Source organism: Salegentibacter agarivorans (assembly GCF_900113135.1).
GTDB classification, from domain to species: domain Bacteria; phylum Bacteroidota; class Bacteroidia; order Flavobacteriales; family Flavobacteriaceae; genus Salegentibacter; species Salegentibacter agarivorans.
In genome coordinates, this window is record NZ_FOOH01000033.1 from 1 (window position 1) to 42,979 (window position 42,979).

The 42,979-nt window shown below is 36.8% G+C and carries 45 protein-coding genes; 16 read left to right on the forward strand and 29 right to left on the reverse strand.

Features of this window, described 5'->3' with window-relative positions; translation table 11 throughout:
* Window positions 1–61: 61 nt before the first annotated feature.
* A complete protein-coding gene (locus BM084_RS17260) occupies window positions 62–568 on the reverse strand; it encodes an AAA family ATPase (protein ID WP_093306300.1) in 507 nt (168 codons plus the stop codon).
* A gap of 360 nt (window positions 569–928) precedes the next feature.
* Between BM084_RS17260 and BM084_RS17265 the strand changes: the two genes are divergently transcribed.
* The 7 genes from BM084_RS17265 (at window position 929) to BM084_RS17295 (ending at window position 7,028) form a co-directional block, all read left to right on the forward strand.
* Window positions 929–1,492: a DUF4256 domain-containing protein gene (locus tag BM084_RS17265; RefSeq protein ID WP_075326083.1), complete on the forward strand. Its 564-nt coding sequence runs from the start codon at window positions 929–931 to the stop codon at window positions 1,490–1,492.
* Window positions 1,493–1,677: 185 nt separating this feature from the next.
* A complete protein-coding gene (locus BM084_RS17270; protein WP_093306303.1) occupies window positions 1,678–3,105 on the forward strand; it encodes an exonuclease domain-containing protein in 1,428 nt (475 codons plus the stop codon).
* Between the two features lie 245 nt (window positions 3,106–3,350).
* Window positions 3,351–4,073, forward strand: a complete 723-nt coding sequence (gene ric, locus BM084_RS17275) for an iron-sulfur cluster repair di-iron protein (protein ID WP_075326081.1) — start codon at window positions 3,351–3,353, stop codon at window positions 4,071–4,073.
* 284 nt (window positions 4,074–4,357) lie between these two features.
* Window positions 4,358–5,578, forward strand: a complete 1,221-nt coding sequence (locus BM084_RS17280; RefSeq protein ID WP_075326080.1) for a hypothetical protein — start codon at window positions 4,358–4,360, stop codon at window positions 5,576–5,578.
* 153 nt (window positions 5,579–5,731) lie between these two features.
* Entirely contained in the window at window positions 5,732–6,028 is a 297-nt protein-coding gene (locus tag BM084_RS17285; protein WP_317040681.1) for a type II toxin-antitoxin system RelE/ParE family toxin, read from the forward strand.
* A complete protein-coding gene (locus tag BM084_RS17290) occupies window positions 6,028–6,318 on the forward strand; it encodes a helix-turn-helix domain-containing protein (RefSeq protein ID WP_093306305.1) in 291 nt (96 codons plus the stop codon). Before BM084_RS17285 ends, BM084_RS17290 begins: the two co-directional genes overlap by 1 nt.
* A 113-nt stretch (window positions 6,319–6,431) precedes the next feature.
* The gene (locus tag BM084_RS17295; RefSeq protein ID WP_075326077.1) at window positions 6,432–7,028 is read left to right on the forward strand and encodes a Crp/Fnr family transcriptional regulator; all 597 of its coding nucleotides are present in this window, start codon (window positions 6,432–6,434) and stop codon (window positions 7,026–7,028) included.
* Window positions 7,029–7,033: 5 nt separating this feature from the next.
* On the opposite strand, the gene BM084_RS17300 is transcribed toward BM084_RS17295, so the two are convergent.
* From BM084_RS17300 to BM084_RS17360, 14 genes are all read right to left on the reverse strand, one after another.
* On the reverse strand, window positions 7,034–7,816 hold the full coding sequence (locus BM084_RS17300; protein WP_075326076.1) for an ABC transporter permease: 783 nt from the start codon (window positions 7,814–7,816) through the stop codon (window positions 7,034–7,036).
* 5 nt (window positions 7,817–7,821) lie between these two features.
* Window positions 7,822–8,517, reverse strand: coding sequence for an ABC transporter ATP-binding protein (locus BM084_RS17305; protein ID WP_075326075.1), 696 nt, complete (start codon window positions 8,515–8,517; stop codon window positions 7,822–7,824).
* Window positions 8,511–9,746, reverse strand: a complete 1,236-nt coding sequence (locus BM084_RS17310; RefSeq protein ID WP_075326074.1) for a nitrous oxide reductase family maturation protein NosD — start codon at window positions 9,744–9,746, stop codon at window positions 8,511–8,513. The genes BM084_RS17305 and BM084_RS17310 overlap by 7 nt, the downstream gene beginning before the upstream one ends.
* 6 nt (window positions 9,747–9,752) lie before the next feature.
* Complete coding sequence (locus BM084_RS17315) at window positions 9,753–10,157, reverse strand: nitrous oxide reductase accessory protein NosL (protein WP_075326073.1); 405 nt, start codon at window positions 10,155–10,157, stop codon at window positions 9,753–9,755.
* Window positions 10,157–10,771, reverse strand: a complete 615-nt coding sequence (locus BM084_RS17320) for a hypothetical protein (RefSeq protein ID WP_093306307.1) — start codon at window positions 10,769–10,771, stop codon at window positions 10,157–10,159. The genes BM084_RS17315 and BM084_RS17320 overlap by 1 nt, the downstream gene beginning before the upstream one ends.
* Window positions 10,772–10,901: 130 nt before the next feature.
* Complete coding sequence (gene nosZ, locus BM084_RS17325) at window positions 10,902–12,869, reverse strand: Sec-dependent nitrous-oxide reductase (protein ID WP_083634156.1); 1,968 nt, start codon at window positions 12,867–12,869, stop codon at window positions 10,902–10,904.
* 68 nt (window positions 12,870–12,937) lie between these two features.
* Window positions 12,938–13,453, reverse strand: coding sequence for a c-type cytochrome (locus BM084_RS17330; RefSeq protein ID WP_075326071.1), 516 nt, complete (start codon window positions 13,451–13,453; stop codon window positions 12,938–12,940).
* Window positions 13,454–13,746: 293 nt separating this feature from the next.
* Window positions 13,747–14,163 (reverse strand): hypothetical protein, encoded by a 417-nt coding sequence (locus BM084_RS17335; RefSeq protein WP_075326070.1) that lies wholly within the window; start codon window positions 14,161–14,163, stop codon window positions 13,747–13,749.
* 6 nt (window positions 14,164–14,169) lie between these two features.
* Complete coding sequence (locus BM084_RS17340) at window positions 14,170–14,583, reverse strand: GreA/GreB family elongation factor (RefSeq protein WP_075326069.1); 414 nt, start codon at window positions 14,581–14,583, stop codon at window positions 14,170–14,172.
* Between the two features lie 17 nt (window positions 14,584–14,600).
* Window positions 14,601–15,881, reverse strand: coding sequence for a Glu/Leu/Phe/Val family dehydrogenase (locus tag BM084_RS17345; RefSeq protein WP_075326068.1), 1,281 nt, complete (start codon window positions 15,879–15,881; stop codon window positions 14,601–14,603).
* A gap of 12 nt (window positions 15,882–15,893) precedes the next feature.
* Window positions 15,894–16,058, reverse strand: a complete 165-nt coding sequence (locus tag BM084_RS19235) for a hypothetical protein (protein ID WP_156858135.1) — start codon at window positions 16,056–16,058, stop codon at window positions 15,894–15,896.
* Between the two features lie 170 nt (window positions 16,059–16,228).
* Complete coding sequence (locus BM084_RS17350) at window positions 16,229–17,548, reverse strand: sigma-54-dependent transcriptional regulator (protein WP_075326067.1); 1,320 nt, start codon at window positions 17,546–17,548, stop codon at window positions 16,229–16,231.
* Between the two features lies 1 nt (window position 17,549).
* On the reverse strand, window positions 17,550–18,650 hold the full coding sequence (locus tag BM084_RS17355; protein WP_093306309.1) for a sensor histidine kinase: 1,101 nt from the start codon (window positions 18,648–18,650) through the stop codon (window positions 17,550–17,552).
* Window positions 18,651–18,806: 156 nt separating this feature from the next.
* The gene (locus BM084_RS17360; RefSeq protein WP_093306312.1) at window positions 18,807–19,349 is read right to left on the reverse strand and encodes a lipid-binding SYLF domain-containing protein; all 543 of its coding nucleotides are present in this window, start codon (window positions 19,347–19,349) and stop codon (window positions 18,807–18,809) included.
* A 316-nt stretch (window positions 19,350–19,665) separates the two neighbouring features.
* On the opposite strand from BM084_RS17360, the gene katG reads away from it, so the two are divergent.
* Complete coding sequence (gene katG / locus BM084_RS17365; RefSeq protein WP_093306315.1) at window positions 19,666–21,921, forward strand: catalase/peroxidase HPI; 2,256 nt, start codon at window positions 19,666–19,668, stop codon at window positions 21,919–21,921.
* Between the two features lie 76 nt (window positions 21,922–21,997).
* Here the strand turns inward: katG and BM084_RS17370 are convergent, their stop codons facing one another.
* The 3 genes from BM084_RS17370 to BM084_RS17380 form a co-directional block, all read right to left on the reverse strand.
* Complete coding sequence (locus BM084_RS17370) at window positions 21,998–22,684, reverse strand: MCP four helix bundle domain-containing protein (protein ID WP_177195728.1); 687 nt, start codon at window positions 22,682–22,684, stop codon at window positions 21,998–22,000.
* A 136-nt stretch (window positions 22,685–22,820) separates the two neighbouring features.
* Window positions 22,821–23,507, reverse strand: a complete 687-nt coding sequence (locus BM084_RS17375) for an outer membrane beta-barrel protein (protein WP_075326063.1) — start codon at window positions 23,505–23,507, stop codon at window positions 22,821–22,823.
* Between the two features lie 225 nt (window positions 23,508–23,732).
* On the reverse strand, window positions 23,733–24,176 hold the full coding sequence (locus tag BM084_RS17380) for an Hsp20/alpha crystallin family protein (RefSeq protein ID WP_093306320.1): 444 nt from the start codon (window positions 24,174–24,176) through the stop codon (window positions 23,733–23,735).
* Between the two features lie 181 nt (window positions 24,177–24,357).
* Between BM084_RS17380 and BM084_RS17385 the strand changes: the two genes are divergently transcribed.
* Entirely contained in the window at window positions 24,358–25,647 is a 1,290-nt protein-coding gene (locus tag BM084_RS17385) for a DUF2254 domain-containing protein (RefSeq protein WP_093306322.1), read from the forward strand.
* A gap of 33 nt (window positions 25,648–25,680) precedes the next feature.
* Window positions 25,681–25,938 (forward strand): DUF1456 family protein, encoded by a 258-nt coding sequence (locus BM084_RS17390; RefSeq protein ID WP_093306324.1) that lies wholly within the window; start codon window positions 25,681–25,683, stop codon window positions 25,936–25,938.
* Between the two features lie 179 nt (window positions 25,939–26,117).
* Here BM084_RS17390 and ettA read toward each other — a convergent pair whose 3' ends face one another.
* The 3 genes from ettA to BM084_RS17405 all read right to left on the reverse strand — a co-directional run bounded on the left by ettA (window position 26,118) and on the right by BM084_RS17405 (window position 28,537).
* Entirely contained in the window at window positions 26,118–27,809 is a 1,692-nt protein-coding gene (ettA, locus tag BM084_RS17395) for an energy-dependent translational throttle protein EttA (protein WP_075326060.1), read from the reverse strand.
* Between the two features lie 65 nt (window positions 27,810–27,874).
* Window positions 27,875–28,348 carry a DinB family protein gene (locus BM084_RS17400; protein ID WP_093306326.1) on the reverse strand — a complete coding sequence of 158 codons (474 nt, stop codon included), beginning with the start codon at window positions 28,346–28,348 and terminating at the stop codon, window positions 27,875–27,877.
* Window positions 28,349–28,357: 9 nt separating this feature from the next.
* Complete coding sequence (locus BM084_RS17405; protein ID WP_075326058.1) at window positions 28,358–28,537, reverse strand: CAL67264 family membrane protein; 180 nt, start codon at window positions 28,535–28,537, stop codon at window positions 28,358–28,360.
* 177 nt (window positions 28,538–28,714) lie between these two features.
* On the opposite strand from BM084_RS17405, the gene BM084_RS17410 reads away from it, so the two are divergent.
* The 3 genes from BM084_RS17410 to BM084_RS17420 are packed head-to-tail and all read left to right on the forward strand — an operon-like array spanning window position 28,715 to window position 32,893.
* Window positions 28,715–30,358 carry an acyl-CoA carboxylase subunit beta gene (locus tag BM084_RS17410; protein ID WP_093306328.1) on the forward strand — a complete coding sequence of 548 codons (1,644 nt, stop codon included), beginning with the start codon at window positions 28,715–28,717 and terminating at the stop codon, window positions 30,356–30,358.
* Window positions 30,355–31,242, forward strand: a complete 888-nt coding sequence (locus BM084_RS17415) for a hypothetical protein (protein ID WP_093306330.1) — start codon at window positions 30,355–30,357, stop codon at window positions 31,240–31,242. Before BM084_RS17410 ends, BM084_RS17415 begins: the two co-directional genes overlap by 4 nt.
* 13 nt (window positions 31,243–31,255) lie before the next feature.
* Window positions 31,256–32,893, forward strand: a complete 1,638-nt coding sequence (locus BM084_RS17420) for a M1 family metallopeptidase (RefSeq protein WP_093306332.1) — start codon at window positions 31,256–31,258, stop codon at window positions 32,891–32,893.
* A gap of 89 nt (window positions 32,894–32,982) precedes the next feature.
* Here the strand turns inward: BM084_RS17420 and BM084_RS17425 are convergent, their stop codons facing one another.
* The 7 genes from BM084_RS17425 to holA all read right to left on the reverse strand — a co-directional run bounded on the left by BM084_RS17425 (window position 32,983) and on the right by holA (window position 40,147).
* The gene (locus BM084_RS17425) at window positions 32,983–34,302 is read right to left on the reverse strand and encodes a M24 family metallopeptidase (protein WP_093306334.1); all 1,320 of its coding nucleotides are present in this window, start codon (window positions 34,300–34,302) and stop codon (window positions 32,983–32,985) included.
* Between the two features lie 6 nt (window positions 34,303–34,308).
* Window positions 34,309–35,406: an AMP-binding protein gene (locus BM084_RS17430; protein ID WP_075326055.1), complete on the reverse strand. Its 1,098-nt coding sequence runs from the start codon at window positions 35,404–35,406 to the stop codon at window positions 34,309–34,311.
* 61 nt (window positions 35,407–35,467) lie between these two features.
* Window positions 35,468–36,409, reverse strand: a complete 942-nt coding sequence (locus BM084_RS17435; protein WP_075326054.1) for a CPBP family intramembrane glutamic endopeptidase — start codon at window positions 36,407–36,409, stop codon at window positions 35,468–35,470.
* A gap of 3 nt (window positions 36,410–36,412) precedes the next feature.
* Window positions 36,413–37,447, reverse strand: a complete 1,035-nt coding sequence (locus BM084_RS17440) for an o-succinylbenzoate synthase (protein ID WP_093306336.1) — start codon at window positions 37,445–37,447, stop codon at window positions 36,413–36,415.
* Between the two features lie 27 nt (window positions 37,448–37,474).
* A complete protein-coding gene (locus BM084_RS17445; RefSeq protein ID WP_075326052.1) occupies window positions 37,475–38,155 on the reverse strand; it encodes a metal-dependent hydrolase in 681 nt (226 codons plus the stop codon).
* An 83-nt stretch (window positions 38,156–38,238) separates the two neighbouring features.
* Window positions 38,239–39,141 carry a 1,4-dihydroxy-2-naphthoate octaprenyltransferase gene (menA, locus tag BM084_RS17450; protein WP_075326051.1) on the reverse strand — a complete coding sequence of 301 codons (903 nt, stop codon included), beginning with the start codon at window positions 39,139–39,141 and terminating at the stop codon, window positions 38,239–38,241.
* Between the two features lies 1 nt (window position 39,142).
* Window positions 39,143–40,147, reverse strand: a complete 1,005-nt coding sequence (gene holA, locus BM084_RS17455; RefSeq protein ID WP_075326050.1) for a DNA polymerase III subunit delta — start codon at window positions 40,145–40,147, stop codon at window positions 39,143–39,145.
* A gap of 75 nt (window positions 40,148–40,222) precedes the next feature.
* Between holA and BM084_RS17460 the strand changes: the two genes are divergently transcribed.
* The 3 genes from BM084_RS17460 (at window position 40,223) to BM084_RS17470 (ending at window position 42,607) form a co-directional block, all read left to right on the forward strand.
* Window positions 40,223–40,690 (forward strand): type I restriction enzyme HsdR N-terminal domain-containing protein, encoded by a 468-nt coding sequence (locus BM084_RS17460; protein WP_075326049.1) that lies wholly within the window; start codon window positions 40,223–40,225, stop codon window positions 40,688–40,690.
* A complete protein-coding gene (locus tag BM084_RS17465) occupies window positions 40,687–41,682 on the forward strand; it encodes a glycosyltransferase family 2 protein (protein ID WP_093306338.1) in 996 nt (331 codons plus the stop codon). Before BM084_RS17460 ends, BM084_RS17465 begins: the two co-directional genes overlap by 4 nt.
* Window positions 41,683–41,773: 91 nt before the next feature.
* Window positions 41,774–42,607 (forward strand): OmpA/MotB family protein, encoded by an 834-nt coding sequence (locus tag BM084_RS17470; protein WP_075326047.1) that lies wholly within the window; start codon window positions 41,774–41,776, stop codon window positions 42,605–42,607.
* A gap of 145 nt (window positions 42,608–42,752) precedes the next feature.
* Here the strand turns inward: BM084_RS17470 and BM084_RS17475 are convergent.
* Window positions 42,753–42,979 (reverse strand): transposase (locus BM084_RS17475; protein WP_143083680.1); only part of this gene is annotated, 227 nt, incomplete at its 5' end.

Genomic DNA, 42,979 nt, shown 5'->3' on the forward strand with positions numbered 1-42,979 from the left:
AAAGGCGAATAATCAGGCTTCCCCCGTTAAGCAAACATTCCTGTTAGTGAAGCCATCCGTTTTAACATATATTGCTATTCGGATTTTGGGCATCGGCACTTTTTGCAACCTTACCCCCAATATATGCCAGAATCGGTTCGATTTCTCTATATTCCACTAACTTGCTAGGTCTTCCTTCACACCCCACCGTTGCCAGTGACGCACTTGACTTTACATTGCTCTTCCCTCCGATCAGGTGAGCGGGCTTTCTTTCAAGTCCCGGAATTGTTTGCATGCAGGGCAAACAAAAAACTTCAATTTTGATTGAAGGCGGTGCTAATGGTGTTTCAGTTTGAAGACTTTCAATATACTCTTTTACTATTACTTTGTTAAATATATATTCATTTAGTTCATTGTGAATATATCTACCCTTAAACCAACCAGAAAGTATAAGGTTTAAGGCTTCTATAATTGTTGATTTTCCTGCTTCATTTTCTCCAACAATGATATTAACATTTTTGTTTAATATCAACTCAAACTCGTTTCTGAAACATTTGAAGTTCTTTATTTTTATTTTCTCAATATGCATCTAGTTTGGTTTTTTGAATGAAGCACAACTCATTATAATTAATCCCCTATTTCTTTAACAGCAATTCTCCACGAATAGCAAGTATTAAGTCGCAAAAATTTGCATTTTAAAAACTTCCGGAATAAGCTTACTTATTCCAAAAAATTCAGAAATATGAGATTTTGATAAAACAAACAGCCTGTAGGGATGGCTGTTCTGATAGTTGCTGTTTTAAAAACAACTACCGCTGTTAAATTTTTAACAATATAAGAAGAAGATTAAATTTTTATAGAAAATCCTGAAGAAAATCTTTTAGCCATCAAAAGTCTATTCACCTAAAGCAAATAATTATTAAATTAATGCTGGAAAAAAATTTTGGAGATGAGTAAGAGAAAATCACTTTCTAAAGACGGGGAAGAAGAAATAATTCAAATGCTAAAAAGCCGTTTTGAGAAGCATAAAACCCGCTTTAAGCAATTAGAATGGCTTAAAATTGAGGAAAAACTAAAGGCAAATCCTGAGAAACTTTGGGTTTTAAGCGAGATGGAAGAAACCGGCGGGGAACCCAATTTACTTGGTTATGATGCTAAAACCAACGAGTTTACTTTTTGTGATTTCTCAAAAGAAAGTCCCACAGGCAGGAGAAGTTTATGCTACGATCGCGAAGCCCTGGAATCCAGGAAAAAATTTAAACCAAAAAACAACGCCCTGGACCTGACAGCCGAGATAGGTATTGAAATCTTAGATGAAGCGCAATACCGGGAATTACAGCAATTGGGAGAATTTGACACTAAAACTTCCAGTTGGCTCAAAACACCAAACGAAATAAGAGAACTTGGTGGAGCCATTTTTGGAGATTTTAGGTATGGAAAAGTCTTTATTTACCATAATGGCGCCGAATCTTATTACGCCGCCAGGGGTTTTCGCGGGTTTTTAAAGGTTTAGGTTTTTGAAAAATAGAGTTGACACCGTCACCCTGACGAACCAGGGAAAAATCAAACCTTGTCTGGTCGAGCACAGTCGAGATCTCTCTAGGCTTCAGTCTGACGAAACCCAACCAGATAAGGAATATTTCCATTATTTAGTATTTTTTCCTTTTAAACTTTCAGAAATAATCATAATTTGGCCGCATGAAAGATGTGAAATTTGCCATTACCGATATTGAAACCACCGGCGGCGGCATTAAAGGCAATAAGATCACCGAAATTTGCGTGCTGGTAGTGCAAAACGGAAAAGTTATAGACGAGTACAGCTCCCTGGTAAATCCCGGGACCGAGATTCCGCTATACATTGAAACGCTTACCAACATCAATGATAAAATGGTGGCCGATGCACCAAAATTCGCCGAAATAGCTTCTGAAATTGATAAAATCACCAAAGATTGTGTGTTTGTGGCCCACAATGTGAATTTTGATTATAATATTATTAAGGCAGAATTTAATAATCTGGAACTGCCATTTCAAAGAAAACGCCTGTGTACGGTACGGCTGGCCAAAAAACTAATTCCGGGGCTTTTTTCTTATAGCCTGGGAAATATTTGCACCTCTATAAATATTCCGCACGTAGATAGGCACAGGGCGCGCGGCGATTGTGAGGCTACAGTCACGCTTTTTCAGCGTTGCCTGGACCTGGATCCCAATTATGAGGTTTTTAAAGCATTTTTAAATCAAAGAACGGCGGCTTCTTATCTTCCGCCCAATTTTAAAAATTCAGATTTCGAAAAATTACCCGCTACAACCGGAGTCTATTTCTTTAAAGATAAAGATGGGATTCCACTTTATATAGGGAAAGCTAAAAATATTAAAAGCCGCATAAAATCTCATTTTCAGGAAAAATCTAACCGGAAATATAAGCTGATGCAGGCCACTTACAGCATAGACTACGAACTTACCGGCAGTGAATTGCTGGCACTTTTACGGGAATCTGCTTTAATTTTAAAATATTTCCCTGAATTCAATAAAGCCCAGAAAAAGGTGAGCAGGCCTTATACGCTTACCTCCTACCACAACCAAAAAGGGATTGAGCAATTTGTGATTCATAAAAACAAAGTCTCACCGGTAAGTTGGATGAAGTTCTATACTCGCGAAGAAGCTATAAAATTCCTGGAAAATATTTGCCAGGAATTTGATTTATGCCCGCGGTATTGCGGCTTGCAAACCGGTGTATCACATTGCAGCCATTACAAAATAACCAGTTGCAGCGGGATGTGTAAAGGTGAAATTGATAAAGAAGAATACAACCGGCGGGTTTCTAAGGCGGTAGAATATATTCAGCAATATGAAAATTCCTGTTTGCTGGTAGAAAAAGGAAGAACTAAAGCTGAAAAATCTTTTATCTATCTCAAGAAAGGTCGCTATGCCGGTTACGGATTTGTAGAAAATTCTGATGATTTTAATGGTCCTGAACAGTTTGAAGATTACCTGGTACCGCAAACAAATTCCAGTTATGCCGATAGGATTGTGAACCGGTATTTAAACACCAAAAAGAACATTACCCGTTTAGACCTGAATACCGGTGAAGAAGTGGAAGAACGCGAAGCCGAAGAATGGTTTGGGTAAATTAATTCATATTTTTTTAAGTTGAAATGCAATACGCATCTTCCGCACCAGGGTTAAGCGCACAAATTTTTAAGTTGAATTTTTAATCGGTTTTTTGGGGATTTTCAGCAACTCCTACCACGAATTCAGGAAGGTTTAAATTGCGTTTATCGGGCAATTTTTAGGCTTATGACCAGACTCATAAAATAGCAGGAAGTCAAGGCAGATATTTGTAGAGAAATATTGTTCAACTTAAAGTTATTATTATGAATACCGAAACTGTAAAAACCGTAGCCGATTATGTTACCGAAAATATTAAAAACGCGCACCTGTTTAAAAAACACGGGATCGATTTTTGTTGCGGTGGCGGAATTAGTTTAGCCCAGGCTGCGACAAAAGCTAATGTGAGCCTTGAGGTACTGAAGAAAGAATTAGAGGAAACAGCCACGGTTACCACTCCCGGTTACGATTACAAAAACTGGAAACTGGATTTCTTAACCGACCATATTATAAACGTACATCACCAGTATGTAGAAGAAAATATCCCATTACTTATTCAATATGCGGCGCGTGTTGCCAAAGTGCACGGCCACGAAAGACCAGAACTTATAAGAATTCAGCAATTATTTACCGAAGTTGCCCAGGAATTAAGCGCCCATTTAAAGAAAGAAGAACTTATTCTATTTCCATTTATCAAGAAACTGGTAAGAGCCGAGGAAGAAGGAACACCGGCACCAAAACCGCAATTTGGAAAAATTGATAATCCTATTAAAATGATGGAAACTGAGCACGATGATGCCGGTGCCATTTTTAAAGAAATTTCAGAATTAAGCGATAATTACAATTATCCTGAATGGGCTTGTAATACCTACAGGGCATTTTATGCAAAACTGGAAGAATTTGAAACCGACCTGCATCACCACGTGCATTTAGAAAACAATATACTTTTCCCTAAGGCCATTGAGCTTGAACGCAGTTTAAACAGTTAAAGGTTGTTATATCCTGGAATCCCCATGCCAGGGTAGATTTAGTTTTTTATTTTAGAATGTTTTAATTGTGTTGATGAAACCCCGTAGCAGCAATGTTACGGGGTTAATTTTTGCTAATAATTGCAACAATACAGCCATAACCCTCATTGTAATCCCGATTTTTACCGGGAGCAGCAATCTATAAATTTTACTCAAACCGGGAGTGATTGCTTAACCTTACTCGGTATGGTGTTCCTAGTTCAATTTTTAAGTTAACTTCTTTTCTTTTTAGTATCTTTCGGCCTATGTTGCGTTTGGATTTAAAAGCTCATCACAAAATAGCTATCGCCTATTTTTTCCTGGCCGCTTTGCTGGGAATTTTCCTGAGATTATTTTACGTAACCCCGGTTCCCGGGAATTATAAATACATTCTTCACACGCATTCCCATATTGCTTTATTGGGTTGGGTGTATCTCGCTTTAACCGGCATTATTTATAGATTGTTTTTTCATAAAACTGAACTTTCAAGAAAATACATCTATATTTTCCTGGCTACAAATATTAGTTTGTTAGGAATGTTGTTTAGTTTTCCCTTCCAGGGCTATGCGGTGATTTCCATAATTTTTTCAACACTTTTCCTAATCTGCTCCTATTTTTATGCAGGCTTTGTGCTCCGCAATATTCCAAAGAAGCATAGTACAACTAAAAGCTTTAAACTTATAAAAGCAGCCTTATGGTATATGGTAATTTCCAGCATAGGACCCTGGGCGCTTGGAGGGATTATGAGTACCCTGGGCAATACCTCAATTTGGTATAAACTCGCTGTATATTTCTATTTGCATTTTCAGTATAATGCCTGGTTTTTAGTGGCCTTACTGGGAATTTTATTTTATCTCTTTCAAAAATTAAATATAGATTTTGGCAGAAAGAAATTTAAACGGTTTTTCCTGTTGCTGAATTCCGGCGTTATTTTAAGCTTTTTTCTTTCCACTTACTGGACCAACCCACCGTTAATATTTTATCTAATGGGTGGGCTCGGAGTGATTTTACTCCTCATCGCTTTTTACCAGTTTTTCGCCTTTATACTGCGGAATAGAAATCTTCTAAAAACAGGATTAAGTTCATTTAGTTATCGACTTTTAATGATTTCAGGCATATTGTTAGTCGGTAAAATTTTAATGCAAAGCCTTAGCGCCATACCCTTCTTCGCCGATTTGGCTTTTAATAATCTTGACTTTGTAATTGGCTATTTGCACTGGGTTTTCCTGGGTTTTGTTTCCCTGGCTTTATTCGCTTTCCTAAACTGGTTCAAGCTAATTCGAATCCCGAAAAATGCTTTTTACCTTTACCTCAGCGGTTTTCTAATTTCAGAAGCACTAATTTTCTACAAGGGCCTGGTACTTTGGTTAGGACTGCCTTTTTTTGGTAATTACTTTTTTTTACTGGTTTTAGTAAGTGCCTTAATGCCTATTGCCGTGGGATGGATTTTAGGAGTGAATTTGTTGAAAAGGCCGCCTCAAGAATAATTAATTTTCTTTCCTCGATAATCGAGATTTAAATGCTCCGAGGTAGTTTACGATGATTTATATCTATTTTGAAAATAGTAACTTTTAAGTTACATTTGTATTGGTGGAAAAATTAGAAAAGTAATAGCATACAAGAATTATTTTCAAGATTTCCTGAGCAAACAACCTATAAAAGTTCAGGATAAAATCTATAAATTAATTGAAGCTATAGAAACATTTGACCGCATTCCATCACATTATTTAAAAGCTCTAAAAGAGACAAACGGGCTTTACGAAGCACGCATAAAATTAGGCTCTGATATTTGGCGGGTTTTCTGTTTTTTCGACAAAGGAAAATTAGTGATTTTACTAAATGGTTTCACTAAAAAAACACAGAAAACTCCGAAAAGAGAAATAGACAAAGCTTTAAAATTAATGAAATCGTATTACTTAGATAAAAAGAAAAAATGATGGATGCAAAAGACTGGAAAACAATAAAAAATGAAGTTTACGGAGAGAAAGGAACTCCAAGAAGAGATGAATTAGACAGGGATTTTGAATCTTTTAAAATAGGTCTTTTACTAAGAAAAGCGAGGGAAGAAAAAAACCTTACCCAAGACCAATTAGCAGAATTAATTGACAAGAAACGCACATATATTTCCCGGGTAGAAAACAACGGCAGTAATTTAACTTTAAAAACTCTCTACGATATCGTGGAAAAAGGGCTCGGAGGAAAAGTAAAGATTTCAATAGAAATGTAAGTGATCACACGTCTTAGGCTGTTACTACCTGTCACCAACTATCTCAAATTTTGACCACATTAACCTATGGTTTCCTTGTTTTTTATAAGTTTGCTTTGATTAAAATTTAAAATATGGTTGCGGAAAATATTTTACTGGAATTTGGAGCTTCAAGAGAAACTTACCATAAAGGTGACCAGCTTTTTAGGGAAGGAGAAATTGCACTTAATTTCTTTCAAATTATTTCCGGGGAGATCAAGATGAATAATTATAATGCCGACGGAAAGGAGTTTATACAGGGAATGTTTACTGACGGCCAAACTTTTGGCGAACCACCCTTGCTGGCCGATGTGAAATATCCCGCCAATGCTGAAGCTATAAAAACCTCTGAAGTTTTAAAACTCCCCAAACTAAATTTCCTGGAGCTACTTACAAAGCATCCCGAAACCCACCTAAAACTCACCCGCACCCTGGCTGAAAGGCTTTTTTACAAAGCGATTATGGTTTCAGAAATTTCAAGCCAGGATCCGGAGCATCGAATAATCAGGATCCTGGATTATCTAAAGCGTTACGTACATCAGATTGAAGGGCAGTTTAAATTTAAAGTAAACCTGACCCGCCAACAGATAGCAGATTTAACCGGACTTCGAGTAGAAACTGTAATTAGGGCTATGAAAGGGCTGGAAAAGAAAGGTGAACTAAAAATTAGAAGCGGAAAAGTTTATCGTTAATTCGGTTAAAAATCTTTTTTTGAAGCCAGGCGTAGCATTCCCCAAACCGGTAGAATTACCCAGGCCAGCAACACCCCAAAACTTATAATACTCCCTTTGGTTGTACCAAAAAATGATTTAAACACTGCACCGGTATATCCTAAAAGTGCTGAAATATCTAATTTTAGTAAAATTAAGGTTCTGCTTAAATCTATAGGATTTAGTACACTTGCAGCCAAGGCAAAATCTTCTAAAGGATATTCCTGGAAATACATTAAAAGTAAAAGGAAAATTCCGTCGTAAATAATTGCCAGGAAAAGCCACATTAAAATTGCCATCCCGAAACCTTTAATTTTATTCTCAAACCTGAGAGCAATTCCAAAGGAAAGTGCGGTAAAAATAAAAGTTAGAAAAGAACCCACTACCAATAAAGAAAGGAAATCCCAAATGGCTGAAGATTCCAATAAGCCATAAATTATAAAAGGAATTCCCAGCCCCAAAACCAGGCTAAGAGCCAACGATATTGCCACGCCTAAATATTGCCCTAAAAAAATATGTTTACGGGCTATGGGTTGCGCCAGGAGCAGCTCGGTAAATTCCCGGGAATTATAAAAATACATAATCCCAAAAATAGTCCCAATAAGCGGTACCAGAACAATAATAACATTCATTAAGGTAATGATCGCATTAGAAAGGTCGTTGTTTAAAAACAATAACACCAAACCTAATAACAGATAGAAGAAGAAATAAACAAAGCTCCACCGACTTCTAAAAAGATCAAAAAAACTGTATTTAAGAATTTTAAACATAAGGCTTAGGTTAATATTTGGGCAATAGCGTGTTCAAGATCATCCTGACCGGTTTGTGTTTTTAGCTCGGTAATACTACCGTTAAAATAAATTACGCCTTCTAACAAGAATAAGATTCTATCAGCTGTTTCTTCTACGAAATTCATAATGTGAGAAGTAATAATTATTGTTTTCCCGGCAGCTTTTTCCTTTTGCAATAACTCTCTTAGTTTTATTAAAGAAGCAGGATCCAGCCCCGAGGTAGGTTCATCTAAAATTATCAACGGACTGTCAAACATAAAACACAGTACGATATTCACTTTTTGGCGGGTACCACCAGAAAGTTTACTCAGTTTTTTATCCAGAAAATTTTCTATACCAAAAAAAGCAATTAGTTCTTTATCCCGGGCAGGTTTTCCCCTTAAATCCTTGATCATTCCAATCAATTCTTTTACGGTAAGGTTGCCGGGAAAATTGGCAATTTGCGGTAGATAATCAATCTCCTGCCGGTAGTCACTTTGCCGGCGAATTTTCTTACCATTTACAGCGATTTTTCCTTGTTGCGGAATTACCATACCCAGCAAGCTTTTAATAAGAGTGGTTTTTCCTGAACCATTGGGACCAAGCACCGCAATTATTCCCGCGACATTGGTCTCCAGGTTGAGGCCGTTTAAAACCTTTTGGGATCCAAAACGTTTATGAAGATTTGTTACCGTTACCATTGTATTTTTCTAATATAAGGTTGTTGGTCCAGCACATTGGCCGGTGTAAAAATGGGAGAAACTTTTTCTGAAAATTCAATTAGGTCTATAAACAGGCTTCTAAGCATTACAATACTTTCAGGCGTTTTATCTACTAAATAAGAAAATAAACTCACCGGCCTGTAAGGGATATCTCCAAAATTGTTTTTATCAAGATCGTAGCCGGAATAATTGCTCCAATAATTTCCGTTAAAAGTATTTCCGTTACTATGCCCAGTATAGGTAAGATCAAAAGAATTATATAAAAAATTATTTCGATTAAAAACGTTATTGTAGCAGCCACCTCTAATTTTCACAGCATAGCCGTTACTTTTAAAATTGTTTTCTATATAATTTATCCGGTTGGTATTATCGGCGCTAATGCCTACGGTGTTTTCTTCAAAAGTATTCTGTTTTAATTCAGAGTCTGTTATGTCTTTCAGCAACAAACCATAAGAAGCGCTTCCCCAGTTGTTTTTAAAGGTATTGCGGTACATTAAAATTTCTTTTGAATACATTACCGCTACTCCTGCTCCATTATTATCAAAAAGATTCCCGGAATAGGTATTACCATCAGAAAACATAAAATGCAGCCCGTATCTTAAATTATTCTTACATACATTATTTATAATTTCGGTATCGTCTGTAAATTCCAGGTAAATTCCGTCGCGAACGCCTTCCAGGTGATTATCTTCAATATGCATTTCTGAAGTTTTCCAAAGATGAATAGCATTGCCGGAATGAGCCTGGCTGGTTGCTTTACCGGTCACCTGGTTACCCACAATACGCCCGTTATTAGAACGTTCTATTAAAATTCCGAAGAAAATATTATCAAAACGGTTATTCTTAACTTCAAAATTAGTGGAATTACTGACTAAAATTGCGGAAAAATCGCTGGTATGACTTCTCCCTATATTGATGATTTTAAAGCCTTCAATTGTAAATGCATCAGCCCTAAAACTAATTGCCGTACCTTGCATTTCAGCATCAATAACCGGGAAATCTTCGCCAATTAGGGTTAAAGATTTATCACTTATAACAATATCATTTTCCTTGTAAACACCGGGTTTTACCCTAATGGTGTCCCCAGATTTCGCAACTTCAACCGCGTTTTTGATAGATTTGATTTCACAGGTTTCACAAACCGTAATTTCTGTAGCGTAAAAGCTGAAACTAATAAAAAAAAGGAAGATGAAGAGCACAGCTTTCATGGTAAATTACTTAAAATTATTTTTCAATTCTTCCCAGTCCTGAAGTTCTCCGTTATCACGGCTTTCTTTTTTCACAGCGGCAAGGTTAGCTCCCATTGGGCTTCGTAAACTATCGTTTTGCACAAAGCCGGCATCAGAAACCGGTAGCATGTTGCCGGGTTTATCGTAATTAGAAACTAAAAGAAAAGAAGTTTGGTATTCTCTCTGGTTCATATCATTCACCAGGCATTCTATAGCATCGTATTTATACTGTTTACCCTTATCGGTCACTAGCTGTGCCGAGTAAGCCTGCTCTACAATCGTCATTTGACAAAAGTGGCAATGGTCTTTACCATACTTAATTGGTTCTGGCTCAAAACTACAGGCCGAAAAAACAAAGACTATGGCTAATATGTAAAATGAAAATTTCATTATTTCAGGGTTTTTAAAGCTTTTTTACGAATCCACCAGGCTACCAAAGTTAAAGACATTCCAATAAACATTAGATAAGCACCGGTTCTGGGATACGAATGGGCGGTAAAGTTCAGAATTTTTTGCGTACCGAATAATGGTGGTTTATAGTTTATAGGGTTTCCCTCAGAATCGGTTAATTTTATAATTGCCTTAGGATCCAGATCCGTACCATAATCTAACAACCAGTTATTGAAATCGTACATTCCCAGCAAACCAAGAACAAGCATTAAGATAAACCAACCTAAAAACCAGGAAGCGGAGATTTTTTTAAAAAATCCTAAAGCACCTAAGAGAACTCCTAATATGGCCATACCCGCAATGACTATGGGAAAAACCTGGAACTCCCACATTTCAGCCGGCTTTGGAATTTTCTTCATTCCTATATAATGATTTACCCCGTCTATATTCTGAATATCAAATTCTTCTTCTCCTTCTATCCCGCTAATAAAAATATCCATTCCCATAGGATCGGGGTATTGGGGTGCGCCAAGTTGAATATTCCATAAAGGAAAATAAAACAGGCCTAACAAGAGAAGTGAGCCCAATATCATTAAAATTGCAGATCGTTTCATATGCTTATGTATTATTAAACAGATTTGGGAGGCTATAAAAAAGTATTGTCTTAGAAAGTCTTTAAAAAATAAAGGAGGGCGCAAACAACTGGCCGCCACCCTCCTTTTTCAATCTAAAAACAACCTTTAACTAGTTACTTGTATATTCGTCATCTAAGCCCCATTTCATCGGGGTATTAGCTCCTTCTGCAGAAACTCTTATGTAACCCTGCATTTCCTGGTGAAGTGCAGAACAGAAGTCGGTACAATAGAATGGCCATACACCGGGTTTCTTAGGTTCCCATGTAATGGTTTTTGTTTGTCCGGGCATTATTAAAAGCTCTGATGTATTAGCTCCAATTACTGCGAAACCGTGAGGTACATCAAAATCCTGCTCTAAGTTGGTTACGTGGAAATATACTTTATCTCCCACGTGAATACCTTCAAGGTTATCTGGAGCAAAGTGGCTTCTTACCGTGGTCATATACACGTGAACTTCATTGCCCTCACGAACCATTTTGGTTTCACTTTCATTAACAGCGGCATACTTGTGATTATTCTCATCTAAACGATAAATCTTTTTTGAATTTTCTTTGATTTTATCGGCTTTAATGGCAGCTGCGTAATGCGGCTCACCGTGTGTTGGAAAATCAAGTAACAACTCCATTTTATCACCTGAAATATCAAACAACTGCGCAGAGTGTTCTAGCTCGGGGCCGGTTGGTAAATACCTGTCTTTGGTAATTTTGTTTAAGGAAATCATATATTTTCCATCTGGTTTTCTTGAGTTTCCTCCAGAAATCATTAAGTGACCTACAGAGTAATAACTAGGCTGTCTATCTACAACTTCCCAGGTATCTAATTTCCATTTTACAACTTCAGAAGAGATAAAGAATGTAGTATAAGCATTTCCTTTATCATCAAATTCGGTGTGCAATGGGCCTAAACCTGCTTCCTTAACGGTTCCTGCTAAGGTAGACTCGAAATTAAGTACTGGAATTCCGTAAGCATCTCCATCAAATTCTTCATTTTCAATAGCATCAAGCATTTTACTGAATGAATGCACGGTAAGGTCACTGGAAAGTTTTCCGTTTCCAATAATATATTCTCCTGAAGGATCTACATCACAACCGTGAGGAGATTTGGGAGTTGGCATAAAATATACTGCACCGGGTATATCACGAGGATCTACTCTAAGCACTTCGTTTTTGGTGGTAGAAATAGTAGTTTGAGTATCGTGGTCAAACACATTATGAACATACTCAGCATCCATAGTTTCCCCGCCTCCATTTTCTACATATTCGCTTATTTTCTTCCAGTTAACTGCAGCAATAAAATCCTTATCGTTTTGCGAAGCATTTACTTCCTGCATAGTATGTGATTCTTCTGTATTATACGTAGTAAAGAAGAACCAACCGTGAGATTCCCCACGCCCTGGGTGAGAAAGATCATAGTTAAAGCCGGGCATATCTATTTGAAAGTCAATTTCCATATGGCCATCATCGCCTACTGCAATAAAAGTTAAGGGCCCTCTAAAATTTCCTTTCATTTCATCTATAGGCATGTCTTTTTGAGGATAAGGCACTGAAAATCGTGTACCGGCCACCACATATTCGGTGTTTTCGGTAACATAAGAAGAAGAGTGGTTACCCGCACTGTGTGGGATCTCAATAATCTCTTCGGTTTCAAAAGTTTCCAGGCTTATTCTGGCAATCCTGGGGGTGTTGTTCTCATTTATAAAAATCCACCTTCCATCTATTTCCCCGTTAGTTTGAGAAATATCGGGGTGGTGAGAATCTCCCCACGGCACCATACCAAACGAGGTTTTTAGCATATCTTTAGTTTCTTCGGAATAACCATACCCATTGGTAGGAAACTGAGAAAATACAGGAATTTCTTTTAGCATCCTTCCAGATGGAAGCCCGTAAACGGTTAGGTTCCCACTGTAACCTCCAGAAAGGAAAGCGTAGTATTCGTCGTGTTCTCCAGGGCTAACATAAACTTTTTCTGCAGCGCTGGAAGCCATAGCACCCGATTTCCCTCCTTCATCATTCTGGTTACAGGATGTAAAGATTGCGGCAAGTGCAAATACGGCGATAAAATTTGTGATTGTTTTCATATGATTAGGTATTATTTCAAATATGGTTCAAAACTAAAGTGTAGGTTTATAGGTTTTTATGAGTATCATCAGTTTTCGGCATCATACTGTCTAAAATATTCTACAATAGCCCTGGCCTGATCTTCTTCCAGTCCCTGATTGGCCATAATTGCCATATTAGACTCTACCATTAATCTTTTGGCGATAGGATCTTTTTTAATCATCTCTTCGGGATTAAGAATCATATTCATAATCCATTCTGGTGATCTTCTTTCGGTTACACCTTCTATAGCCGGACCAACAAATTTCTTATCCATTTTATGGCAGGCAGAACACATATTCTTAAAGATACTGGCTCCATTGGCTGCCATATCAGAATTAATGCTTTCTGGCAAATCCAAAGATTTTACCGGGCCAATTCCTTTATTAGATAAATCGTCTCCCGAATCTGCGGCAGCTTCTGTGGTTTCAGTTTCTTTTTCTTTTGGTTGTGAAGAGTAATCGTCCAGGCGTAGGCTTTCTTTTTCGTCTTTTTCAGAATTGCCACAAGCCACAAAAGAAAATACCAGCGCTACAGCCAATCCTATTTTTACAATTAATTTCATAGTTATAGATTTTGATTTCGGTGGTAAAATTACCCGAGAAGTCAATCTTATTTTATGACCCCAATCATAAGGAAGGGGATCAACTGAAACAGAACTGCTTAAGCCACTGTTAATAAGGTATTTAAATTAAATATATGGAGTGAAGTTTTACGGTAATTTTTAATAAAATATTTCTGTATTTTAAAATGAATCTAATTCTGAGTAGTAGAGGCTACTATTCATTTTTAAAAACAAAAAAGGGGCGATTAAAAATCGCCCCACATTAGTCAACCAAACACAGTCAAATTTAAAAACTAGTTGAAACTAACTTTTAAGAATTTAAATATCAAAACTTTAAGCTGTCGAAAATCTTTAAAATGTTTTCTAAGTGTAGTTTTAAAAACCAGGTGATCTTTTAAATAAAAGTTTTCACACTGCACATCGTCACATTCTTTTAATCCCTCCAATTTATTTTTATAATCAAAGAAGGTGGTTAAATGAAACTCATTGGCCTTATTTATTAACTCCAGTTGTTTCTTTAAGTAAGAAGCATCTTCCTGGTTTATTTCTACCTTAATAGTTTCTTTTAAACCTGATTTCAAAATATTGCTGAAGAAATTAATTTCCTCACTTATATAAATTAGGTGTTCTTCCCAGTCTTCTGATTCAGTTTGGATACTTAAAATTTGTATTTCCTCATCATTATGATGTTCCTGAAATTTTTCCCTCATCTTCCTTTATTTTTGCATTTTCATTTCCCTTACCATCTGTTCTACTTTTATAATATCAATAGCGTTCTTACCAGTTGGGAATTCCCATTCTACCTTATCTCCCTGGGCATAGCCAAATAAGGCCAGACCCATAGGAGCAAGAATAGAAATCTTATTTTCTTTAATATTGCTATGATCTGGAGTAACAATTTGGTATGTTCTATTAATACCAAAAGGAGTAGCTATTTCAACTTTAGAGTTGAATCTCACCACATCTTCGGGCATATTTTTTTCACTCACAATTTTAGCAAATTCAAGTTCGTTCTTTAGCTTTTCTATAGACGCACGGTAGGTACTATCTTTATAATATTGCGCCATGGAAACTATACGTTTTAAAAGCTCATATTCTACCTTTTCAATTATAATGACATCATATTTCATTTCTTCACAACAATTAATTAAGGAAAAATACCTCGCTGGTTATAGGCCGTCTCAATCCTGGAAATAGCCAGAATATAAGCAGCAGTTCGCCAGTCGGTTTTTCGTTCTTCAACTTCTTTTTCAACTTTCTTAAACACCTGAAGCAATTTTTTCTCTAATTTCTGCATTACTTCATCAAGCTCCCATAATTCACCATTACGGTTTTGCAGCCATTCAAAATAACTACCAATCACACCTCCAGAATTACATAAAATATCGGGTATAATGGTGATTCCTTTCTCCAAAAGAATCGCTTCACCTTCTTCGTTTGTAGGTCCATTAGCACCTTCAGCAACTATTGAAGCTTTTATTTTGAAAGCATTATCACCGGTAATCTGGTTACCCAGAGCAGCAGGAATTAGAATATCGCATTCCAGGCCAAAGAAATCTTCAGGATTCATTTCGTTTGCGTCAGTAAAGCCCTGGATAGATCCTTTTCTTGGACTTGAATGTTCAAATAATTTTTCTACTGAAATTCCTTCTTCATTATACAATGTGGCGTGGGCATCCTGTACAGCAATCATTTTAGCACCGTCTTCAATTAAGAATTTGGAAGCCCAATAGCCTACATTTCCAAATCCCTGCACAATAAAGGTTTTATCTTTTAGAGATTCTCCACGAGATTTCACAAGTTCTTTAGTGGTTAAATACACCCCAAAACCAGTAGCACGATCACGGCCTTCCAAACCGCCAGAGCCTACCGGCTTCCCGGTTACCACGTGCTGATTTTGCGAACGTTCTGAAGTAGAGATTGTAGACATATAAGTATCTGCAATCCAGGCCATAGTTTGCGCATTGGTATTTACATCTGGCGCAGGAATATCATGTTCCGGTCCTATATTTTCACCTAATGCATAGGTAAACCTACGGGTAATACGTTCCAGTTCTGCATCAGAATAATTACGGGGATCTATCTGGATTCCTCCTTTAGCACCTCCATAGGGTAAACCTGCCAACGAGGTTTTCCAGGTCATCCACATGGCCAGGGCTTTGGCTGCATCTACATCTACCGTTGGGTGGTATCGTAAGCCGCCTTTATATGGTCCCAGGGCATTATTATGCTGCACCCGGTAACCGGTAAAAATCTCTACTTTACCATTATCCATTTTCACGGGAAAATGTACCACGATCTCGTTATTGGTAATTTCAAGTATTTTCTTAATATTTGGATTTAGATCTATGATATCGGCTGTTTTATTAAACTGCTTAATAACCGTATCATACATACTTTGTTTGGGCATTGATTTTGTTGCTATCATTCTTTTATAATTTTATTGAAAATGTTCACAATACATTTTTCTGTTATCTTTCCAGCTGCAGTGGTGCCTTAAATCGCAATTAAAGCAAAGCGTTTTAAAGAGTTCGCTACCTGCATGCTCCAGTTCCTTTTCACTTTCTTCCAAAACTGCCGGTCTTTCCATTTCAACTATATTCATAGAATCTGTATTTTGGAATACACTAAAGCTAAAGCTGTGCCCAAAAAATTAAAAAATGAGAATATATATTTTAAAGTATTGATTATCAGAACTCAAAGAAGTAAAATTGAATTCCTATTATTTTCTGTATTGGAAAGAAATTACCCGGGTGGGAGATAATTACCCGCAGCTTATTTAATCTTTTCCCGTAAGGTTTTACGGTCTATTTGAAGGATTTCTGCTGCTTTAGATTTGTTTTGATCTACCGCTGCAAGAACTTTTAAAATATGCTTTTTTTCTACTTCTTTTAAGGCAACTAATTCTTCATCTACAGCCGGGACCTGGTATTTTACCGAAGCAGGTAGGTCTTGCGGAAGAATTTCATCTTCACTCATAATTATGGCTCGTTGAATCACGTTTTCTAATTCCCTAATATTCCCCGGCCAATTGTAACGCTTTAAAATTTCAACAGTTTTATCTGATAATTTTAAACCGGTTTTGCCATAATCCTGTTGGTATTTATCCAGAAAAGTTTTGGTAAGGGGAACAATATCTTCTTTTCTTTCCCGTAAAGGCGGGGTAAGAATATCTACCACATTTAAACGATAGTAAAGATCTTCCCTGAAAGTTCCTCTTTCTACCATTTCCCTTAAATCGCTGTTTGTTGCAGCAATTACCCGAACCTGGATTTTTTCTGAATTTCTACCGCCCAGTTTTCTTACTTCTTTTTCCTGAAGCACACGCAATAACCTAACCTGAACCGCCAGTGAGGCTGTACCAATTTCATCTAAAAAAATAGTACCGCCATTAGCAGCCTGGAAGTAACCTTCGCGGGTTTCTGAAGCACCTGTATAAGCTCCTTTAGTAGAACCAAATAATTCTGATTCCAGTAAATTCTCGGGAATAGCACCACAGTTAACTGCAATAAATGGATTTTGAGCAAAAGAACCTTTATAATGAATTGCCCGTGCCACCAGTTCTTTCCCGGTACCACTCTCTCCTCTTATTAAAATTGTAGCACGGTTATTTTTCACTCTTTCTATAATATCTACCAACTCTTCAAATTTTGCTGAAGAGCCAACCATTCCGCCATAATTATTTCTAATTTCGGGTGAAGAAGCGGTTTTTTTCGTTGATGTACGGTTGACTAAAGATTTTTTAACTGAAGTAAGTAACTCGTTTTTAGTAAATGGTTTAGGCAAATAATCTAAAGCACCAGATTTTATTGCGGTAAGTGCATTATCTATAGAAGGATAGCCGGTAATTACAAGTTTAGGAATTTCAGGATAATGATCGTCTACATATTTCACCAATTCCATTCCGTTCATTCCCGGCATTTGTAGGTCGGTGATCAATAAATCTATACTGCTATGCTTTAAAATATCTATAGCTTCCATCACCGAACCAGCCTTGTAAGTATGGTAATTCTCCTGTTTTAGGTGGCGGTCCAGTACTTCAAGCATATCATAATCGTCATCTACAATAAGTAAGTTTTCTTTGCGTATAGACATATTAGAAATTCAATGGTAATTTTATTTTAAAAATAGTTCCTTTTGGAATGTTATCGGCAATGCTAATTTCTCCTTTATGACTTTTAATTATCCCGTGAACCACACTTAATCCAAGACCGGAACCTTCCCCCAGTGGTTTTGTAGTATAAAAAGGTTCAAAAATTTTATCTTTCACTTCAGGAGCAATTCCTTTTCCTTCATCGGCAATTTCAATAGTATAATGTGTTTCGTTATTATTAATGGAAATAACAATTTTGGAATTTTCCGGAGAATAATAAATCGCATTAATCACTAAATTAAAAAATACCTGGGTTAATTGTATAGGGTCTACCTGTGCTTTTAAAGCAGGATCCTGAATATTAAATTTAAACCGAATATTAGCTTTTTTAAAATTAGGTTTTAAAAGCGAAAGCGCCTGGGTAATAATGGGTTTCACCTTAATTTTTTTAATGTCTTGCGGCATATCACAGGAGAAAAACATAAGCTTTTTTACAACTTCCCTAGAATAAATTGCTGAATTAAGGATCTTTTGCGCATCTCGTTTTGTTTGCTTTTCAGCCGTTTTTTCTTCAATAAATTCAGAAAAACCTAAAATATTACCTAACGGAGTATTAAGCTCGTGCGCTATTCCCGCGGTAATTTCTCCCAGAATAGCCAACCGGTCATTTCTTGCAGCGGTTTGTTTTAAATGTTCTTCCTGTATTTTAATATTTTGGCGTTCAAAAAACAGCGCAATTTCATCGGCTATTTTATCTAAAAGTCGCTGTTCTTCCACCAAAAAATGCGCTTTAGATAAATCTGAGGCCGGATAATGTACTTTTATGAAACCTATTTCATTTTCAGAAATTTTAATAATACTTTTTTGGGAATAACCTTCTTTTGGAGTTGGATTAGAACTCAAATGATACGATTCACATTGTATCTCTACAGTAGCCAATTCTGGAAAACGCCAGGCATTTTTAAGAATTTTTACAATAGATTCTAAAGTAGCCTCATAAGAACCCTCAAACTCCCTTATAGCCGATGAAACCTGATAAAGACAGGAGAGTTCTTTAATTCGCTCTTGCAATTTCTCTTCTACAGAAATACTTTCAGGTATCATCTTAAACAGGGTTCTTTTAGCAAAGATAAGGGGATTTCTTAAGCTAAATTAATTTGGATTAAGTTTGATGTAGTTAAGTAAAAATACCTTTTAAAAATTAGGGTATAAAAAAAAGCGGCCTCTAAAGCCGCTTTCATACTTACAAATAATTATTTTTTATCTAGGTTGAAAGGAAAAACGCTGCCCTCCTACAGAAACTCCTGCCATTGCTCCACCTTTTGGAATGGTAACTACGGCAACTCCGTCTTGAAAATCAATACTTTGAGAAGCTCCTTTATCTAGTATTACGGCAGATGCATTAGCAGAAAGCTCGTAATCTCCTTCTTTAAATCTTTCCAGATCGGCATCGGTTTCAAAGAAAAGCACTTCAATAAAAGCCTTTCCTCCAGCCTGCAAGCCAATATCTACCTGTTTTAGGTCTGCATAACCTATAATGTTATTGTTCTGATAAACAACACCATTACCGGAAGCTCCCCCAATTACATAGGCTCCTTTACCCACATTTGGAAAAATAGCATAACCCGCTGAGTTATCTAGCATATCTGCAGCGTTAGTATGATTCTGCCTAATTTCATTTCTGGCATCGGTAGCATCTCTTCTTAGATCGTCTTCAGTATTCTGCATACTTCCGCAACTTGCAAAAAGCAAAAGTGCTAATACAAATACTGGTTTGGAAAAATTGTCGGTTAGTGTTTTCATTTCTTCATTATTTTCTGGTTTCCTTATGAAATTAGTTACTCAAATAAAGAAAAATTGTTAATCGACTGTTATTTTGCTTAACATTAGCTTTTTAGCACAAATAGTTAAAGAAAACACAATCAAATTAGCCTGAAATAATAAAAAATGAAGCGGGGTCCTAAGGGCTAAGGTCATTTTTATGATTAAAAGTGTGCGCCATTTTTACTATATTATAGTTTTTACTTAATTACCATAGTTATTTAATATGAAAAATAAATTTCCATAAAAAATAATTATAGTAATTTTACGCTATTAATCCTTTAAAACTCTCCAAATTATGGAAAAAAACGATCACAGAAACCATCCCGATAATCACAAGGTATGGGAAGTAAACGAATCCAGTCGTTGCCCGTTTATGGGTGGCGCACTTGATAAAACCGCAGGAAGCGGAACATCTAACCGTGACTGGTGGCCTAACCAATTAAACCTTTCAATTTTAAGACAACATTCCAATTTGTCCAATCCTATGGACGAAGATTTTAATTATGCAGAAGAATTTAAAAGTCTGGACCTAAAAGCTGTAAAGAAAGATATTTTTAAGTTAATGGAAGATTCCCAGGAATGGTGGCCGGCAGATTATGGCCATTATGGTCCTTTCTTTATACGTATGGCCTGGCATAGTGCCGGAACCTACCGTATAGGTGATGGTCGGGGAGGTGCCAGCTCTGGTTCACAGCGATTTGCACCATTAAATAGCTGGCCAGATAATGCTAACCTGGATAAAGCCCGACTTTTACTATGGCCAATTAAAGAAAAATATGGAAGAAAAATTTCCTGGGCAGATCTTATGATCCTTACCGGAAACTGTGCTCTGGAATCTATGGGATTAGAAACCTTTGGATTTGGTGGTGGCCGCGAAGACATTTGGGAACCGGAAGAAGACATCTATTGGGGTTCAGAAGGTGAATGGCTGGGAAATAAAGAAAGATATTCTGAAAATAACGAATTGGAAAGTCCGTTAGGAGCTTCCCACATGGGACTCATTTACGTAAATCCGGAAGGACCTAACGGAAATCCCGATCCGGTTGCGGCAGCTAAAGATATTCGCGAAACTTTTGGACGCATGGCGATGAACGATTATGAAACGGTTGCACTTATAGCCGGAGGCCACACTTTTGGAAAAACCCACGGTGCCGGAGACGCCGAGCAATATGTTGGTGCAGAACCTGCAGGCAGCGCTATTGAAGAAATGGGATTAGGCTGGAAAAATAGTATGGGAAAAGGAAATGCTGAAGATACTATTACCAGTGGAATTGAAGGAGCCTGGACCAATACTCCTACCAAATGGAGCAACAGCTTCTTTGACAACCTATTTAAATATGACTGGGAATGCATTAAAGGACCGGGTGGCGCTTACCAATGGAAACCAAAAGATAATGCCGGTGCCGGTACAATTCCAGATGCACACGATCCTTCTAAAAGTCACGCTCCTTTTATGCTAACTACCGATTTATCTTTAAAGGAAGATGAGGCATACGAGAAGATTTCCAGAAATTTTTACGCGAATCCTGAAGAATTTGCAGAAGCATTTTCTAAAGCCTGGTATAAATTAACCCACCGTGATATGGGACCACTTTCGCGCTATTTGGGCCCTGAAGTTCCTTCAGAAGAGCTTATTTGGCAAGATCCTGTACCAAAAGTAGATTACGAATTAATTAATGATAAAGACGTAGCTGAACTTAAGAAAAAAATCCTTAATTCAGGTTTAACGGTATCGCAGTTGGTATCTACCGCCTGGGGATCGGCCTCTACTTTTCGAAATTCAGATAAAAGAGGGGGAGCCAATGGTGCTCGTATTAGGCTTGAACCACAAAGACACTGGGAGGTTAACAATCCGCCACAATTGCAACAGGTAATCACAAAACTTGAAAATATTCAAAAAGAGTTTAATGAAGCGCAAATTGGAAACAAAAAGGTTTCCCTTGCAGATCTTATTGTACTTGGAGGCTGCGTGGCTATTAAGAAAGCTGCAGCAGATGCCGGTTTTGATATTGGGGTCCCATTTACCCCGGGACGTACCGATGCCACGGCAGAGCAAACCGATGTGGAAGCTTTTGAACCCTTAGAACCTAATGCTGACGGTTTCCGAAATTATGCCAGAAACAGGGATAATATTTCAGCTTCGGCTGAAGAAATGCTTGTAGACAGAGCTCAATTATTAAGCTTAACCCCGCCAGAAATGACTGTTTTAGTTGGCGGAATGCGTGTTTTAAATACAAACTTTGACGGCTCAAAACACGGGGTTTTTACAGATCGTCCAGGGCAGTTAACCAACGATTTCTTTAAGAACATTCTGGATATGCGAACCACCTGGAAAGCAACATCAGATTCTCAAACCGAATTTGAAGGAAGCGACCGTACCAGTAAAAAAGTAAAGTGGACCGGCACAAGAGTAGATCTTATTTTTGGATCAAACTCTGAGCTTCGAGCTTTAGCAGAAGTATACGGGTGTGACGACTCACAGGAAAAGTTTGTAAAAGACTTTGTGAAAGCCTGGGATAAGGTTATGAACTTAGATCGTTTTGATATTTAATTACTAAAAATCAGGTAATAATTTAACCCCATAATTATCAAATTATGGGGTTTATTTTTTTTGAATTTTTTCAGTATTAATTCAGCTCAAATTGCTGTTTGGGTTGACGTAATAGCTTTTCTAAACCTAAAAGACGAAGTACAAAAACACCGATTAAAATGGTTAATGCAATTTTAAAATAGTAGAGTAAAGAAGTGATTCCCGAACTTGATTTATAATGTGCCATTAATTGTTGTCCTACTTCCGGTTGAATGCTGGCAATATTATGCAAATCCAGGTTTAAAACTTTAAAATAATCGTTCGCATTTTTATTAATTAGATAGCTGGCAGTAGTAAAATCTTCTTCCTTTAAATTTTCAAGAATGGTGTTTTCCAAAACCAGGTACTCTTTATAATGCTTCTGAAAATCTTCAAAGTAAACCTCTTCCCGCTCTACTAAATAGGTTTGACTATAATCTTGTAAAACCTGATCCATTTTAGAATTATACGTCGTAATTTCGTTTAAATTGAAAGCTGCATTATACTCCCCATTGTCCTTAATATCTTCAAAGAGCATTCTTTTTTCATGGAGAATTTCAGAAAGCTCATAAATTTGGGATGCAGGTAGAAGACGATCCTGATAAAGAGAAGAAAAATCCTGATCTATGCTTTTCAAACTCCTTTTCTCAATAAATTCGGTAATTAGCAAGAACGCAAAAAAAGCACTTAACAATAAAATAAGACGTTTGCGCTTTTTTGGCTTTATGGAATAGAGGTCTTTCATTTTAATAAATTTAGGCATGCAAATATACCTATCAATTTAATGATTTTAAGTCATTTATATTATGATTATCCTCATAAAAAAAGCCTTAATTGAAAAATTAACAATTAAGGCTTGATATTTACTTTTTACTTTTCGGTTAGAAATAACATCCTCTACCTCTTCTTCGCCCGGTATTAGATTCACTATCGCCAATTTTAAAGCTAAGGCTAAGCAGGAATTGATTTAACCTGGTGTCTGTAAATTCTGCCCGGTTTACACCGTAATCTCCATTATTAATATCTACATCTTGAATTTCTGCTGAAGCTAAACTTCTATCATAACGAAGATCAATTTCAAATCTTCCAAACCCCACCTTTATTCCAGCCTGAGCCGCGAGTGGAGTATTTTGTGCTACAATAGTTTGATTTAATGGCTCGGTACCCTCAAGAGTTGCATTCATTATATTCTGGTATGCAGGTCCGGCATAAACATCTACAGGGCCCCATATATTATAGCCAAATAATAATGGAATACTTAATTTTTCTACAGCATAGGTAGAATTCTGATTTGGAAAGGGAAATACAGTTTCCATAGAATTGTAAATTATTTCAGGACGAACGAAGAATTTATCGAAATTCAATTCAAAAAATATACCGGCGTGAAAACCAAACTGCGATTCAGCATTAAAGGTATCTGAGTTAAATCCTTCCCCAGAATCAAGTCCGGTTAATTCGCCTCCCATGACATAATTACCACCACCTTTTATCCCAAAACTATACTCCTGGGCCTGAGTAAAAGACACGCAAAAAATGCTAATAATAATCAGTAGAAAATATCTGTTCATAAAAATAGATTTATAGGTCTGTTCTTCGCGGGTAAATATATCAATTATCTAAAATAATAATAGAGTTCCCGGTTTCTTTTTAACGCATAAAAATTCAATTGCGTATATATCTTCCATATAAATATAATTAGACGATTTAAAGAAACTTTAAATACCTAAATAATCAGTATAAAAAAAACGTCCGGCTAGGGACGTTTTTTTAACTAATCAAACTAACTATCTAAATTACGAAATCTCAATCATTCGTTTAGCCTGTACTTTAGCTTCTTCCCGCTTTGGCAGTTCTATAATAAGAACCCCATCTTTATAAGAAGCAGAAATTTTCTCACTATCTACTGAATCTGGTAAACTAAAAGCTCTTTTAAAAGTACTATAACTAAATTCCTTCCTGGTGTACCTTCCATTTTTTTCTGAAGTTTCATTTTCTTTTTTCTCTTCAGAAGAAATGGTTAATACATCGTTGTCTAGCTCAATATTAAAATCTTCTTTAGTTTTACCCGGTGCAGCAACTTCTACGCTAAAGTTGTCCTCGGTTTCCTGAATGTTTACAGCAGGAATACTGGTTCCTATACTGTTAACATTTGTAGTTCCTCCTAACCAATCGGTTTTAAACATATCGTCAAAAACCGATGGCAGCCAATTGGCCTCATTTCTTTTAATTAAACTCATAGCTTTTATGTTTTTGTTAGACTTTAATTTTATTGTTTCTGATAAATTATTAGCAATTTAGATTCCATTCTATTTTTTATGTCTTTTTGGCATTTTTATTCATAATTAAACAGACAATTTGTCAATTGAATTAAAGAAGCTTATTTCTAGTGACTTTTGAGTAACTTTCCAACAAAACTAAATGAAGTATTTTTTTAATCGTATTTATATTCTCCTTTCCAACCTGCAAAGTAAAATTGCTTTTTATCCCAGTGTTTTTGCAATTCTGGGTTTTCTAATAGCCTTCACGCTTATTTATATAGAAAATCAGGGTGTATCCAGGTATCTTTTAGATCATATTCCAATGCTGGTGGTAGATAATGGCAACACCGCACTTAGCATATTAACCGCCTGCATTACCGGCCTTATTTCTATGATGGTTTTTAGTTTTTCTATGGTGATGGTACTATTAAATCAGGCGGCGAGTAATTATTCTCCCCGGTTGCTTCCCGGACTTATTTCTGATAAAAATCATCAGGTTATTTTAGGAATCTACCTGGCTACTATACTCTACTGTATTTTCGTGGCGGTTTCTATTCAGCCCGAAGGGGACTCTTATCAAACCCCAGGTTTTTCAGTATTAGTCGGAATTATTTTTACCGTGATTTGTATTGGTGCATTTATTTATTTTATACATAATATTTCGCAAAGCATACAGATTAACAATATCCTGGATCGCATTTTTAGACAGGCAAGAACCCGACTAATTTTTTTGCTGAAAACTGAAGAAAATGAAGATCAGGAATTCCCTGACACGAAAGAATGGTACGAGTACCATTCTGAAAAAAGTGGTTATTTTCAGAATTTATCTTCAGATAATTTATTAGATATCTGTAACGAAAAAGACACCCAGTTTGAAATTCTCCCAGTAAAAGGAATTTTTATTTTAAAGGGAATTCCGCTTTTAAAATCAAAAGAAAAATTGGACGATGAAACCTTAAAAAAGGTACTTTCTAATTTTAACCTTGCCCGCGGCGAGTTAGTAAACACCAATTATGTGCTCGCGTTTAAACAAATTACCGAGGTTATTGTAAAAGCAATGTCTCCCGGAATTAACGATCCCGGTACCGCCCTTAACGCTCTGGATTATTTAGCCGAACTTTTGGCTTTACGAATGCAAAAACAAGACAGACAATTTTTAAAGACAGATGAAAAAGTTTTAATCAAGATGCGGAGTGTAGATTTTGAAGAACTTTTATATCAGGTTTTAGCGCCTATAAGAGCATATTGCAAACACGATATAATTATTATTCAAAAACTGGGCATGCTTTTTTATTATCTGAAATCTCAAAAAGCAGTTAACGAAAAGTATTATGAAGTATTAGATATTGAAGCTAAAAACCTGTTTGCCGATGCAAAGTCTGTAATTAAAAATGATGCAGATCTCAAAAAAATAAACGCTATTAAAAAACAATTAAACCTGAAAAGTTAAAAGCAAAACTCAGGAAAAAGCTAAATTTGCCTTATGGGATTAACAAACAACGATATTTTTAAAAAACTAAGAGTCGCTCATAAATTACGAGACGACGATATTGTAAAAATTTGCGCTTTGGTAGATTTTAAAGTAACCAAAAGTGAATTAGGTGCAATATTTAGAGCCGAAGATCATCCAAAATATATAGAGTGCGGCGATCAATTTCTACGAAACTTCCTAAACGGACTCATAATTCACCTTCGCGGCCCTATGCCACCTAAGAAAGAAAAGAAACCAGAGAAAGAATAATCTCAGTTCTGGAGATTACAAAACTTTAAATAAAAAGGCCTCAAAAGATTAAAAAATCTGTGAGGCCTCTTTTATATATTATCCTGAACTTGTTTCAGGTTCTAACTTGAATGAAAATTAAACATCTTAGATTCTGAAATAAATTCAGAATGACGTTTTTTTTCTGCGAGATTAAAAAATTATCTCACCAACTTCTTATACTTAATACGTTTCGGCATAATATCTCCACCCAAACGTTTTTTCTTGTTTTCTTCGTAATCAGAGAAGCTTCCTTCAAAGAAATAAACCTGAGAATCTCCTTCAAAAGCAAGGATATGTGTACAAATTCTATCCAGGAACCAACGGTCGTGGGAAATAACCACGGCACAGCCGGCAAAATTCTCTAAACCTTCTTCCAGGGCACGGAGTGTATTCACATCTAAATCGTTGGTAGGCTCATCGAGTAGTAGAACGTTTCCTTCTTCTTTTAAGGTCATCGCCAAATGAAGTCGGTTTCTTTCTCCACCAGAAAGCATATTTACTTTCTTATTTTGTTCACTTCCGCTAAAGTTAAATCGGCTTAAATAGGCTCTTGAATTTACCTGGCGACCGCCCATCATAACCAACTCCTGCTCATCGCTAAAGTTCTGCCAAATGGTTTTTTCAGGATCTATATTAGAATGCGCCTGATCTACATAAGCGATCTTCGCGGTTTCACCAACCTCAAAACTTCCTTTATCAGGCTCTTCTTCGCCCATAATCATTTTAAAAATCGTGGTTTTACCAGCACCGTTGGGTCCAATTACCCCAACAATTCCAGCCTGCGGAAGTTTAAAATTTAAATCTTCATAAAGCAATTTATCACCAAAAGCTTTACTCACTCCATTGGCTTCAATCACATTGGTTCCTAACCTTGGACCGTTAGGAATATAAATTTCCAGCTGCTCATCCATTTGCTTTTGATCCTGGCTCAACAACTTATCATAATTATTTAAACGTGCTTTTTGCTTGGCCTGACGTCCTTTCGGATTCATTTTAGACCATTCCAATTCTCGTTCCAAAGTTTTTTGACGTTTGCTGGCTTGCTTTTGCTCTTGTGCCATACGTTTAGACTTCTGGTCTAACCAGGAAGAATAGTTTCCTTTCCACGGGATACCTTCTCCCCGGTCCAGTTCTAGAATCCAACCTGCAACATTATCAAGGAAATAACGGTCGTGCGTTACAGCGATAACGGTCCCTTTATACTGGGCCAAATGATGCTCTAACCAATGTACAGATTCAGCATCTAAATGGTTAGTTGGCTCATCCAGGAGTAAAATATCCGGCTCCTGAAGTAAAAGTCTACAAAGCGCCACACGTCTTCTTTCTCCTCCTGAAAGCACCGAAATCTTTTTATCGGCTTCAGGGGTTCTTAAAGCGTCCATTGCAATTTCCAGTTTGGTATCCAATTCCCAGGCGTTTGAAGAATCAATTTTATCCTGAAGCGCAGCCTGCTTATCCATAAGCTTCTGCATCTTATCGGCATCTTCATAAACCTCGGGCAATCCAAACTGGTCATTAATTTTATTGTACTCATCAAGAATGGCCACCGTTTCGGCAACTCCTTCTTTTACCACCTCCAGTACGGTTTTATCTTCATCTACTTTTGGTTCCTGTTCAAGGTAACCAACGGAATAGCCAGGAGAGAAAACCACATCGCCCTGGTAATTTTTATCTTCGCCGGCAATAATTCTAAGTAAAGTAGATTTACCAGAACCATTTAAACCAAGAATCCCAATTTTTGCACCGTAGAAAAAACTAAGGTATATATTTTTCAAAACCGGGGTATTCGCATTTTTATAAGTCTTGGTTACCCCAGACATTGAAAAGATCACTTTTTTATCGTCTGCCATAATGAATTTTTTAAGCTATTTTAAGATTTGCAAATATCTGAAATTAAAGTCAGAATTCGGTTTGATTATTTATAAAGGCCGAGTAAGCGCAAGATGATTAACATTTGCCCGGTGTGATAGGCCGTATGCTCTATAACCAGCATAATTTCCCGCAATAAGCTATGATTGTCAGAGTTTTTAACCGGAAGATTTAAATCAATGTCAGTATCTAAAATAAAATTTTTAAAACGCTCCCTATCTTCAAAATAATCTTTCTTTAATTTTTTCCAGTCTTCTTCGGTATCGGGAGTTGATTCTTTCGGCCAGTAATCATCGGGCCATTCTGAGCTTTTATAATTTTCAGAAATAGAATATTCCAAAATATCCTTTTGCGCGAAAACAATATGGTAGAAAAGTTCGTAAAAGGAATACGGTAAATTTTGAGGCTTTTCCCCTAATTTTTCAAACGAAATTTTATCGATCAAATCTTCCAAAGCCATAAAAGCTTCACCTCCTTGTAAATGTTTAATTAATTGTTCTTTGTTTACGGAACCTGACATATTATCGACTTAAATTCTACCTTTTAATGCATTAAACGCCCAGGAAATGGCAAAAAATCCAATCCCCGTGACCGAGAAACCAATTGCGTAATCTCGATATTTAAGCACACCCAATAAAATAATAGCGGCACCAATAATGAACAAAGCAAAAGATGCCCAGGCGAAAATGGTATTTTTATTCATTCCCATATTAAAGATTTTATACAAATATCGGCTATTTTACATTCCCAAACCATAAGTAGAATTCACGCTATTTTGTATTTTAGCCAAAAGACGGCTGTAAATTTAAAATTTACTGAAATTTTGATATTATTTCTACCTATTTAGAAGATTTTTCTAATTTCAGGAATTAAAAAATCATAATATATGAATATGAAATTCAATAAAAATGAAGACCATAATAAACTTTTGGTTTCTTCATTAAATCATAAACTTAAACGCGTAAAGCTTGGTGGTGGTGAAAAGCGCATAGAAAAACATCACGCCAAAGGAAAAATGACCGCCCGGGAGCGAATCGATTTTTTACTGGACGATAAATCCAATTCAATAGAAATTGGTGCTTTTGCCGGGGAAGGAATGTACGAAGAACACGGTGGTTGCCCTTCTGGTGGTGTGGTGGTGAAAATGGGCTATGTCTCCGGGAAACAATGTATTGTAGTTGCTAATGATGCCACTGTAAAAGCCGGCGCCTGGTTTCCTATTACGGGAAAGAAGAACCTTCGCGCGCAGGAAATAGCCATTGAAAACCGACTTCCAATTATTTACCTGGTAGATAGTGCCGGGGTATATTTACCTATGCAGGATGAAATTTTTCCTGACAAGGAACACTTCGGAAGAATTTTTAGAAATAACGCTGTGATGAGCAGTATGGGAATCACCCAAATTGCAGCGGTGATGGGCAGTTGTGTGGCAGGTGGTGCTTACCTTCCAATTATGAGTGATGAAGCACTTATCGTAGAAAAGACCGGAAGTATTTTCCTTGCCGGAAGCTACCTTGTAAAAGCCGCCATTGGAGAATCTGTAGATAACGAAACCTTGGGCGGTGCTACTACACATAGCGAAATTAGTGGAGTGACCGATTATAAAGCGAAAGACGATAAAGACGCGCTTACCCGCATAAAGAATATTATGGATAAAATGGGCGATTTTGATAAAGCCGGATTTAGTCATAAAAAAGCTGTAAAACCAAAGGAAAATCAGGAAGATATTTACGGAATTCTTCCTAAAAAACGCAGCGACCAATACGATGTTCGGGAAATTATTTCCCGTTTGGTAGATGGTTCAGAATTTGAAGAATATAAAGAAGGTTATGGCCAAACCATTATTACCGGCTACGCCAGGATTGATGGTTGGGCCGTGGGAATTGTTGCTAATCAGCGTAAAATTGTAAAAACTACGGCGTCGAAAACGAAACCTACGGAAATGCAGTTTGGTGGAGTGATTTATTCAGATTCTGCCGATAAAGCGACGCGATTTATAGCAAATTGCAACCAGAAAAAAATCCCGCTTGTTTTTCTTCAAGATGTTACCGGATTTATGGTTGGTAGCAAAAGCGAACACGGCGGCATCATTAAAGACGGAGCTAAAATGGTAAGCGCGGTAAGTAATTCGGTAGTTCCAAAATTCACCATAATTATGGGGAATTCTTATGGGGCAGGAAATTATGCCATGTGTGGAAAAGCATACGACCCAAGACTAATCGCAGCCTGGCCAAGTGCAGAACTTGCAGTAATGGGAGGAACCCAGGCCGCTAAGGTTTTAGCGCAAATTGAAACCGCCGCTATGGAGAAAAAAGGCGAAAAAGTTGACGAAGAAAAAGAAAAAGAGGTTTTTGAAGCCATTAAATCCCGCTACGACGAACAAACTTCACCTTACTATGCTGCGGCGAGATTATGGACAGACGCAGTGATAGATCCTTTAGATACCAGGAAATGGATTTCTATGGGAATTGAAGCCGCCAACCACGCGCCTATTGAAAAAGACTTTAATGTAGGAGTAATTCAAACATGAAAAAAACATTAAAACAAAGTGTAGGTCTGCTATTCTTTTTTATAATAACTGTATCGTATTCTCAGGATACAATTGTTAGGAATTACATCCCAATTTCAAACTATAAGGAAGCTGGGAATAAAATAACTAAAAAAGATAGTACCAATTTCCGTTTTTACAATAGGGATACCCTAGTACAGGTTTCAGCAGATTATAAATCGACCATAGATAAGAATAAAGTGAAGGTGCCCTATGAACCAAAAGACAGTATGTTTTTGGAGCTTTATAAGAATGTGGTTTACAATACAGACAGTTTTTCAGAAAAAAAGCTGTTTATGCGTTATTGGAAAGATTCTGTAAAAGTGTATTTTGAGCCAAGCGTCCCACCTGTACACGCCAATAAACTGATGCAATTTGCTAATAACATCTCAAACGATATCGACTCCTTAAATATAAAAAGAGTTGATAACGCAGATGACTCAAATTATAGAGTTTATTACCTGAATTCTGAACACAATAAAGATTTTGAGCCTAGAATTTTAGGGAAAAGCGGATATTATGCTCACTGGAATGGTAGAAATCAGATTTACAAAACAGATTTAAAACTTAATACCAGTCTGATTCAGAAGGATTCGTATAAAATGGAATTATTAAAATTTCATTTTTTTCGTTCCCTAGGCTATTTTCAGAGTTCAAAAAAATTAGCTTGCAAAAGCTATCTTTCAGCCTGTAGAAAACCCAGGGAGTTAACCAGTATTGATCTGGACTTACTGAAATATCATTATTCCTACGGAGTTTGTAAAGGTGTAGATCTTGAAGAATTCGAAAAACTTCACGCTGATTTTCGAGAACTCAAGAAAAAACATAAAAATATTGTATTAGAGGTTGTTCATACCAACTATTAATTTTAAAATAGATATGAAAAAATTAATTTTTATTCTTGCCGTTTCACTTGCAGCAATCAACATTTCCTTCGCCCAGGTATTAAGCGACAAGCAAGGGGATTATACCGAAGCCGATTCACTTAGAGGCTCATTAAGACCCGAGCGCGCCTTTGATGTTCAGAAGTATCATTTAAAGCTTAAAGTGGAACCCGAAAAGCAATTTATTTCAGGCTCCAATACTATTAGTTTTATTGCTGAAGATAATCTTTCTACCATTCAGATAGACCTTTTTGAAGATATGAAAGTGGATTCTATTCTTCAGAATAGGAAAACTTTAACTTACGAAAGAAAACACAATGCGGTTTTTATCGAGTTGGAAGAAACGGTAAAAGCCAATGAAAAAGGAGAAATTCAATTTTATTATTCCGGAAAACCCATTGTAGCAAAAAATGCACCCTGGGATGGCGGTTTTGTTTGGGATAAAGATGATAATGGAGATCCGTGGATTGGTGTTGCGGTTCAGGGAACCGGTGCCAGCCTTTGGTATCCAAATAAAGACCACCAAAGCGATGAGCCGGAAGAAGTTCAGTTAGATATCGCAGTTCCAAACGGATTGATGAACGTTTCTAACGGGCAATTTTTAGGAGAAAAAGATTTAGGAAACGGTTATACCGAGTGGAGCTGGAAAACCGTGAATCCTATCAATAATTACAACGTAATGATCAATATCGCGAATTATGAGCATTTCTCTGACTCGTATGGCGATCTAGATCTCGATTATTACGTTTTGCCTTACAACCTGGAGAAAGCTAAAGAGCAATTCAAGGAAGTTAAACCAATGATGGATTGCTTTTATGAAAAATTCGGGGAATATCCTTTTGTGGAAGATGGATTCAAACTAATTGAAACTCCTTACCTGGGGATGGAACACCAAAGTGCCGTAGCCTATGGAAACGAGTATAAAATGGGCTACCTGGGTAATGACCTGTCCGGCACAGGAATTGGCCTGAAGTGGGATTATATTATTATTCATGAATCTGGTCACGAATGGTATGGTAACAGTATTACCGCGAAAGATATTGCGGATATGTGGATTCACGAAGGCTTTACTTCCTATTCGGAAGCTGTTTATGTAGAGTGCCGCTGGGGCAAGGAAGAAGCCCTGGAATATCTTAAAGGAACTCGCCGAGGCCTTGGTAATAATGCAACAATTATTGGGGATTATGGTGTGAATAGCGAAGGCTCTGGAGATATGTATTTTAAAGGCGCCAATTTATTGAATACCATTCGTAGCATTTATGATAACGATGAATTATGGTGGAAAACATTAAAAGATTACACCGAAACTTATAAACACCAGATCATCGATACCGAAACTACTGAAAATTTCTTTGATGAAGCTACCGGGGTAGACCTAGAACCTATTTTTGATCAATATCTAAGACATACTGATTTACCGAAATTACAATTCAGAAAAAAAGAAGGTAAAACCCAGGCAAGATGGATAGCTGATGTTGAGCATTTTAAAATGCCGGTAGATATTTTGGTTGATGGAAAGGAAATTAGAATTTATCCTACAAACGAGTGGCAGAATTTAAAACAGAATATTGCGCTGGATAAAATAAAGGTAAACGACCTGGAATTTTATATAACTTCTGCTTATATAAAATAGATAAGAAAATTTGTTTATTCAACAACCTGCAGATTATTTAATTCTGCAGGTTTTTTTATATACCTAACTCTTTCTTATTGATCAAAAAATCACTCTGATGAAATAAGTATTAATTCCTCCTGTCTTCCGTTTAAATAACTGAAGCCTCCTTCACCCCAAAACCCTGCTTCCTCTAACATTATTCTAATTTCCTGGTTCCATTCTCTCAAAAATACGCTGGTATTGAGTTCTATTGCGTAAACTGTATTTTCATTTAGAAGATATTCCCCACTCCCGGGCACGCCGTCCTGTGAATCCCACATTCCAATAGTTGTGCCGGCAGAATGCCCATATAATCCCAGCGGATGGGTGTAAATCATAGGTTTCAAGCCTTCTTCCCTCGCCTGGTCTAAACTTTCTGAAAGTATCTGATTTCCAGATTTTCCTGTTTCGAAATTTTCGGTTAAAATATCCTGAACCTGGTTTCCTTTCTTAAAAGCTTGCTGAAGAAACTCTGGAGCTTCAGTTTCTCCTGGTTTTAAAACGTACGCCATTTGCTGGCAATCGGTATTCAACCTTAAATAAGTGATCCCAAAGTCACAGTGAAGCAAATCTCCATCATAGATTATCTTTCCTTCTTTATTAGATGAGAATGCCGAAATATGGTCTTCCAACGCTTCTTCATCCCTTTGAATAGACACAGTGGGATGAAACCAGGTTTCCAGTCCAAGATCGGTTACTTTTTGTCTCATCCACCAAACCACATCTTCAGTGGTAGTTTCTCCCGGAATAATCACTTCTTCGCTAAAAGCTTCCCTGATAATATTTTTAGTAATTTCAACCAACTGGGGATAAATCTCCATTTCCATCTGGGACCTGGTTTCAATCCAACCTACTGCTAAGTCTTCTCCAGACACAAGACGGTTTTTATATTTCAATGGTAGGTAATCCATAAATTCGTCAGAATCTGTTTTTACCAGTCCATCGGCCAAACCATAATTTTTTGAAGAATTCAGTGCAATTTTTTGTGGATCTCGTTTTTCTATAATATCAATTAACGCTTTCCATTGTTCAGGTTTCTTTTCAGGATCCCAGGCTGCTTCTATACTTTCTCCAACTTCATACCTGGCTACCGCAAGGCTTTCTAAAGTATCAGTTTCTTTATTTCTGCTAAAAACGAGAATAGTGCGTCTTCTTGCATTTAACCAGGTAGCTGGTAACATGGTGCGTAATACAGGATCTTCGTTATATTCACGGGAAATTATAATCCACATATCTACTGCTGCCTTATCCATTAAATCGGGGAGAAGATTTTTAAACTTATCGTTTAAAATTTCATTTATAACAGTAGCTCTTTCACGCTCAGGAAGAATTTGAGCCGAAGTATTTAAAACACACAACAGCGCAATAACCAATAATAATTTATACATATGGAACTAATTCACCTTGCTTTTAAAGGTATTTTCTCTATGAATTTTACCCGTATGGGTTTCTTCAAATTTTTCTATAAAATAGATTTTTTTAGGCCGCTCGTATTTTTCCAGACTTTTTAATTCATTAATCTCTCTTTCTAGTTTTTGCAGAAAATCTTCTGAAAATTCATTTTCAACAAAAAGCACCAGTTTTTCCCCTAAGGAATCATCTGGCATTGCCGTTACAAATAAGCGCTGATCTATAATTTTGGAAAGCTTCTTTTCAATTTGTTCTGGATGAAGTTTTATTCCGCCAGAATTGATCACGTTATCTATTCTCCCTTTCCAAATAAATTTCTTGTAGGTAAGAATCTCCACCACATCATTAGTGGTAATTATTTCATCTGAAAGTTTAGGAGCCTTAATCACTAAACAACCTCTATCATCTTGCGAAATATTAATATTCGGCAAAACTTTAAAAGGACGGGATTTTTTCCTGTTTTTTGATGGATTTAGCCTTTTTGCGGCAATATGGGTAACGGTTTCCGTCATTCCATAAGTTTCATAAACCTTGGTGCTAACTTCTTTTACCATTTTTTGAAGCCTGGGCGAAACCGCACCACCGCCAACAATAAGTTTCTTTATAAGATGCAGACGCCCAACCGAATTATCTAATTGAAACGGCGTCATTGCACAAAAATCATAACGTTTAAAAACCTGGTCTAAAGGATTTGAGGAAGGTGGCACCATATCTAATTGCCAGCCCAAAACCATTGCCCGAACCAGCATCATTTTCCCGGCAATATAGGTAGCGGGCAAACATAGTAAAGCAGTAGTTTTCTCAGGAAGATCAAAGAAACGGGAAGTTGCAATGGCAGAGTTGATCATCTGCTCTTTTTTGATCCTTATAATTTTTGGTTTCCCGGTAGAGCCAGAAGTTTTTACCTCAACATATTTTGAAGGCTTGATCCAGTCTAAAAGGAAACTTCCTATTTTCTCTTCAAATGCCTCTCCTTCTTTTATAAAGCTATAGGCCACTAAATGCAGTTCGGCATTGGAATAATGTCGTTTATTCAGCCTGAAATCGGGATGAGTTTCCGGTACTTTGTATTTATCTGCCATATTTAAAACCAAATATGTTACATTTCTACATATTGAAAGTTAGCAAATTGTAATGATAAATTTAACTTTCTTCTGAAAGTTTTAAGGTTTCTGGCTTTTCTACTTTTCCGAAAAGTTTATTTTTCCAATTATTCCAGCCATATTTTTTAGCCATTATGAAAAGAAAAAGGGGATAAATTATAAATACTGGAATAGCCACATCCCAGAAACCTGCTATGGGCGCAGAAACGTCTTTAAATATAGATTCAGTTTGGAAAGCAGTCCAGTCGGCAGTAACCAATAGCGCCGCAACCAAATTATTAGCGGCATGGAAGCCAAGCGCCAGTTCAAGACCTTCATCCATTAGCGTCATAATGCCAAGCATGAATCCCGTGCCAATGTAGTGTATCATAATTATATCTCCCAGCTGGCCTACCTCTGGATTAAAATAATGCAGCCCACCAAAAATGATAGAAGTTAGAAATAATGGAACCCAGCGATTTTTAGCAAACACACCCAATCCCTGCATTAAATATCCACGGAACATATATTCCTCAAAACTGGTTTGCAGTGGAATAAATATAACGGCAATTCCTACCAAAATAAGAAATGAGGTGGGTTCGAAATTTAACTGATAATCTTCAGGATAAAAGAAATAATATCCCAGGGTGGTTAAGATAGTAAAGATAGCTACCAGGGTAAAAGCAAAGAAAAACCGGCTCCAATCTAGCTTCTTTCGAGTAGTGGTTAAGGTTTTTAATGGCTGCGAATGCAGGTATTTTGCATTGAAAAAAACCGCCACCAGTCCGGCTGCAAAAGGTAATAATAAGAAAAACAACGTTAAATTAGAATCAAAGACTTTTAAAACTGCTGTTTCGTCCATAGCGGCATCAAAACCACCTTCCAAAAAAAGAGCTATCAGAAACGGGATTTGGGCCATAAAAACCGCAATCATAATTATAACTACCCCAATAATGTATCTCCATAATTCATGGTGACACCTAAACGCCTGCGCTATATACATTTACTAAAAATTAAATTCCCAGCTTTTAGCTGGATTATACTGAATATTTCCTTTTTCTACCTCTAACGGACTTTGAATATTATTGGTATACAAACTTCCGGTGCCAAGTCCCTGGGGCATTTTATTGTTTTTTGTATAAGTAAATTGGGAAATTGCATTTAGCCCTACATTACTTTCTAAAGCACTGGTGATCCACCAGCCAATATTGTTTTCTTCGGCTAAATCTATCCATTCTTGTGTGCCTTTAAAACCACCGATTAAACTGGGTTTTAAAATTATATACTGTGGCTTTATTGTATGTAACAATTCTTTCTTCTTTGTTACATTAAAAACGCCAATCAATCCTTCGTCTAAAGCAATTGGCAGCGGAGTTTCCCGGCATAAATCTGCCATTTCCTTCAGCTGTCCCTGTTTTATAGGTTGCTCTATACTATGTAATTGAAATTCACTTAAACGCTTCAGTTTTTCCAGGGCTTCTTTAGGTTTAAAAGCTCCATTTGCATCTACGCGTAATTCTATTTCTTTGGAAGAAAATTCAGAGCGAATATATTTTAAAAGCTCCAGTTCGGTTTCAAAATCTATCGCACCAATTTTCATTTTAATACAATCAAATCCCGCTTCAATTTTCTCCTGAATCTGGGATTTCATAAATGATTTCTCCCCCATCCATATCAATCCGTTAATGGGAATTGAAGCTTTTCCTTTTGTAAATTCTGAAGGAAATATTTCAAAAGGATTTTTGGCATTTAAAGATCTAAAAGCCATTTCTACTCCTATTTGGATGCTGGGGAATTCTTTTAACTCTTCCCAAAGCATCGTTTCGCCCAAATTAATATTGTTACAAACCCATTGCAGTTTTTCTTCATAATCTGGCCTATCATCCACACTCAGACTTCTAAGAATACCGCATTCACCGTAACCAACTTTATCAGCATCGGTTATTTTTAAAAACCAGGTTTCTTTAGTAGTAAGAACGCCCCGCGAAGTTCCGCTGGGGCGCTTAAATTTTAAGATATACTTTTTATAATCTGCCTGCATATATTTTTATTGGGAAAAAAGTGGAAATTAAAGTTCCAGGCTCTCTCCTATTTCAAGAAGCATAAGGTCTTTACCCTCATCAAAGAATTTTCTTTTTGCTTCTTCGTGGTCTATTTCAATATAACCAAAAGTATCATAATGGCAACCCAAAACTTTGTCACATTCTACAAAATCACTGGCTACTATGGCATCTTCTACACCCATTGTAAAATTATCGCCAATAGGCAAAATTGCAAGATCTAAAGTAGTGCGCTGCGGAATCAATTTCATATCCATAGTAAGCGCAGTATCGCCGGCAATATAAATATTTTTGTGTTCTCCTTCAATTACGAATCCGCCGGGTTGGCCGCCGTATTTTCCATCGGGAAAAGAGCTGGTATGAATTGCATTTACGTATTTTACTTTTCCGAACTCAAAATCCCAGCTTCCGCCGTGATTCATTGGGTGAACCTCAATGCCTTTTTCTTCGTAATGATTTGCGATCTCAAAATTACTCACAATTACAGCGCCTGTGTTTTTGGCAATTTCTTCAGCATCTAAAGTATGATCCTGATGTGCGTGGGTGAGTAAAATATAATCAGCTTTAATGTCTTTGATATTGATTTTATCTTTGGCGAGTTCATTCCCGGTAATGAACGGATCTACCAAAACATTGATATCTGCTATTTTAATTCCGAAGCAACTTTGTCCGTAATACGTGATTTTCATAATATAATTTTTATGTTCGCCCTAATTTAAGGATTCGCTGAAAAAGGTTAGAAATGACCAAATATATAATTTTGTTAAACTTCTTACCATATCTGGCCTAAACCAAAAAGTATAGCGGTAGCAAAGGTAGAAAGGGCTAAAATTTTAAGTTCTGGATCAAGTAAAGTAGCATTTTCATTTTCTACCACTCTTTTAAGATGTAGTATTAAGGGAATAAAAGCCGGCAGATAAAGAAAATCGTTTACACTTTCTAGGGTAAGTACGGTGAATAAAACCAAACAAAGTATGGCTCCCAGAATAAGTGCATAATGATAGTTTTTGGCATTTTTAGCCCCGAGTTTCACTACAAGAGTATTCTTTCCCGCTTTTTCATCAGAAATTCTATCGCGCATATTATTGAGATTTAAAACCCCCATACTTAAAAAACCAATACTGAATGACGGAAGCAACACTAACCAGTTCCATTGATGCGCGTATAAAAAATAAGAACCGTAAACGGCAACCAAACCAAAGAAAATTAACACAAAAACATCTCCCAGCCCCCGATAACCGTAAGCCGATTTACCTACGGTATATTTAATGGCTGCAGCAATTGCCCCAACTCCCAGTAGGAAAAAAAATAAAGCATAACCTAAATTTTCTTTCCCGAAAGCAGCATAAATAAGTAAAACAGCAAATAATAAGGTAACAATTGCAGTGATTACAATTACCTGAAACATTTCCTTTTGAGAAATAAGTCCGCTTTGTATAGCACGTTGCGGGCCTACCCTATCTTCATTATCGGTTCCTTTTACACCATCGCCATAATCGTTGGCAAAATTTGAAAGCACCTGTAATCCTAAAGTGGTGGCTAGTGCAAGACTAAAAATAGTAATACTAAAAACACCTTCGCTAACCGCAATGGTGGTTCCAACAATAATTCCGGAAACCGATAATGGTAAAGTTCTTAACCGGGCAGCGCTAATCCATGAATTTATTTTACCCATTTTAATTTAAGATCTTAACCATTAATTCTTTAAGCAAATCGCCGTGAGAAATATTCACCGCGCCCACACCTTTTCCTTTTACGTCACTTTCGTGCAGCAAGCCAATTACCTGACTCACTTTTTTCATCGGATAATTTTTTGCTGCGGCTATATAATCCCCAACAAAATAAGGATGCACTTTTAGCTGTTTGGCTACGTTAGCCTTAGATTTATCGGGGAGGCCGTGATATTGCATAATTTGTGAGAAATAAGAAAATAAGAGCGAAATGGTCACCACCATTGGGTTGTCTTTCGGGTTTTGCGCGAAGTAATTTACAATGCGATGCGCCTTTAAAGAATCTCGCATTCCAATGGCTTTCCGCAGTTCAAAATTATTAAAGTCTTTACTTATTCCTATATTTTGCTCAATAAGCTCTGGGGTAATTTGAGTTCCTTCAGGCGTAATTAGTTGAAGTTTATTTAATTCGTTATCAATTTTCCCCAGATCAATTCCTAAAAATTCTACCAGCATTTGTGCTGCTTTTGGAGAAATGGTATAATTTCTTGCCTTCAGGGTTTTCATGATCCAGTCTGCCACCTGGTTTTCATAGAGGCGTTTACTTTCAAATAAAATCCCACTTTTCTTTAGAACTTTAGAAAGTTTCTTACGCTTATCCAGGCTTTTGTATTTATAACAAAAAACCAAAGTGGTGGTAGGCTGAGGATTTTCGGCATAATCTACCAGTTTCTCTATGCTCCTGGAAAGGTCCTGTGCTTCTTTAACGATAATCACCTGTCTTTCGGCCATCATTGGGTAGCGCTTGGCATTGCTCACAATTTCATCTATATTGGTATCGCGGCCATACATAATGATTTGGTTAAAACCTTTTTCTTCTTCTGCCAGTAAATTTTGCGCTATAAAATCTGAGATCCTGTCTATATAATAAGGTTCTTCGCCCATTAAAAAGTAAAGCGGCGATACACTACCTTTTTGAATATTATTTACAATCTCTTTTGCTTCTTCCATTAAGGTGAAGGATTTTTGAATTTTAAATTAAACTGAAGCTTGCTGCGCTGTGGTTTTCTTTTTTACTTTTGGCCTATGTTAGCGCTTAATTTTCCAAAATATTCGTTCCGGTTCAAAAATAGTGAAAATAAAATAGCCGTTTTTGATGAACTCCGGAAAAAATTTGTGGTTTTAACTCCCGAAGAATGGGTGAGACAACACGTGGTTAAATTCCTTACTTTAGATAAGAATTATCCTAAAAACCATATTAATGTTGAAAAACAACTTAAGCTTGGAAAGCTTACTAAACGCTATGATGCGGTAGTTTTTTATCCTGACGGAAAAATAAAAGTGGTGATAGAATGTAAAGCCCCACATATTAAAATAACCCAGGAAGTTTTTGACCAGATCGCCAGGTATAATTTGAGTTTAAAAGCCGATTATTTAATGCTTACCAACGGATTGGAGCATTACTTCTGCAAACTTGATTACAAAGAAGAAAAATATCATTTTCTACCTGAAATTCCCGATTATATTTCTTCTAAAACTTCTGAAAAACAATGAGCACCGCAGTAGTAATCTTAAATTGGAATGGCCGCAGTTTACTGGAGCAGTTTTTGCCTTCGGTAATTCGTTTTTCTGAAGGTGCCAATATTTACGTAGCTGATAATGCTTCTACAGATGATTCGGTAGAATTTGTACAGGAAAATTTTCCGCAGGTCAAAATTATTCAGAATAAGGAAAACGGCGGATTCGCCAAAGGTTACAACGATGCGCTTTCAGGTTTATCCGAAGATATTTTTGTCTTGCTAAATAGTGACGTAGAAGTTACTAAAAACTGGCTAAACCCTATTCATGAAATCTTTAAAAACGAACCTAAAACGGCTGCAGTCCAACCAAAAATACTTGATTTTAAAAGAAAAAACTACTTTGAATATGCAGGAGCAGCCGGCGGCTATATAGACAAATATGGCTATCCATTTTGCCGTGGGAGGATCTTTGATACTTTAGAAGAAGACCACGGGCAGTATAATGACGATACTCCTATTTTTTGGGCCAGCGGTGCTTGTTTTGCAATTAGAAATACAGTTTATTGGGAGGCCGGTGCGCTCGATGAAGATTTTTTTGCCCACCAGGAAGAAATAGATCTATGTTGGCGAATCCATAATTTAGGCTATCAAATAAAATTTTCTGGAATTTCCAACGTTTACCACGTGGGTGGTGCTACCCTGGATAGTATGAATCCCAGGAAGACGTTTTTCAATTTCAGAAACAGTTTATATATGCTTTTAAAGAATGTTCCCACACCTAATGTTTACGGCATTTTAATTATGAGAATGATCCTGGATGGGATTGCGGGAATCAAGTTTCTGATAAATGGGAAATTCTCACATTTATATGCTATCCTGCAGGCGCATACCGCTTTTTACCGTAATTTTCAAAAAATGCATAGAAAACGAAGAGGAATTACAAAAAACTCTGAATATTATCAGGTAAAATCTATTATTTGGTCTTATTTTTGTTTAGGCAAAAATGAATTTTCTAAATTAAAATAAAGGTATTCAAACTTATAGTAAAGCTTCTTTTTCCGCTTTACTTTTTTTTGATACTTTTGAATCATCTAACATTAATAACAATTACAAGATTATGAAACGAATTATGCTTTTATCGGCAACCGCCGTTCTTTTGTTTTCCTCTTGCGTATCTAATAAGAAATACGCTGAACTGGAAGAAAAACAAAAACAAACCCAGGATGAACTAAACACTGCAACCATTAAATTAAATGCGTGTTTAGAAGATAAACAAAACCTTAACCAGCAAATCACAAGACTTAACAATACCAACGCGGCATTGCTTAACAACGTAGGTGACCTTGCCACTCTTTCTAAGAAAGAAGCAGAAAACCTTGAGCGTTCTCTTGAAAGCATTAAAGAAAAAGACCTTGCTATCCAGAGTATGCGTGATGCTATTAGCAAAAAAGACTCTGTAACTTTAGCGCTTGTAACAAGCTTAAAAGGTGCTTTGGGTAATATGGCCGATGAAGACATTGAAATAAATGTTGAAAAAGGTGTAGTTTACGTTTCTATTTCTGACAAACTTTTATTTGACAGTGGAAGATACAATGTAACCGACCGTGCTAAAGAAGTACTTGGTAAAGTTGCTACTGTGGTTAAAAACAAGCCAGACATCGAGTTTATGGTAGAAGGACATACTGATGATAAAGCTATCAAAACTTCAATGTTTGAAGATAACTGGGATCTTAGTGTGAAAAGAGCTACTTCTGTAGTTAGAATTCTTCAGGATGAGTTTGGTGTAGAGCCAGCTAGAATGACTGCCGCTGGTAGAAGTTACTATGTACCTGTTGCAACCAACGAAACTGCTGAAGGTCGTGCTAAAAACAGAAGAACAAGAATTGTAGTTCTTCCTAAACTTGATCAATTCTACGGAATGATCGAAGAAGGAATGAAATCTGCTAAATAAGCTTTGATTCTTTTAAATATAGAAAGAGGCCGTCTAAAAAGTATTTAGATGGCCCTTTTTCTTTATAAATGTTTTGTAAGAGGAAGCGATTCTTCTTTTTGTAAATCTTCTTTCTGATAAAAAAAGGCAAAGCAGCGCCCCCTTGCTATGCGATACTGAATTTTCTTAAGTTGTGCGCCATAGCTATTAATCCTATCTCAGTAGTTACTTTATCCATTCCCCGCAACATAAACCGCTTAAAGCCCATATTTTGCTTGATATTTCCAAAGACGGCTTCAACATCCCAGCATCTTCTTTTGCGATGTGCTATTCCCTCTTCACTTAGCAGTAGGTTCCTGGCCTTTTCCTTGAGGCGAATCAGGTTGTGATTAC

Coding starts and splice junctions, on each gene's coding strand:
- BM084_RS17340 (WP_075326069.1), bottom strand. CDS start 14,583: ATGAAATATGATGTCATTATAATTGAAAAGGTAGAATATGAGCTTTTA.
- BM084_RS17330 (WP_075326071.1), bottom strand. CDS start 13,453: ATGAAATTAATTGTAAAAATAGGATTGGCTGTAGCGCTGGTATTTTCT.
- BM084_RS17380 (WP_093306320.1), bottom strand. CDS start 24,176: ATGAGTTTAATTAAAAGAAATGAGGCCAATTGGCTGCCATCGGTTTTT.
- BM084_RS17305 (WP_075326075.1), bottom strand. CDS start 8,517: ATGGTAACGGTAACAAATCTTCATAAACGTTTTGGATCCCAAAAGGTT.
- BM084_RS17350 (WP_075326067.1), bottom strand. CDS start 17,548: ATGTCTATACGCAAAGAAAACTTACTTATTGTAGATGACGATTATGAT.
- BM084_RS17460 (WP_075326049.1), top strand. CDS start 40,223: ATGTTAGCGCTTAATTTTCCAAAATATTCGTTCCGGTTCAAAAATAGT.
- holA (WP_075326050.1), bottom strand. CDS start 40,147: ATGGAAGAAGCAAAAGAGATTGTAAATAATATTCAAAAAGGTAGTGTA.
- ric (WP_075326081.1), top strand. CDS start 3,351: ATGAATACCGAAACTGTAAAAACCGTAGCCGATTATGTTACCGAAAAT.
- BM084_RS17280 (WP_075326080.1), top strand. CDS start 4,358: ATGTTGCGTTTGGATTTAAAAGCTCATCACAAAATAGCTATCGCCTAT.
- BM084_RS17295 (WP_075326077.1), top strand. CDS start 6,432: ATGGTTGCGGAAAATATTTTACTGGAATTTGGAGCTTCAAGAGAAACT.
- BM084_RS17300 (WP_075326076.1), bottom strand. CDS start 7,816: ATGTTTAAAATTCTTAAATACAGTTTTTTTGATCTTTTTAGAAGTCGG.
- BM084_RS17360 (WP_093306312.1), bottom strand. CDS start 19,349: ATGAAAACACTAACCGACAATTTTTCCAAACCAGTATTTGTATTAGCA.
- BM084_RS17260 (WP_093306300.1), bottom strand. CDS start 568: ATGCATATTGAGAAAATAAAAATAAAGAACTTCAAATGTTTCAGAAAC.
- BM084_RS17400 (WP_093306326.1), bottom strand. CDS start 28,348: ATGTCAGGTTCCGTAAACAAAGAACAATTAATTAAACATTTACAAGGA.
- BM084_RS17430 (WP_075326055.1), bottom strand. CDS start 35,406: ATGGCAGATAAATACAAAGTACCGGAAACTCATCCCGATTTCAGGCTG.
- BM084_RS17390 (WP_093306324.1), top strand. CDS start 25,681: ATGGGATTAACAAACAACGATATTTTTAAAAAACTAAGAGTCGCTCAT.
- BM084_RS17420 (WP_093306332.1), top strand. CDS start 31,256: ATGAAAAAATTAATTTTTATTCTTGCCGTTTCACTTGCAGCAATCAAC.
- BM084_RS19235 (WP_156858135.1), bottom strand. CDS start 16,058: ATGAATATAGTTGAAATGGAAAGACCGGCAGTTTTGGAAGAAAGTGAA.
- BM084_RS17425 (WP_093306334.1), bottom strand. CDS start 34,302: ATGTATAAATTATTATTGGTTATTGCGCTGTTGTGTGTTTTAAATACT.
- menA (WP_075326051.1), bottom strand. CDS start 39,141: ATGGGTAAAATAAATTCATGGATTAGCGCTGCCCGGTTAAGAACTTTA.
- BM084_RS17470 (WP_075326047.1), top strand. CDS start 41,774: ATGAAACGAATTATGCTTTTATCGGCAACCGCCGTTCTTTTGTTTTCC.
- BM084_RS17385 (WP_093306322.1), top strand. CDS start 24,358: ATGAAGTATTTTTTTAATCGTATTTATATTCTCCTTTCCAACCTGCAA.
- BM084_RS17265 (WP_075326083.1), top strand. CDS start 929: ATGAGTAAGAGAAAATCACTTTCTAAAGACGGGGAAGAAGAAATAATT.
- BM084_RS17445 (WP_075326052.1), bottom strand. CDS start 38,155: ATGAAAATCACGTATTACGGACAAAGTTGCTTCGGAATTAAAATAGCA.
- ettA (WP_075326060.1), bottom strand. CDS start 27,809: ATGGCAGACGATAAAAAAGTGATCTTTTCAATGTCTGGGGTAACCAAG.
- BM084_RS17465 (WP_093306338.1), top strand. CDS start 40,687: ATGAGCACCGCAGTAGTAATCTTAAATTGGAATGGCCGCAGTTTACTG.
- katG (WP_093306315.1), top strand. CDS start 19,666: ATGGAAAAAAACGATCACAGAAACCATCCCGATAATCACAAGGTATGG.
- nosZ (WP_083634156.1), bottom strand. CDS start 12,869: ATGAAAACAATCACAAATTTTATCGCCGTATTTGCACTTGCCGCAATC.
- BM084_RS17310 (WP_075326074.1), bottom strand. CDS start 9,746: ATGAAAGCTGTGCTCTTCATCTTCCTTTTTTTTATTAGTTTCAGCTTT.
- BM084_RS17440 (WP_093306336.1), bottom strand. CDS start 37,447: ATGCAGGCAGATTATAAAAAGTATATCTTAAAATTTAAGCGCCCCAGC.
- BM084_RS17415 (WP_093306330.1), top strand. CDS start 30,355: ATGAAAAAAACATTAAAACAAAGTGTAGGTCTGCTATTCTTTTTTATA.
- BM084_RS17270 (WP_093306303.1), top strand. CDS start 1,678: ATGAAAGATGTGAAATTTGCCATTACCGATATTGAAACCACCGGCGGC.
- BM084_RS17335 (WP_075326070.1), bottom strand. CDS start 14,163: ATGAGGGAAAAATTTCAGGAACATCATAATGATGAGGAAATACAAATT.
- BM084_RS17315 (WP_075326073.1), bottom strand. CDS start 10,157: ATGAAATTTTCATTTTACATATTAGCCATAGTCTTTGTTTTTTCGGCC.
- BM084_RS17405 (WP_075326058.1), bottom strand. CDS start 28,537: ATGGGAATGAATAAAAATACCATTTTCGCCTGGGCATCTTTTGCTTTG.
- BM084_RS17345 (WP_075326068.1), bottom strand. CDS start 15,881: ATGATAGCAACAAAATCAATGCCCAAACAAAGTATGTATGATACGGTT.
- BM084_RS17375 (WP_075326063.1), bottom strand. CDS start 23,507: ATGAACAGATATTTTCTACTGATTATTATTAGCATTTTTTGCGTGTCT.
- BM084_RS17320 (WP_093306307.1), bottom strand. CDS start 10,771: ATGAAACGATCTGCAATTTTAATGATATTGGGCTCACTTCTCTTGTTA.
- BM084_RS17370 (WP_177195728.1), bottom strand. CDS start 22,684: ATGAAAGACCTCTATTCCATAAAGCCAAAAAAGCGCAAACGTCTTATT.
- BM084_RS17355 (WP_093306309.1), bottom strand. CDS start 18,650: ATGATACCTGAAAGTATTTCTGTAGAAGAGAAATTGCAAGAGCGAATT.
- BM084_RS17290 (WP_093306305.1), top strand. CDS start 6,028: ATGGATGCAAAAGACTGGAAAACAATAAAAAATGAAGTTTACGGAGAG.
- BM084_RS17410 (WP_093306328.1), top strand. CDS start 28,715: ATGAATATGAAATTCAATAAAAATGAAGACCATAATAAACTTTTGGTT.
- BM084_RS17435 (WP_075326054.1), bottom strand. CDS start 36,409: ATGTATATAGCGCAGGCGTTTAGGTGTCACCATGAATTATGGAGATAC.